This is a genomic window from Bradyrhizobium sp. LeoB3 (assembly GCF_055456055.1).
In genome coordinates this window covers 1-57671 of the sequence record NZ_JBVBEF010000022.1, presented here as the reverse complement: position 1 = coordinate 57671, position 57671 = coordinate 1, and the positions used below count along the sequence as shown (strand labels likewise).

Annotated in this window: 51 protein-coding genes (1 of these 51 running past the window's edge); 17 read left to right on the top strand and 34 right to left on the bottom strand. The window is 63.9% G+C overall.

Features of this window, described 5'->3' with window-relative positions; genetic code table 11:
- From ACZXDY_RS17220 to ACZXDY_RS17200, 5 genes are all read right to left on the bottom strand, one after another.
- Positions 1–491 carry the 5' portion of an ABC transporter ATP-binding protein gene (locus tag ACZXDY_RS17220; protein WP_028164960.1) on the bottom strand. Its footprint begins 241 nt before the window's first position, so only the first 491 of its 732 coding nucleotides appear in the window; the start codon lies at positions 489–491; its stop codon lies off the left edge, out of view.
- The gene (locus ACZXDY_RS17215) at positions 488–1480 is read right to left on the bottom strand and encodes a branched-chain amino acid ABC transporter permease (RefSeq protein ID WP_464346317.1); all 993 of its coding nucleotides are present in this window, start codon (positions 1478–1480) and stop codon (positions 488–490) included. The genes ACZXDY_RS17220 and ACZXDY_RS17215 overlap by 4 nt, the downstream gene beginning before the upstream one ends.
- The gene (locus ACZXDY_RS17210; RefSeq protein WP_028164962.1) at positions 1480–2358 is read right to left on the bottom strand and encodes a branched-chain amino acid ABC transporter permease; all 879 of its coding nucleotides are present in this window, start codon (positions 2356–2358) and stop codon (positions 1480–1482) included. The genes ACZXDY_RS17215 and ACZXDY_RS17210 overlap by 1 nt, the downstream gene beginning before the upstream one ends.
- A 162-nt stretch (positions 2359–2520) precedes the next feature.
- Complete coding sequence (locus tag ACZXDY_RS17205; protein ID WP_028164963.1) at positions 2521–3765, bottom strand: ABC transporter substrate-binding protein; 1245 nt, start codon at positions 3763–3765, stop codon at positions 2521–2523.
- Between the two features lie 90 nt (positions 3766–3855).
- Positions 3856–4674: a putative hydro-lyase gene (locus tag ACZXDY_RS17200; RefSeq protein ID WP_464346316.1), complete on the bottom strand. Its 819-nt coding sequence runs from the start codon at positions 4672–4674 to the stop codon at positions 3856–3858.
- Between the two features lie 119 nt (positions 4675–4793).
- Here ACZXDY_RS17200 and ACZXDY_RS17195 point away from each other — a divergent pair, with 119 nt between their 5' ends.
- The 3 genes from ACZXDY_RS17195 to ACZXDY_RS17185 all read left to right on the top strand — a co-directional run bounded on the left by ACZXDY_RS17195 (position 4794) and on the right by ACZXDY_RS17185 (position 8025).
- Entirely contained in the window at positions 4794–5711 is a 918-nt protein-coding gene (locus tag ACZXDY_RS17195) for a LysR family transcriptional regulator (protein ID WP_464346315.1), read from the top strand.
- Positions 5712–5832: 121 nt separating this feature from the next.
- Positions 5833–7083 (top strand): allantoate amidohydrolase, encoded by a 1251-nt coding sequence (locus tag ACZXDY_RS17190; RefSeq protein ID WP_464346314.1) that lies wholly within the window; start codon positions 5833–5835, stop codon positions 7081–7083.
- 30 nt (positions 7084–7113) lie between these two features.
- The gene (locus tag ACZXDY_RS17185) at positions 7114–8025 is read left to right on the top strand and encodes an NAD(P)-dependent oxidoreductase (RefSeq protein ID WP_464346313.1); all 912 of its coding nucleotides are present in this window, start codon (positions 7114–7116) and stop codon (positions 8023–8025) included.
- A gap of 134 nt (positions 8026–8159) precedes the next feature.
- Here ACZXDY_RS17185 and ACZXDY_RS17180 read toward each other — a convergent pair whose 3' ends face one another.
- Entirely contained in the window at positions 8160–9239 is a 1080-nt protein-coding gene (locus ACZXDY_RS17180) for a tartrate dehydrogenase (protein ID WP_464346312.1), read from the bottom strand.
- Between the two features lie 175 nt (positions 9240–9414).
- Here ACZXDY_RS17180 and ACZXDY_RS17175 point away from each other — a divergent pair, with 175 nt between their 5' ends.
- On the top strand, positions 9415–10188 hold the full coding sequence (locus tag ACZXDY_RS17175; RefSeq protein WP_464346311.1) for an SDR family oxidoreductase: 774 nt from the start codon (positions 9415–9417) through the stop codon (positions 10186–10188).
- A gap of 117 nt (positions 10189–10305) precedes the next feature.
- Here ACZXDY_RS17175 and ACZXDY_RS17170 read toward each other — a convergent pair whose 3' ends face one another.
- Complete coding sequence (locus tag ACZXDY_RS17170) at positions 10306–11151, bottom strand: alpha/beta hydrolase (protein ID WP_464346310.1); 846 nt, start codon at positions 11149–11151, stop codon at positions 10306–10308.
- 104 nt (positions 11152–11255) lie between these two features.
- Between ACZXDY_RS17170 and ACZXDY_RS17165 the strand changes: the two genes are divergently transcribed.
- From ACZXDY_RS17165 to ACZXDY_RS17150, 4 genes are all read left to right on the top strand, one after another.
- Complete coding sequence (locus ACZXDY_RS17165) at positions 11256–12683, top strand: amidase (RefSeq protein ID WP_464346309.1); 1428 nt, start codon at positions 11256–11258, stop codon at positions 12681–12683.
- A 252-nt stretch (positions 12684–12935) separates the two neighbouring features.
- The gene (locus ACZXDY_RS17160; protein WP_028164972.1) at positions 12936–14258 is read left to right on the top strand and encodes an MFS transporter; all 1323 of its coding nucleotides are present in this window, start codon (positions 12936–12938) and stop codon (positions 14256–14258) included.
- Positions 14259–14264: 6 nt separating this feature from the next.
- Complete coding sequence (locus ACZXDY_RS17155) at positions 14265–14930, top strand: sulfite oxidase-like oxidoreductase (RefSeq protein WP_028164973.1); 666 nt, start codon at positions 14265–14267, stop codon at positions 14928–14930.
- A gap of 175 nt (positions 14931–15105) precedes the next feature.
- Complete coding sequence (locus ACZXDY_RS17150) at positions 15106–16332, top strand: bifunctional alpha/beta hydrolase/OsmC family protein (RefSeq protein ID WP_464346308.1); 1227 nt, start codon at positions 15106–15108, stop codon at positions 16330–16332.
- A 130-nt stretch (positions 16333–16462) separates the two neighbouring features.
- Here ACZXDY_RS17150 and ACZXDY_RS17145 read toward each other — a convergent pair whose 3' ends face one another.
- The 15 genes from ACZXDY_RS17145 to ACZXDY_RS17075 form a co-directional block, all read right to left on the bottom strand.
- Positions 16463–17467: a quinone oxidoreductase family protein gene (locus tag ACZXDY_RS17145; RefSeq protein ID WP_464346307.1), complete on the bottom strand. Its 1005-nt coding sequence runs from the start codon at positions 17465–17467 to the stop codon at positions 16463–16465.
- 172 nt (positions 17468–17639) lie between these two features.
- Positions 17640–18971: a phenylacetate--CoA ligase PaaK gene (gene paaK, locus ACZXDY_RS17140; RefSeq protein ID WP_464346306.1), complete on the bottom strand. Its 1332-nt coding sequence runs from the start codon at positions 18969–18971 to the stop codon at positions 17640–17642.
- Positions 18972–18991: 20 nt separating this feature from the next.
- Complete coding sequence (gene paaI / locus ACZXDY_RS17135; RefSeq protein ID WP_028164977.1) at positions 18992–19456, bottom strand: hydroxyphenylacetyl-CoA thioesterase PaaI; 465 nt, start codon at positions 19454–19456, stop codon at positions 18992–18994.
- A gap of 90 nt (positions 19457–19546) precedes the next feature.
- Entirely contained in the window at positions 19547–20626 is a 1080-nt protein-coding gene (gene paaE, locus ACZXDY_RS17130; RefSeq protein WP_464346305.1) for a 1,2-phenylacetyl-CoA epoxidase subunit PaaE, read from the bottom strand.
- A 107-nt stretch (positions 20627–20733) separates the two neighbouring features.
- Positions 20734–21237, bottom strand: coding sequence for a 1,2-phenylacetyl-CoA epoxidase subunit PaaD (gene paaD, locus ACZXDY_RS17125; protein ID WP_464346304.1), 504 nt, complete (start codon positions 21235–21237; stop codon positions 20734–20736).
- Positions 21231–22007 carry a 1,2-phenylacetyl-CoA epoxidase subunit PaaC gene (gene paaC / locus ACZXDY_RS17120; protein ID WP_464346303.1) on the bottom strand — a complete coding sequence of 259 codons (777 nt, stop codon included), beginning with the start codon at positions 22005–22007 and terminating at the stop codon, positions 21231–21233. Before paaC ends, paaD begins: the two co-directional genes overlap by 7 nt.
- 136 nt (positions 22008–22143) lie before the next feature.
- Positions 22144–22431, bottom strand: coding sequence for a 1,2-phenylacetyl-CoA epoxidase subunit PaaB (paaB, locus tag ACZXDY_RS17115; RefSeq protein ID WP_027581720.1), 288 nt, complete (start codon positions 22429–22431; stop codon positions 22144–22146).
- A 10-nt stretch (positions 22432–22441) separates the two neighbouring features.
- Entirely contained in the window at positions 22442–23434 is a 993-nt protein-coding gene (gene paaA, locus ACZXDY_RS17110; RefSeq protein WP_464346302.1) for a 1,2-phenylacetyl-CoA epoxidase subunit PaaA, read from the bottom strand.
- A 74-nt stretch (positions 23435–23508) separates the two neighbouring features.
- A complete protein-coding gene (gene paaX / locus ACZXDY_RS17105) occupies positions 23509–24378 on the bottom strand; it encodes a phenylacetic acid degradation operon negative regulatory protein PaaX (protein WP_028164982.1) in 870 nt (289 codons plus the stop codon).
- A 188-nt stretch (positions 24379–24566) separates the two neighbouring features.
- Entirely contained in the window at positions 24567–25292 is a 726-nt protein-coding gene (locus tag ACZXDY_RS17100) for an esterase/lipase family protein (protein ID WP_210384848.1), read from the bottom strand.
- 186 nt (positions 25293–25478) lie between these two features.
- Positions 25479–26765 (bottom strand): DUF445 domain-containing protein, encoded by a 1287-nt coding sequence (locus ACZXDY_RS17095; RefSeq protein ID WP_464346301.1) that lies wholly within the window; start codon positions 26763–26765, stop codon positions 25479–25481.
- 208 nt (positions 26766–26973) lie between these two features.
- Positions 26974–27450: a phasin gene (locus ACZXDY_RS17090; protein WP_208819848.1), complete on the bottom strand. Its 477-nt coding sequence runs from the start codon at positions 27448–27450 to the stop codon at positions 26974–26976.
- 178 nt (positions 27451–27628) lie between these two features.
- Entirely contained in the window at positions 27629–28228 is a 600-nt protein-coding gene (locus ACZXDY_RS17085) for an N-acetyltransferase family protein (RefSeq protein ID WP_464346300.1), read from the bottom strand.
- Positions 28225–29307 carry an alpha/beta fold hydrolase gene (locus ACZXDY_RS17080; RefSeq protein WP_456641311.1) on the bottom strand — a complete coding sequence of 361 codons (1083 nt, stop codon included), beginning with the start codon at positions 29305–29307 and terminating at the stop codon, positions 28225–28227. The genes ACZXDY_RS17085 and ACZXDY_RS17080 overlap by 4 nt, the downstream gene beginning before the upstream one ends.
- A gap of 11 nt (positions 29308–29318) precedes the next feature.
- Positions 29319–29702, bottom strand: coding sequence for a hypothetical protein (locus tag ACZXDY_RS17075; RefSeq protein ID WP_464346299.1), 384 nt, complete (start codon positions 29700–29702; stop codon positions 29319–29321).
- A gap of 206 nt (positions 29703–29908) precedes the next feature.
- Here ACZXDY_RS17075 and ACZXDY_RS17070 point away from each other — a divergent pair, with 206 nt between their 5' ends.
- On the top strand, positions 29909–30799 hold the full coding sequence (locus tag ACZXDY_RS17070; RefSeq protein ID WP_464346336.1) for an alpha/beta fold hydrolase: 891 nt from the start codon (positions 29909–29911) through the stop codon (positions 30797–30799).
- 101 nt (positions 30800–30900) lie between these two features.
- Here the strand turns inward: ACZXDY_RS17070 and ACZXDY_RS17065 are convergent, their stop codons facing one another.
- The 6 genes from ACZXDY_RS17065 to ACZXDY_RS17040 all read right to left on the bottom strand — a co-directional run bounded on the left by ACZXDY_RS17065 (position 30901) and on the right by ACZXDY_RS17040 (position 39375).
- Complete coding sequence (locus ACZXDY_RS17065; RefSeq protein WP_464346298.1) at positions 30901–34134, bottom strand: bifunctional cytochrome P450/NADPH--P450 reductase; 3234 nt, start codon at positions 34132–34134, stop codon at positions 30901–30903.
- Between the two features lie 167 nt (positions 34135–34301).
- Positions 34302–35294 (bottom strand): alpha/beta fold hydrolase, encoded by a 993-nt coding sequence (locus tag ACZXDY_RS17060; RefSeq protein ID WP_464346297.1) that lies wholly within the window; start codon positions 35292–35294, stop codon positions 34302–34304.
- Positions 35295–35305: 11 nt separating this feature from the next.
- Positions 35306–36853, bottom strand: coding sequence for a WS/DGAT/MGAT family O-acyltransferase (locus ACZXDY_RS17055; RefSeq protein ID WP_464346296.1), 1548 nt, complete (start codon positions 36851–36853; stop codon positions 35306–35308).
- A 74-nt stretch (positions 36854–36927) separates the two neighbouring features.
- Positions 36928–37728, bottom strand: coding sequence for an esterase/lipase family protein (locus ACZXDY_RS17050; protein WP_464346295.1), 801 nt, complete (start codon positions 37726–37728; stop codon positions 36928–36930).
- Positions 37729–37977: a DUF6489 family protein gene (locus tag ACZXDY_RS17045; RefSeq protein WP_028164994.1), complete on the bottom strand. Its 249-nt coding sequence runs from the start codon at positions 37975–37977 to the stop codon at positions 37729–37731. It abuts the gene before it with no gap.
- 144 nt (positions 37978–38121) lie between these two features.
- Complete coding sequence (locus ACZXDY_RS17040; RefSeq protein ID WP_464346294.1) at positions 38122–39375, bottom strand: NAD(P)/FAD-dependent oxidoreductase; 1254 nt, start codon at positions 39373–39375, stop codon at positions 38122–38124.
- A 191-nt stretch (positions 39376–39566) separates the two neighbouring features.
- Between ACZXDY_RS17040 and ACZXDY_RS17035 the strand changes: the two genes are divergently transcribed.
- The 6 genes from ACZXDY_RS17035 to ACZXDY_RS17010 all read left to right on the top strand — a co-directional run bounded on the left by ACZXDY_RS17035 (position 39567) and on the right by ACZXDY_RS17010 (position 47079).
- Positions 39567–41159, top strand: a complete 1593-nt coding sequence (locus ACZXDY_RS17035; RefSeq protein ID WP_464346293.1) for an ABC transporter substrate-binding protein — start codon at positions 39567–39569, stop codon at positions 41157–41159.
- Positions 41160–41252: 93 nt separating this feature from the next.
- Positions 41253–42233 (top strand): ABC transporter permease, encoded by a 981-nt coding sequence (locus ACZXDY_RS17030; protein WP_464346292.1) that lies wholly within the window; start codon positions 41253–41255, stop codon positions 42231–42233.
- A gap of 10 nt (positions 42234–42243) precedes the next feature.
- The gene (locus tag ACZXDY_RS17025) at positions 42244–43203 is read left to right on the top strand and encodes an ABC transporter permease (RefSeq protein WP_464346291.1); all 960 of its coding nucleotides are present in this window, start codon (positions 42244–42246) and stop codon (positions 43201–43203) included.
- Positions 43200–44186 (top strand): ABC transporter ATP-binding protein, encoded by a 987-nt coding sequence (locus tag ACZXDY_RS17020; protein ID WP_464346290.1) that lies wholly within the window; start codon positions 43200–43202, stop codon positions 44184–44186. The genes ACZXDY_RS17025 and ACZXDY_RS17020 overlap by 4 nt, the downstream gene beginning before the upstream one ends.
- A complete protein-coding gene (locus tag ACZXDY_RS17015; RefSeq protein WP_028165000.1) occupies positions 44183–45178 on the top strand; it encodes an ABC transporter ATP-binding protein in 996 nt (331 codons plus the stop codon). Before ACZXDY_RS17020 ends, ACZXDY_RS17015 begins: the two co-directional genes overlap by 4 nt.
- A gap of 95 nt (positions 45179–45273) precedes the next feature.
- Complete coding sequence (locus ACZXDY_RS17010; protein ID WP_464346289.1) at positions 45274–47079, top strand: gamma-glutamyltransferase family protein; 1806 nt, start codon at positions 45274–45276, stop codon at positions 47077–47079.
- A gap of 151 nt (positions 47080–47230) precedes the next feature.
- Here ACZXDY_RS17010 and cnbZ read toward each other — a convergent pair whose 3' ends face one another.
- The 6 genes from cnbZ to ACZXDY_RS16980 form a co-directional block, all read right to left on the bottom strand.
- Entirely contained in the window at positions 47231–47974 is a 744-nt protein-coding gene (gene cnbZ, locus ACZXDY_RS17005) for a 2-amino-5-chloromuconate deaminase CnbZ (protein WP_464346288.1), read from the bottom strand.
- A gap of 304 nt (positions 47975–48278) precedes the next feature.
- The gene (locus ACZXDY_RS17000; RefSeq protein WP_464346287.1) at positions 48279–51377 is read right to left on the bottom strand and encodes a MexW/MexI family multidrug efflux RND transporter permease subunit; all 3099 of its coding nucleotides are present in this window, start codon (positions 51375–51377) and stop codon (positions 48279–48281) included.
- A gap of 17 nt (positions 51378–51394) precedes the next feature.
- Positions 51395–52588 (bottom strand): efflux RND transporter periplasmic adaptor subunit, encoded by a 1194-nt coding sequence (locus ACZXDY_RS16995; RefSeq protein WP_028165004.1) that lies wholly within the window; start codon positions 52586–52588, stop codon positions 51395–51397.
- Between the two features lies 1 nt (position 52589).
- On the bottom strand, positions 52590–53291 hold the full coding sequence (locus ACZXDY_RS16990) for a TetR/AcrR family transcriptional regulator (protein ID WP_080663797.1): 702 nt from the start codon (positions 53289–53291) through the stop codon (positions 52590–52592).
- 323 nt (positions 53292–53614) lie between these two features.
- Positions 53615–54205 carry a thiamine pyrophosphate-dependent enzyme gene (locus ACZXDY_RS16985; protein ID WP_464346286.1) on the bottom strand — a complete coding sequence of 197 codons (591 nt, stop codon included), beginning with the start codon at positions 54203–54205 and terminating at the stop codon, positions 53615–53617.
- A complete protein-coding gene (locus tag ACZXDY_RS16980; protein WP_464346285.1) occupies positions 54202–54747 on the bottom strand; it encodes a phosphonopyruvate decarboxylase in 546 nt (181 codons plus the stop codon). Before ACZXDY_RS16980 ends, ACZXDY_RS16985 begins: the two co-directional genes overlap by 4 nt.
- A 103-nt stretch (positions 54748–54850) precedes the next feature.
- Here ACZXDY_RS16980 and ACZXDY_RS16975 point away from each other — a divergent pair, with 103 nt between their 5' ends.
- Together ACZXDY_RS16975 and rocD are read left to right on the top strand one after the other, a co-directional pair.
- The gene (locus tag ACZXDY_RS16975) at positions 54851–56071 is read left to right on the top strand and encodes a cytochrome P450 (protein WP_464346284.1); all 1221 of its coding nucleotides are present in this window, start codon (positions 54851–54853) and stop codon (positions 56069–56071) included.
- Positions 56072–56106: 35 nt separating this feature from the next.
- Positions 56107–57324, top strand: coding sequence for an ornithine--oxo-acid transaminase (gene rocD, locus ACZXDY_RS16970; protein ID WP_028165009.1), 1218 nt, complete (start codon positions 56107–56109; stop codon positions 57322–57324).
- Positions 57325–57671: the final 347 nt, after the last annotated feature.

Here is a 57671-nt window from a genome sequence, read left to right as displayed (position 1 = left end):
ACTTCATCGAGCAGCAGCAGTTTTGGTTCGGTCGCGAGCGCGCGGGCCACTTCGAGACGCCGCTTCTCTGATGGCACCAGATCGCTTGCCAGCACGTTGGCACGCGTGCCGAGCCCGCAGAATTCCAGCACCTCATGCGCCTTGCGGCGGGCGACGCGCATCACGGTGTTGCGGATCAGCGCGCCGACGATGACGTTGTCGATCACAGTCATGGTCTCGAAGCTTTTCACCACCTGAAAGGTGCGGCCGATGCCGCGCTGGCAGCGTTCCGCCGCCGGCAATCTCGTGACATCCTCGCCATCGAACCAGATCGAGCCTTGAGTGGGCGGCAGCACGCCGGCGATCAGGTTGAACAGGGTCGACTTGCCGGCGCCGTTCGGGCCGATCAGCCCGACGATTTCGCCGCGGCCGACCGAGATCGAGACGTCGCTGTTGGCGACCAGGCCGCCGAACCGCTGCCAGACGCCACGGGTTTCCAGGAGCGCCGTCATCGCACGGCCGCCTTGCGCCAAAAGAACTTGGGCCGTGCGAACAAGCTCACCAGCCCGCGCGGCAGTGCGAGCGAGATCAGCACGATCAGCGTGCCGTAGACGATCAGGTCGACGCCGCGTCCCGAACCGCCGATGAAGGATCGGGTCAGTTCGGTCAGCGGGATCAGGATCACGGCGCCAAGCACCGGTCCCCACAGCGTGCCGATGCCGCCGAGCACCGCGGGCAGCGCCATCAGCAGCGAGAACTGGAAGCCCATCACGCTTTCAGGATCGATGTAGGAGACGAACTGTGCATAGAAGCTGCCGCCGACGGCGACCAGGAACGCGGAGACCGCTGCCGCCCCCATCTTGGAATTGAACACGACGACGCCAAGGCTTTCGGCCGCGTCCGGATTGTCCTTCACCGCGCGCCACCAATAGCCCCATTTGGAGTCCTCCAGCCACCAGGTGACGAACCAGGCGACGCAGGCAAGCGCCAGCGCGAAATAGAAATAAGGCAGCTTGCTGCGCGTGAACTGGAATTTCAGCCAGCTATCGCCACGCACCGGGATATCGATGCCGAGCGCCGCCCCCGCCCACTCCCAGTTCTGGATCAAGAGCAATCCGATCTCGGCGATGACGATGGTGGCGATGACGAAATAGTGCCCGCGCAGGCGGAAGCAGGGATAGCCGAGCGCCATCGCGATCAGCGCAGAGAGCGCGCCACCGGCAAGCATGCCGAACCAGGGCAGCACGCCGAACTTGGTAAACAGCAGCGCAGTCGTGTAGGCGCCGAGCCCGAAATAAAGCGCGTGACCGAGCGAGATCTGCCCGCAATAGCCAGACAGGATGTTCCAGCTCTGCGAGAGCGCCGCATACATCAGCGTCAGCACCATGACGTTCTGGACGTAGACGTCCTTCACGAACAGCGGCACCAGCGCGGCCACGGCCGCGAGGCAAAAGGCGATGATCAATTCGCGCCGGCGTCGCCTGGTAAAATCCTTGTCCATCACATCGACCCGAACAGGCCGCGCGGGCGGACGAAAACGACGAGCAGATAGACCGCGTAGATGCCGACCGATTTCAGCGAGGGCGGCAGGATCAGCGCGGTGGTCGCCTCGACCAGGCCGACGATGATGCCGCCGGCGAAGGCGCCGAACACGCTGCCGAAGCCGCCGAGCGCCACGGTGACGTAGGCGATCAGCGCGAAGGACGCGCCGACATCGGGATAGACATAGAAGAAGATCGCCATGATGGCGCCGGCGAGTCCGACCAGCGCCGCACCGAGCCCCCAGCCGAGCGCAAACACCCGGTTCTTGTCGATGCCGACCAGCGCCACCGCACCGGCATCCTCACGCGTTGCCTCCAGCGCGCGGCCGAAATCGGTGCGGTGGATGAAGAAGTAGAGTCCCGCGAAGGCCGCGATCGACAGCAGCGCGCCGACGAGCTGCGGTTCCGGCAGGAAGATGCCGCCGACCGAGATGGTTTTCCCGCCGAGCCAGGAATTGGTGACGCTGCGATAATCCGGCGTAAAGAAGAACTGCGCCAGTCCGCGCATCACGATGGCAAGGCCGAAGGTCGAGAAGATCTGCACCATGCCGGCATTGGCCTTGGCGCGCACGGCAAAGCGCACGATCAAGAGATAGACGATCGCCCCGAACACGAACAGAGCCGCCGCCACAAGCGGCGCCGACAACAGCGGGTCGATGGCGAAGAACGCGAACAGGAAGAATGTCGCGTACATCGCGATCATCAGGAACTCGCCATGGGCGAAGTTCACGACGTCCATCAGGCCGAAGATCAGCGCCAGCCCGACGGCGATCAGTCCATAGAGCAGCCCCATCAGGAGGCCGCTCGCCAGACTCTGGATAATGGTCTCGGCTGTCACTGCCGTTTCGCTCCTGTCAACAGATCACTCGATGTCGTCCTGACGAAAGTCAGGACCCATAACCACGACTGCATCGAGGGATGCATAACAACCAATCATCGCGAGAACGCAGACCTGTGGTTATGGGTCCCGGGCCAAGCCCGGGAGGACGTAGAGAGGTGCCTACTTCATCGGCCAGACGGCTTCGGCCACTGCCGCCTGCGGCGGGAAGATGGTGACGAACTTGCCGCCGATGTATTGCAGCAGCACCGGATCGGCGTCGTTGTTCTGGCCCATGTCGTCGAATTTCACGCGCTTCCAGGGCATGATGGTCGCCTCGCCCGGCATGTCGGTCGCGACCAGCGCCTCGCGGATCTTCTCGCCATCGGTGGACTTGGCGCGATTGATGGCGTCAGCCATCACGATCAGGCCCATGAACTGGCGCGAGGAATAGTCGTTGAAGTCCTTGCCCGAGCGCTCCTTATACATCGCGTTGATCTTGCCGACCATCGGCCGCTTGGCGGCGAGATCGAGCGAGAAGCTGCCGCGCGAGATCACGCCTTCGAGCTTGTCGCCGACCGCGTCATACAGCGCCTTCTCGGAGAAGCCAGCGTCCTGGGCCACGATCGCGGGCGGCTTGTAGCCGAGCTCGGCCATGGTCTTCACGAGCAGGATGCCGTCGGTGGTGTAGCTCGAGGGCATCAGCACGTCGGCATTACCAGCCTTGAGTTGCTGCACTTCGGCCGACAGCGACGGCGAGTTGGCGCGGTACTTGATATCGGCAACGATCTTGTAGCCGCGCTCACGTGCGAGCTTGGTCTGGGCGTTGCCGGAGTCGGTGCCGAAGATGGTATCCTCGTGGAACAGCGACAGCGTGTCGATCTTGGTGCCCTTCTTCTTCATCGCATCGAAGAAGTCGAACATCGCGGTCGAGAACATCTCGTCATGGGGTGCCGCGCGGAAATAGAATTTCAGGCCGCGGCGATGCAGGCTCGGCGAGGAATTGTCGGCCGAGATGAAGGGGATCTGGTAACGCTCGCAGATCTGGCTGACGGTGACGGCAACCGCGCTCTGATAGGTACCGACGATGGCGCAGACCTTCTCCTGCGTGATCAGGCGCTCGGCTTCGGCCCGGCCCTTCTGCGGATCGGCCTGGTGATCGGCGAAGACGAGGCGGACCTTGGCGCCGCCGAGACCGGACAGGCCCTCGCCCTTGGCGAGCGGCAGCTCGAAATCATAGTTCTTGTTGATGATGTCGGCCGCGGTCTCGAATGCCTTTTGCGCGTCGACGCCGATCTGGGCGCTTGCGCCGGACAGCGGATAGATCACGCCGATCACCACCTCGCTGGTTTGCGCGCGCGCAGCGATCGGCGCGAGCGCGGCAGCAGCGGTGGCTCCAAGCAACACATTGCGGCGAGTGATCGTCATTTGCGGAAATTCCCCTTAATTGAAGTGTAGCTATCGAATGAAACGGAAGGCGGTTGCGGTAAAGCCTCAAGAAACGGCAGGCGCTGCCCTTTAGAGCACAGCCAACTGCTTGTTCCTCAGATCAGTGATCAGCATCAATCCCGGCGCATGCGTGATCGCGAATGGTAGCTTGGCGTTCGCGATCACCGCCTGCGGTGTCACGCCGCACGCCCAGAATACCGGGATCTCATCGGCTTCGAGCGGAACCGGATCACCATAGTCGGGCTTGGCGATGTCGCTGATGCCAATCAGATGCGGATGGCCGAGGTGCACCGGCGCGCCGTGCACCGAGGGAAAACGCGAGGTGACCTGCACCGCGCGGATCGCATCGGCCGGCTTGAAGGGACGCATCGACACCACCATCGGCCCCGCGAACGGGCCCGACGATCGGCAGGCGATATTGGTGCGGTACATCGGCACCCGCACGTTGCGCTCGATGTGACGGATCGGCAGGCCCTCGTCCATCAGCGCTTCTTCGAACGAGAACGAGCAGCCGAGCACGAAGGTGACGAGATCGTCGCGCCAATGCTGCATGATGTCGGTCGGCTCCTCCACGACCTCGCCGTCGCGCCAGACACGATAGCGCGGCACGTCGGTGCGGATGTCGAGATCAAGGCCGAGCGCGGGGATCCGGGGATCGCCGACGTCAGACATGCCGATAATCGGGCATGGCTTCGGGTTGAGCTGACAGAAGCGGTGGAAGGCCCCTGCGAGCTTTTCTGGCAGGATGGCAAGGTTGCCCTGGACAAAGCCGTTCGCCACGCCGGCGGTGCTCGAAGCCATGCCCTTACGGTACGCCAGCCGGGCCTCTCGGCTCGGAAGCACGGGGTCGTTGTCACGGGCTTGCTGCGCTGCCGCAAAAACAGTCATTTGACCGACCTGCCTAATATCTCGACAAGCGCAGCCAACACCAAGCGTGCTATAAAGTCTAATCTTCCTTTCTAATCGAATTCGATAAATTCTGTTTATCGGATGGGAAAAAGCTTCCAATGCTTGATTTCAGGTCGATCGAAACGTTCCTCTGGGTGGTCAAGCTCGGAAGCTTCCGCGGCGCGGCGCAGCGGCTCAACACGACCCAGCCGGCGATCTCCCAACGCATCGCGCAGCTCGAGCGCGAATTGGGCGTGAAGCTGCTCAATCGCGACCATCGGGTGGCCTCGCCGACGCCAAGCGGCCGGCGGATGATGGTCTATGCGGAGAAGCTGATCGGGCTGCGCTCGGAGATGATGGCCGAGATCGGCGACCGCTCCGCGATGCGCGGCGTGCTCCGGCTCGGCGTGGCCGAGACCATCGTGCACACCTGGCTGACGCGCCTCGTCAAGAGCGTCAACGAGGTCTATCCGAACCTGTCGCTGGAGATCGAAGTCGACATCACGCCGAATTTGAGCGCGCGGCTGCTCGCGCAAGAGATCGAGCTGGCCTTCGTGGTGGGGCCGCTATCGGCGTCGGGCGTGCAGAGCCGCGTGCTTTGCGATTATCCGATCGGATTTCTGGCGAGCCCGGCGCTCGGCCTCGGCAATGGCCCGGTGGCGCGGCATGAGCTGGCGCGCTTTCCGATCATCACCTTTCCCCGCAAGACAGTGCCTTACGAAAGCGTGCGCGCGGTGTTCGAACGGCCAGACCTGCCGCCGATCCGGCTGCACGCAAGCGCCTCGCTGGCAACCGTCATCCACATGGCGATCGAAGGGCTCGGCATCGCCGTGATCCCGTCGGCCATCGTCGAGAACGAACTCGCCGACGGACGGCTGCAACTGCTCGATACCGACATCAACATGGCGCCGCTCACCTTCAACGCAAACTGGCTCACCTCCCCCGACATCGCCGCAATCGAGCGCGTCGCCGACCTCGCGCGCCAGATCGCGCAAGCGAGCCCGTCGGTTGACGAGGCGCTGCGGGCGCGTCATTGAACGAACACCATGTAACGACGCGTCATTCCGGGGCGCCCGCAGGGCGAACTTGGAATCTCGAGATTCCGAGTCTGGTCCTTCGGACCATCCCGGAATGACAGAAAACGAATGGAACGAACGCATGAGCCGAGCCGCATCCAACCTGCAGATCGATTCCGCCCGCCTCTGGGGCACGATTCATGAAACTGCGAAATTCGGCGCGACGCCGAAAGGCGGTGTGCGGCGGCTGACATTGAGCGCCGAGGACAAGCAGGTGCGCGACTGGTTCCGCAAGGCCTGCGAGGACGCAGGGCTTGAAGTCCATGTCGACGCGCTCGGCTCGATGTTCGGCCTGCGCAAGGGCCGCGACATGTCGAAACCGCCGATCGGGCTCGGCTCGCATCTCGACACCCAGCCGACCGGCGGCAAATATGACGGCGTGCTCGGCACGCTCGCCGCGCTCGAAGTCGTGTGCACGCTCAATGATGCCGGCATCGAGACCGAGATGCCGATCTGCATCTGCAACTGGACCAATGAAGAAGGCTCGCGCTTTGCGCCGGCGATGATGGCCTCCGCCGCCTACGTCGGCGATTTCACCACCGACGACATCCTGTCGCGCAGGGATGCCGAAGGCGTCACGGTCGGCGAGGCGCTTGACAGCATCGGCTATCGCGGCACGACGGCGGTCGGCACGCAAAAATTCTCCGGCTTCGTCGAATTGCATATCGAGCAGGGCCCGATCCTGGAAGCCGAGAACAAGACCATCGGCGTGGTCGATTCCGGCCAGGGCGTCTTATGGTACGACGGCAAGATCACGGGCTTCGAGAGCCATGCCGGCTCGACACCGATGCCGCTGCGGCGCGATGCGCTGGCGACCTTGTCGGAGATCGTGCTGGCGATGGAGAGCATCGCGAAAAAGCACGGGCCGAACGCGGTCGGCACAATCGGCGAGGCCGTGATCGCGAAGCCCTCGCGCAACGTCATTCCCGGCGAGGTCGCCTTCACCGTCGATTGCCGCAGCGCCGACGCCGCCATCATGGACGCGCTGGACAAGGATTTGCGAGCTGCGATTGCCGAGATCGCCGCCCGGCGCAAGGTTGAGGTCACGCTCGACCTGGTCTGGCGCAAGCCGCCGACTCATTTCGATCCCAAGCTGGTCGATGCCGTCGAGAACGCCGCCAAGCAACTCGGCTATTCGCACCGGCGCATCACCTCGGGCGCCGGCCACGACGCCTGCAACCTCAACACGGTGATCCCCGCGGCAATGGTGTTCGTACCCTGCAAGGACGGCATCAGCCACAACGAGCTCGAGGACGCAACGCAGACCGATTGCGCCGCCGGCGCCAACGTACTGATGCATACGGTGCTGGCACTCGCCGGCGTCGCGTCCTGACCGGTCCACCAAGCAAGATGGAGATGTGCCGTGCGCGGGGTTTTTGTCGACGCCAATGAATCGCTTGCCGTGATCTTCGAGCGCCTGGAGAAACCCGGCGATCCCAAGGTGCGCATCCACCGCAATCCCGACGTCACGTCCGACCAGCTGCCAAAAGTGCTCGACGGCGCCGAGATCGCCATCATCGACCACACGGCGCTGCCGACCGACATCGCAAAGCAGTGCGGCGGGCTGAAGCACGTCGTGTTCCTCGGCACCGGCGCGCGCAGCTACATGAATCCGGAGGAGCTCGCCGAGCTCGGCATCTCCGTGCATCTGATCAAGGGCTATGGCGACACCGCCGTGGCGGAGTCCGCGATCGCGCTGATGTGGGCCTCCGCCCGCGTGCTGGCGCAGATGGACCGCGAGATGCGCGCCGGAAAGTGGCTGCGCGAAGACGGCATGCAGCTCACCGGCAAGACGCTCGGCCTGATCGGATTCGGCGGGATCGCGGCTGAAGTCGCGCGCATCGCGGTGGGCTCGGGAATGCGCGTGATCGCCTGGAACCGCTCGCCGAAGAGTCATCCGGGCGTCGACTTCGTCGATCTCGACACGCTGCTGGCGCAGAGCCATGTCGTCTCGCTGCATCTTCTGCTCAACGACGACACAAGAGGCTTCATCACCCGGGAGCGCATCGCCGCGATGAAGCCGGGCGTCATCTTCGTCAACACCGCCCGGGCCGCCATCGTCGACGAAGCCGCGATGATTGATGCGCTGAGGTCCGGGCACATCCGCCACGCCGGGCTCGACGTCTTCACCGTCGAGCCGCTGCCTGCCGATCATCCGCTGACGAAACTGCCGAACGTCACGCTGTCAGCGCATTCCGCCTTCCGCACGCCGGAAGCCAGCGAGAACCTGCTGCATGCCGCCTGGGAGCATTGCCGGCGTATTGTAAAGGGCTAGACCCCGCCGTCGTCCCGGCGAAAGCCGGGACCCATACCGCGTTGTGCTCTCGGCTTACGCGCGGTGGCAGAGGCGCATCATAACCACGGCCTGTGGTTATGGATCCCCGCTTTCGCGGGGATGACAGCGAGCGCCTAATCCACCATCTCCGCGACCGCCTTGCCGCAAGCCTCGGTGTCGGCGTTGCCGCCGAGGTCGCGGGTGCGGAGCGTGCGTTCGGCGAGCGTGCGTTCGATCGCGCCGACCACCGCATCCGCGGCCTGCTTCTCACCGAGATGCTCCAGCATCATCGCGCCTGACCAGATCATGCCGATCGGATTGGCGATCCCCTGCCCTGCGATGTCGGGCGCCGAGCCGTGCACCGGTTCGAACACCGACGGGAAATCGCCTTCCGGATTGATGTTGCCCGACGGGGCAATGCCGATGGTGCCGGTGCAGGCCGGGCCGAGATCGGAGAGGATATCCCCGAACAGGTTGGAGCCGACCACGACGTCGAACCAGTCCGGATGCAGCACGAAGTTCGCGGTCAGGATGTCGATGTGGTACTTGTCCCACTTCACCGACGGATAGTTCTTGGCCATCGCCTCCACGCGCTCGTCCCAATAGGGCATGGTGATCGAGATGCCGTTCGACTTCGTCGCGGAGGTCAGATGCTTCTTCGGCCGCGACTGCGCGAGGTCGAAGGCGAATTTCAGGATGCGGTCGACGCCGATGCGGGTCATCACCGCCTGCTGCGTCACGAACTCACGCTCGGTGTCCGGGAACATCCGCCCGCCGACGGACGAATATTCGCCTTCGGTGTTCTCGCGCACCACCCAGAAATCGATATCGCCGGGCTTGCGGTTCGCGAGCGGCGACGGCACGCCGGGCATCAGCCGCACCGGGCGCAAATTGACATACTGGTCGAACTCACGGCGGAACTTGATTAGCGAGCCCCACAGCGAGACGTGATCCGGAATCTTGGCCGGCCAGCCGACCGCGCCGAAATAGATCGCGTCGTGCTTGCCTATCTGCTCCTTCCAGTCATCCGGCATCATCTGGCCGTGCTTCTCGTAATAGTCATAGGAGGCGAAATCGAAATGGTCGAACTGCACGGCGACGCCATGTTTCTTCGCGGCGGCCTCGAGCACACGCAGCCCCTCCGGCATCACCTCCTTGCCGATGCCGTCGCCGGGAATGACCGCGATCCGATACTGTTTCTTTGCGTTGGCCATGAAGAACACCCTTGTGATTTGCCCGGCTTGAGGCGCCGTCTATTCTCGCGCCCTGCAATGGACCAAACTTCGCCCCGGCGCAACGCTGCAGTGCAATGTTGACGGTCAAGGCGTGGTCCACCTACCAATTCCGCCGACTTTTCTCCGATCCCCTCCAGCAACAGCGAGTATTGCCATGGACCTGCATCTGCGCGGCAAGCGCGTTCTGATTACCGGCGCCTCCAAGGGCATCGGCGCGGCCGCCGCCGAAGCCTTTGCCGAGGAAGGCTGCCATCTGCTGCTGGCCGCCCGCAGCGGCGACCAGTTGAAGGCGCTGGCCGACCGACTGCGCTCGGCCCACCAGATCGATGCCGCGACGTCGGTGGTCGACCTGCGCAAGCCGGAGGATCTGGCGCGATTGTCCAAAGAGGCAGCCGACATCGACATCCTCGTCAACAATGCCGGCGATATTCCCGGCGGCTCGATCGACAAGATCGATGAGGCGACCTGGCGACACGCCTGGGAACTCAAGGTGTTCGGCTATATCAATCTCACCCGCGCGATCTACGCACAGATGAAGGCGCGTGGCGGCGGCGTGATCATCAATGACATCGGCGCCGCCGGCGAGAAATTCGATGCCAACTACGTCGCCGGCAGCGCCGGCAACGCCGCGCTGATGGCGCTGACCCGCGCGCTCGGCGGCAAGAGCCTTGCCGACAACATCCGCGTCGTCGGCATCAACCCGGGCCCCGTCGGCACCGACCGGCATGTCACGCTGCTCAAGACCCGCGCCAAACATCAGTTCGGCGACGAGAACCGCTACAAGGAATTCCAGAAGAGCCTGCCGCTCGGCCGCCCGGCCCACGCGCGCGAGATCGCCGACCTCATGGCGTTCCTGGCGTCCGACCGCGCGGGTTATACCTCAGGCGTGATCTATACGGTGGATGGCGGCATCAGCGCAGGGTGGTGATGGATTCGATCGTAGCCCGGGTGGAGCGAAGCGCAACCCGGGACACCTGCGTCTACGATTACGAGCCCCCGGGTTACGCTTCGCTCCACCCGGGCTACGGCCAATTCACAATGAAGCCTATGGAGCCTCGCACAACCGCCGGATCAGCGTCGTGATCCGGCCATTCGGCGACATCATCTCGTCCATGATTGAAAAATGGTCAGCGCCGGGAATCTCCTCATACGTCACCGGCAATCCATAATTGGCGCGGTGCCCGACAAAATCGGCGGTCTGCTTGCGCAAGAGCGGCAGTTCGCCGCTGCCGACCACCAGCGACAGCGGCTTCGGCGGCCCGCCCGCCTGCTCCATCGGAGAATTGCGGTGGGAAGCCGCCTCGTCGAGCCCGAGCTTGACGTTGAGATAGCTCATCCGGATCGGCTCGAGATCATAGATGCCAGAGATCGCGACCCCGCCCCGCACATGCGGATGCGACAGCGCCATCGCGGTCAGATGACCGCCGGCCGACCAGCCGGACACCACAAGCTCGGTTTCGGCCGCGCCCAGCGCCGGCAATTGCTTGGCGAGGAAGTCGGTGCCGGCGTGGATCTCGGCGACGATCTCGTCGAGCGTCGCCTCAGGCGCGAGCGTGTAGCCGATCAGCGCGACATTGATGCCGTGCGCCATCGGCCCTTCGGCCATTACCGTGAAGAACTCTTTCGATCGCATCTGCCAATAGCCGCCATGGATGAACAGCAGCGTCGGCGCGCGCTCGCCCGCTTTGAGGAAATCGATGCGGTTGCGCTCGCGCGGGCCGTAGCGGAGATCGATGTGGCTGGGATAGCGCCTACGCAGATCGGCGGAACGCTGGCCCCAGCCTTCAACGATGTCACCGCTGCCTAAAACTGCGGCACCGTTGTTAAGGCCGCGGTCTCGCTCCTCCTGGCTCATGTCGCGCCAATCGAGCGCAGAGAAGGGTGTCGTCATCAGCAGATCTCCGGTTCCAGCTATTCCCCCAGCACGTTTCCACTTTTCCGGAAATTGGTCTAGAGCACTATTCCCTCCGCTATTACGAACTGCAATCAATGGAGATGCGAGTGACGGATCAAGGCCTGGTGCGGGAGAGCGCCTGCACAGTCGTCGACAAATTGCGATCTGGCGAGGTCACCCCGCTCGACCTGCTCGATGTCCTGGAAAAACGGATCACCGAAGTCGACGACAAGGTCAACGCGCTCCCGATCCTGTGCTTCGACCGTGCCCGACAGCACGCCAAGGCGCTGATGCAGAAGCCGGCCGCCGAGCGCGGTCTGCTTGCCGGCCTGCCGGTGCCGATCAAGGATCTCACGAATGTCGCCGATGTGCGCACCACGCAGGGATCGCCGATCTTCAAGGATATCGTCGCCACCCGGTCCGATATCGTCGTGACGAATCTGGAAGCGAACGGCGGTGTGGTCTACGCCAAGTCGAACACGCCGGAATTCGGGGCCGGCGCCAACACCTTCAATGAAGTGTTCGGGGCGACGTTGAACCCCTGGGATACGTCGCGCTCGGCAGCCGGCTCTTCCGGCGGAGCGGCGGTCGCGCTGGCGACCGGAATGGCATGGCTTGCCCACGGCACCGATATGGGTGGATCGCTGCGCAATCCAGCCAGCTTCTGCGGCATCGTCGGAATGCGGCCCAGCATCGGCCGCGTCGCCCACACGCCGAGCGCCATGATCGATCGCAACCTGACCGTTCACGGCCCGATGGCGCGCAACGTCGAGGATCTCGCGCTGCTGCTCGACGCGATGAGCGGCGAGTATGCCGCCGACCCGCTGTCGCTGCCGGCGCCGACGGCGTCGTTCCTGTCAGCGACGCGCTCCGGCAAGAGGCCGAAACGCATCGCCTATTCGCCCGACCTCGGCATCACCCCGGTTGATCCCGAAGTAAAGGCGATCACGCGCAGAGCGGCGGAACGCTTTGCCGAAGCAGGCGCCATCGTCGAGGAAGCGTATCCCGACCTCAGCGAAGCTCATGAATGCTTCCACGTGCTGCGCGCGTTCGACTTCGCTGTAACCAAGGCGGCGCTGCTTCGCACCAAGCGCGACATGCTCAAGCCGGAGGTGATCTGGAACATCGAGGAAGGCCTGAAGTTGACGGTCGAGCAACTCGAGCGCGCAGAGGCCCAGCGCGTCGCCATGACGGCACGCACCCTCGAATTCTTCGGTAGCTACGACCTGTTGCTGACGCCTGCGACCATCGTCGCGCCGTTCCCGATCGAGAACCGCTATGTCGCTGAATGCGACGGCAAGAAGTTCGAGAATTACGTGCAGTGGCTCGGCATCGTCTATGCGATCACACTTGCGTGTTGTCCGGCGCTGTCCCTGCCCTGCGGCTTCACCGCCTCCGGCCTGCCGGTCGGATTGCAGATGGTGGCACCGCCACGCGGCGAAGCTCAGCTATTGGCCGGCGCGAAAGTGCTGGAGGATATTTTGGGCGTGCACTGCACCACTCCGATCGATCCAAGGACGGCGAGATAAGGATCTCTCCCCTCATGGTGAGGAGGCGCGCAGCGCCGTCTCGAACCATGAGGCCCCGATCTCACCCGAGGCCCATCCTTCGAGACGCCTGCTCCGCAGGCTCCTCAGGATGAGGGCTATCGAGAGGAGAAAGACATGCCCATCGGCAATTGCACTGGCGACATTTGACGTGCTACCGGGGCCGCAACCAGTTCCCGACCTCGTGAAGTGTGTCGGGCGGGATGATCAAATTGCCGTGCGTGGAGTTCCAATATGACAGATCAGGCCGCCAGGATCGCCGACGAGCCCCTCGACATTCAGGACGTCGAACGACGGATCAAGGCGATCTTCATTGGCTCGGTCGGCAATCTCGTCGAGTGGTACGACTTCTACGCCTACACGGCGTTTGCGCTGTATTTCGCGCCAGCGTTCTTTCCTGGCAACGATCCGGTGGTGCAGCAGCTCAATGCGGCCGTGATATTCGCCGCGACCTTCCTGATGCGGCCGCTCGGCGGCTGGCTGTTCGGCTTCATCGCCGACCGTTACGGACGGCGGCTGTCGCTCACGATCTCCGTGGTCTGCATGTGTTTCGGCTCGCTGATCATCGCGGTGACGCCGACCTACGCCACGATCGGCTTTGCCGCGCCCGTGATCCTTGCGCTGGCGCGCGTGATCGAGGGTCTCAGCCTCGGTGGCGAATATGGCGCGAGCGCCACCTATCTCAGCGAAGTCGCCGACGCCAAGAATCGCGGTTTCTATTCGAGCTTCCAATACGTCACCTTGATCGGCGGCCAGCTCACCGCGATCATCGTGCTGCTTCTGCTGCAGAAGGTGTTCTTGACGCCGGAACAGCTCAAGGACTGGGGCTGGCGGATTCCCTTCGCGATCGGTGCGGCGCTTGCCGTGATCGCAGCGGTGATGCGGCGCAGCCTGCAGGAGACCGACGCCTTCGAGGAAGCAAAGAAGGTCAGCAAGCCGACCGGCTCGATCACGAAGCTTCTGAACTATCCGCGCGAACTGCTGCTGGTGGTCGGGCTGACCGCGGGCGGCACCGCGGCGTTCTACACCTTCACCACCTACATGCAGACCTTCGTCAAATTGTCGGTCGGCCTCACCGAGGACCAGACCACTTTCGTGATCTTCGGCTCGCTGATCTTTGCGACCATTCTGCAACCGCTCTACGGCGCGCTGTCTGATCGCATCGGCCGCAAGCCGCTCCTGATCTTCTTCGGTGTCGCCGGCACGCTCGCGACCGTTCCGATCCTGACCACGCTGAAAGATACCAAATCGCCCTTCATCGCGTTCCTCTTGATCTGCGGCGCCTGGATCTTCACCGCCGGCTACACGTCGATCAACGCTGTGGTGAAGGCCGAACTGTTTCCGACCAATGTCCGCGCGCTCGGCGTCGGCCTGCCCTATGCGATCACGGTGTCTCTGTTCGGCGGCACAGCGCCCGCGATCGCGCTCTATTTCAAGAGCCTTGGGCACGAACAATGGTTCTACTATTACCTCAGCGGCATGATCTTCCTCTCGCTCCTGATCTATGCAACCATGCGCGACACCAAGCATGAATCAGCGATGCATCGCCACGAGTGACGACAAATGGCTGACGACCAGGAGCCGCCGCCGGAAAGCAAGCTGACGCGCAGCAAGGAGCGCTGGGCGCGCGAAGGCCGCTTCCTCACCGGCAGGATCACGCGTCCCGACGAGCAACGCCTGCCGCCGGGCCAGCATCTCACCCGCGACTGGCCGACGCTCGATCTCGGATTGACGCCCGAGATTCCCCGCGAGCGCTGGCGGCTCGACGTCTATGGCGCGGTGGAACATCCGGTGTTCTGGGATTGGGCGCAGTTCACCGCGCAGCCGCAATCGCAATTCGTCTCCGACATCCATTGCGTCACCACCTGGTCGCGCTACGACAATCAATGGCAGGGTCTTGCGACCCGCGATCTCTTGGCCGCCTGCCAGCCACATGAGGATGCGCGCTTCGTGGTGCTGCATTCCTATGACGGCTACACCACCAATCTGGCGATTGAGGATTTTGCCGCCGAGGACGCGCTGCTTGCGCATGGCTGGTCAGGCAAACCGCTGACCGAGGAGCATGGCGGCCCCGTGCGGCTCGTGGTGCCGCATCTCTATTTCTGGAAGAGCGCCAAATGGCTGCAGGCGATCGAATTCGTGACGCAGGACAAGCCCGGCTATTGGGAAGTCCGCGGCTATCACAATCGCGGCGATCCCTGGAAGGAAGAACGTTATTCGGGTGATTGACTGTTGTCGGTGACGTTCTTCACCTCTCCCGTAGGGAGAGGTCGAATTTAGAGCGTAGCGAGAAATTCGGGTGAGGGGTTACGCTCTATCGAGGGACCTGAACCCCTCACCCGGCGCTGCACGCCGATCTCTCCCTATGGGAGAGGTGAAGGGAAAACCGTGATGGAGGGTAGCCGTGCCGACTGAACGCTTCCAGTTCGCAAGCTCGGAAGGACACCAGCTCGCCGCCGCGTTGGACACGCCTGACGGCGAGATTCACGCCTATGCGCTGTTTGCGCATTGCTTCACCTGCGGCAAGGACGTGCTGGCCGCCAAGCGCATCGCGGTCGCGCTTGCCGCCAAAGGCATCGCGGTGCTGCGCTTCGATTTCACGGGGCTCGGCTCCAGCGAAGGCGATTTCGCCAATTCGACGTTCTCCTCCAACGTCGCCGATCTCGTCCGCGCCGCCGATCACCTGCGCGAAACCCGCAAAGCGCCCGATCTCCTGATCGGCCACAGCCTCGGCGGTGCCGCGATCCTCGCCGCGGCCGCGCAGATACCAGAAGCGAAGGCCATCGTCACCATCGCCGCGCCGTCCGATCCCGCCCACGTCACCCACTTGCTCAAGGACCAGGTCGAGAACATCCGCGAGCAAGGCGAAGTCGAGGTCTCGCTCGCCGGCCGGCCGTTCCGCATCAAGCGCGAATTCCTCGATGATATCGCCGAGCAGAATCTGCTGGCGCAGGTCGCAAAGCTGCACAAGGCGCTGTTGATCATGCATGCGCCGACCGACGACACTGTCGGCATCGAGAACGCCACCAAGCTGTTCATCGCGGCAAAGCACCCCAAGAGCTTCGTCTCGCTCGCCGACGCCGATCATCTCCTCGCAGACAAGCGAGACACCAGCTATGCCGCCGACGTTATCGCGGCCTGGTCGGAGCGCTATGTCGGGCCGGCGGTGCTCGGCCCTCCGGTAGATCTCACCGAGGCGCCGCGCCATGTCGTGGTGCGCGAGACGCGCGACAGCAAGTTCCAGCAGATCGTCACCGTCGGCCCGCACCGATTGCTGGCGGACGAACCGGCCGCCGTCGGCGGCAAGGACTCAGGGCCCGGCCCTTACGATCTCGTGCTCGCGGGACTTGGCGCCTGCACCTCGATGACGATGCGCATGTACGCCGACCGCAAGGCGCTGCCGCTCGATCGCGTCACGGTAACGCTGACGCACAGTAAGATCTACGCCAAGGATTGCGCGGAGTGCGAGACGCGCGAAGGCATGCTCGACCAGATCGACCGTGTCATCAAGATCGATGGCTCCTCGCTCGACGACGACCAGCGCAAGCGGCTGATGGAGATCGCCGACAAGTGCCCGGTGCACCGCACGCTGACGTCAGAGGTGCGGATCGTGACGAAGGCCGCGGATTGAGAAAGTCTTGCACCCGCTAGCCGCCGGACATCGGCGTCATTGCGAGCGAAGCGAAGCAATCCATCTCGCCACTTGCTGAGGCATGGATTGCTTCGTCGCTTCCGCTCCTCGCAATGACGGCGTCAATCCATCACGGCCGCAGGATCACGCGGTCACGCGAGGAGCCGGCCACGGCAAGGAACGCTTGCTTCGCCTGCTCCAGCGGATAGATCGCGCTCGCCTTGATCGGAAACGGCCTCAGGTGCCCGCTCGCAAATCCCGGACCGAGTTCGCGCAGGACTGCGCCGGTCGCAATCGACGACAGGCCCAGCGTATCAATGCCGACATAGGTGTGCTGGCCACGATAGAATTCGAGGATGTTGAACTGCACGATGCGGTCGACAGCCGCGATCAGGATCTGCCGCCCACGCAGCGCCAGAGACTTGTGCGCGGCCTGAAAATAGGGATCGCCAACCGTGTTGAAGACGACGTCGGCGCCCTTGCCGCCGGTGAGTTCGCGCACGCGCGCCGCCACATCGGTGATTGAGGCATCGATCATCTCGACCTTCGCGTTGCTGTACCCTTCGTAGGGCTCGCTCCTGCGGGCCACCCCGATGACACTCGCACCTTGCCAGGTCGCGATCTGCACCGCTGCCTGCCCGACCTTGCCATTGACGCCCATCACCAGCACGGTCTCGCCTGGCTTCGGCAGCCCGGCGCGGCGAAAGCCTTCGATCGCGGTCACAAAGGGCACGCCGATGCCAGCGGCCTCCTCCCATGAAATGCCCTTAGGTTTTTCCACCACTGCGTCTGCCTCGACCACGAGATGCGTCGCATGCGTGCCATCGCGGCGGATGCCGAGATCGCCGGACGAGCCGAACACCTCGCGCCCGATCCACCCCTCGGGCCCGTCGATGACGACGCCGGCATAGTCGCGGCCCGACGTGCGCGGAAACACCGCGTAAGGCATCAGCCCGGTCGCGGCCTTCACATCGGATGGATTGACGGCGGCAGCCTTGATCTCGATCAGCACCTCGTTCGCCCCGCGCGCCAGCGCGTGCGTTTCCACGGTCAGCGCAAGTGAGGCGGGATTGTCGGCCTTCGCCGACAGGCGAACGCAGCTGGCTTTGACGGTTTGGTTGCTTGGTGTCGGCATGGAGGTGTTAATCCGTTACGGGCGGTGCCAGCCCCGTCATTGCGAGCGGAGCGAAGCAATCCATGTCTCCACAAGGGGCAAGATGGATTACTTCGCTCCGCTCGCAATGACAGGAGGAAAGAGCGGCGCACTCCAACCTGCCCCTCGCTCGGAGCGGCCGCTATGCAGAGAGTTACCCCCTCGGTCGCTTGTCGTAAACCCGTTTGGCCTTGCCGAGCGAACGCTCCAGGGTTTCGGGGGCGACGGCTTGAACGCGCGCGGTGATGCCGATCGTATTCTTGATGAAAATCGAGACCTTCTCGGCATGCACGGCAAGGCCGCTGCCGTCCCAGCTTTCGGGGCGGGCTTCGGCGAGCACCGTCATCTCGTCCATGCGGCCTTCGCGCGAGAGTTCGATGATGAAATGGCCGCCGCACCAGTCGGTCGCGAGCAGCGCCTCCTCGATCTGGGTCGGAAACACGTTGACGCCACGCAGGATGATCATGTCGTCGGAGCGGCCGGTCACCTTCTCCATCCGCCGCATGCCCGGCCGCGCGGTGCCCGGCAGCAAGCGCGTGAGGTCGCGGGTGCGGTAGCGGATCACGGGAAAGGCTTCCTTGGTCAGCGAGGTGAAGACCAGTTCGCCCCTCTCGCCGTCGGGCAGCACTTGTCCGGTCTCCGGATCGATCACTTCAGGATAGAAATGATCTTCCCAGATGTGCAGCCCGTCCTTGCTCTCCACGCATTCCTGCGCAACGCCGGGGCCGATCACCTCCGACAGGCCATAGATATCGGTCGCGTCCATGTCGAAGGCGTGCTCGATCTCGGCGCGCATCGCATTGGTCCAGGGTTCGGCGCCGAAGATGCCGAACTTCAGCGATGATTGTCGCGGCTCGAGCCGCTGCCGCCTGAACTCGTCCAGGATCGCCAGCATATAGCTCGGCGTCACCGTGATGATGTCGGGCCGGAAGTCGTTGATGAGCTGTACCTGACGTTCGGTCATGCCGCCGGAGACCGGCACCACGGTGCAGCCGAGCTGCTCGGCGCCGTAGTGCACGCCGAGGCCACCGGTGAACAGGCCATAGCCGTAGGCATTGTGGATGATCATGCCGCGGCGGCCGCCGGCGGCGCGGATCGAGCGCGCCATCACGTCCGACCAGATGTCGATATCGGCCTGCGTGTAGCCGACCACAATCGGCTTGCCTGTCGTGCCGGAGGAGGCATGGACGCGCACCAGCCTTTCGCGCGGCACCGCGAACATGCCGAACGGATAATTGTCGCGCAGGTCGGCCTTGGCCGTGAACGGGAATTTCGCGAGGTCGGAAAGCTCCCTGAAATCGGACGGATGCACGCCGGCCGCATCGAAGACGCGCTTGTAATGCGCAACGTTGTCATAGGCGTGCTGCAGCGACCATGCCAGCCGCTTGGTCTGCAGTGCCATGATCGCATCGCGCGAGGCGCCCTCAGTTTCGTCCATCTCAGCGCTGTAACCACTTCCCGTCGACTTGAGCTTTGGCACGGCCATGGCGCGTTTCCTTCGATCGTCTATTTTTGCTTGGTCTCGTTGTCCGCTGTCGGCAGCCATGAGCCGCCGATCACGCGAGAATGGCCGCGAAACTCGGCGATCACATCATCGCCTGCCGTGACGCGGACGTCATAGATTCCGGACCGTCCGTTGCGCGAGATCTCGCGTGCGGTGGCGATCAGGCGGTCGCCGAGCTTGCCGGGCCGGATGAAGGTGATGCTGCCTTGCGCGGCGACGACGCGTTCATTGTGGCTGTTGCAGGCAAAGGCGAACGCGGAATCGGCCAGCGTGAAGATGAAGCCGCCATGGGCGATGCGTTGGCCGTTGACCATGTGCGGCGCGATCGTCATCGCAAGCGTCGCCTGCCCCGGCTTGATCTCGACGATCTCCATGCCGAGGCCCTTGCTGGCGTCGTCCTCCTTCCACATCGCCTCCGCGCAGGCGCGGGCGAGGTCCTCAGGCGAAAGCGTGGCCTTGACGTTCACGTTCAACTCCCTGTCGCCGGGCCCGTTACATGGGCCTCTTGGCATGATTTGTGAGACGCGCTGCCCTGCCTGTCAACGCGACTTGAAGCTCTATACGTGGTCGTAATCGACCACGACCTTGTCCGAGCACGGCCGCGCCTGGCAGGTCAGGATGAACCCGGCCTGCAATTCCCACGGCTCCAGCGAATAGTTCAGCTCCATCTCCGCCTTGCCTTCGACCAGTTTGGCGCGGCAGGTCGAGCACATGCCGCCCTTGCAGGCGAAGGGCAGATCGATGCCCGCACGCAGCGCCGCGTCGAGGATGGCTTCGCCGTCCGCAACCGGCACCTCGCGCCGTTTGCCGTCGATGATCAGCGAGGCCAGCGCCTTCGGCGGTGCGCCCGGCTCCACGATCTTTTTCGGCCGCGGTTTGCCGCCGAACTCGGAGACGAAGCGCTCGACGTGGATCTTGTCATCGCCGAGGCCAAGGTCGCGGCAGGTCGCCTCGATCTCCTCGCTCATCCCGATCGGGCCGCAGATGAAGACGTGATCGACACTTGCCGCCGGCACCAGCGAGCGCAACAGCACCCTCACCTTCTCGCCGTCGAGCCGGCCGTGCAGGATCGGAATGTCCTGCTCCTCGCCCGAGATGACGTGGAACAGCGAGAACCGCTGCAGGAAGCGATCCTTCAATTCCTCCAGCTCTTCGAGGAACAGCATGCCTGAGGTCGAGCGGTTGCCGTAGAACAGGAAGAAGCGGCTTTGCGGCTCGCGCGCCAGCACGCCCTTGACGATCGACAGGATCGGCGTGATGCCGCTTCCCGCGGCAAAGCCGACGTAAATCCGGGCCTCCTCCGGCGCTGGCGCGACGCCGAAGCGGCCGGTCGGCGTCAACACATCGAGTTCGTCGCCGGCTTTAAGGTCTTCCGCCGCCCAGTTCGAGAACGCGCCGCCATCGACCTTCTTCACGGCAATGCGCAATTCGCCATCATCAGGGCCGGAACAGATCGAATAGGATCGGCGTACTTCCTCGCCGTCCAGCATGGTGCGCAGGGTCAGATATTGACCAGGCGCAAAGCTGTAATCGCTTGCGAGTTCCTTTGGAATCGCAAACGTCATCGATATCGCGTCCGCGGTCTCGCGGCGCAGGTCGTTAACGGCAAGGCGATGGAAACGTGGTGAGAGCGACATAGTCACCTCTTCCCGTCATTGCGAGGAGCGAAGCGACGAAGCAATCCATAGCGCCGCGAGTTGAGGCATGGATTGCTTCGCTGCGCTCGCAATGACGGCATCATGGATCAATGACACTTGAAATAATCGAATGGTTCGCGGCAGCTCCTGCAGCGCCACAGCGCCTTGCAGGAGGTCGAGCCGAATTCGGACAGCAATTCGGTGTCTTCGGACCCGCATTGCGGACACGCCACCCGTTGCCGGCCGAACAGCGCACGGCGTGAGCTGCCGGGCAGCGGCGGTGCGATGCCGTACTCCTTCAGCTTGCGGCGGCCATCCTCGCTCATCCAGTCGGTGGTCCAGGCCGGCGATAGCACAGTGCGGATCTTCGGGCCGCGAATGCCTTCGCGCTCGAGCGCCAGCTCGATCTCCAGCGCAATCACGTTCATGGCGGGGCAGCCGGAATAGGTCGGCGTGATCGCGACCTCGACCTGCCCGTCCTGAACCGCGACATCGCGCAGCACGCCGAGATCGGCGATGGTCAGCACGGGAATCTCGGGATCGACCACCTGTGCAGCCGCCTCCCAGGCGCGCCGGCGCAGATCGGCATTGCTGATGGCAGCGCTCACCATGTCGCCCCCGGAAAGGTTCGCTGCAGCGACTGCAATTCGCTGAGGAGATGGCCGAGATGCTCACTGTGCCGGCCGCTGCGGCCGCCCTGCTGCATCCAGTTGCTCGCCGGCAAGCGAAGCGTCGCCTCGTCCACCACAGCGGTTATCGTCTTCAGCCATTGCGGATGCAGCAGCGCCGGGTCGACTGCGATACCGGCATCGATCAGGCCGCGCTCAGAGTCGTCGACGGCGAACATCTCGCCGGTGAAGGACCACAGATCCTCAATCGCCGTCTGTGCGCGGCGATGGCTTTCCTCGGTGCCGTCGCCGAGCCGGATGATCCATTCCGACGAATGCCTGAGATGATAGGCGCTCTCCTTCTCGGATTTCGCCCCGATCGCCGCGAGCGTCGCATCCTTCGACTGCATCATCGCACGCCAATAGAGATCGGCGAAGGCGGCATGGAAGAACTGCCGCACCATGGTGCGCCCGAAATCGCCGTTCGGCTGCTCGACCAGGAGGAGATTGCGGTACTGCCTGACGTCGCGCAGATAAGCGAACTTGTCCTCGTCGTTGTCCTTGCCCTCGACCTTGGCGGCGTAGCTGTAAAGCTCGCGCGCCTGTCCGAGGAGATCGAGCCCCATATTGGCGAGCGCCATGTCCTCTTCGAGCGTTGGCGCGTGTCCGCACCATTCCGACAGACGGTGGCCCAGGATCAGCGCGTCGTCGGCGCGCCGCAATGTGTAGAGCACGAGCGGCATTTCGGAGATTTCAACATTTGCGACGGCCATGTCGATCTACCTGCATCCACTTGCGCCAACCTCATCCTGGGGAGCGCGTAGCGCGTCTCGAAGGATGGGCCGCGGGCACCATCGGGGCCTCATGGTTCGAGACGCGCTTCGCGCTCCTCACCATGAGGGGAGAGAGTCACATATGTCCGACTTCCTCGGGCACGTCGTAAAACGTCGGGTGCCGGTAAATCTTCGACTCCGCCGGTTCGAACATCATGCCCTTCTCGGCCGGGTCGGAGGCGGTGATCGCGCTCGACGGCACCACCCAGATCGAAAGGCCCTCGCCGCGGCGGGTGTAGATGTCGCGCGCGGCCTGCAGCGCCAGCGTAGCGTCGGCGGCATGCAGCGAGCCGACATGCTTGTGCGCAAGCCCGTTGCGACTGCGGATGAAGACTTCCCAGAGCGGACTATTCGGCGTGGCCATCTCGGCCTCCCTATTCGGCTGCCTGCGCGAACTGCCGGCGCTTGCGCTTCTCGGCGTAAGCGGCCGCCGCCTCGCGTACCCAGGCGCCCTCGTCATGCGCCTTACGACGCGCAGCGAGACGATCGCGGTTGCATGGACCGTTGCCCGCGAGCACCTGCTTGAATTCGTCCCAATCGATCGGGCCAGGCACCCAGTGGCCAGCTTCATCCTGCTTCATCTCGGAATCGGGAATGGTGAGGCCGAGGAACTGCGCCTGCGGCACGGTTGCATCGACGAATTTCTGCCGCAGCTCGTCGTTGGAGAAGCGCTTGATCTTCCATTTGGTCGAGGTGTCGCTGTGCTGGCTCACTTTGTCGGGCGGACCGAACATCATCAGCACCGGCCACCACCAGCGGTTCAGCGCATCCTGCGCCAATGCCTTCTGCTCATCGGTGCCGCGGCACAACGTCAGCATGATCTCGAAACCCTGGCGCTGATGGAACGACTCTTCCTTGCAGACGCGGATCATCGCTCGCGCATAAGGACCGTAGGAGCAGCGGCACAGCGGGATCTGGTTCATGATGGCGGCGCCATCGACCAGCCAGCCGATGGTGCCGATGTCGGCCCATGTCAGTGTGGGATAGTTGAAGATCGAGGAATACTTGGCCTTGCCCGTCAGCATCGCGTCGACGAGCTCTTCGCGCGAGGTGCCGAGCGTCTCGGCCGCGGCATAGAGGTAGAGCCCGTGGCCGCATTCGTCCTGTACCTTGGCGAGCAGCGCGGCCTTGCGGCGCAGCGTCGGCGCGCGCGTGATCCAGTTGCCCTCGGGCAGCATGCCGACGATTTCGGAATGAGCGTGCTGGGAAATCTGCCGCGTCAGCGTCTTGCGATAGGCCGCGGGCATCCAGTCGTTCGGCTCGATGCGCTCGTCGGCATCGATGCGCGCCTGAAACGCGGCGGCGCGCGCGGCGTCCTCGACATTGCGGTCATCTGCGTCAGACGTATTCAGCGCCTGCGTGTACATGCCCGACCTCCCGAATTTTATTGTCTTTGATCTATATCAAAATTCTAATTCTTGCAAGCATTCTTGTAATATATTTACGCATCCTCAAACCGCCGTGAAAGTTCCACGCCGGGCTTCGGCAGCGGCCCGTCCTCAGTGGTCGCATGCCGGTCAAGCCATTGTTCGGATAAGGCCAGCACGCCGCGATAGATTTCGCCGCAGAGCTTTCGCGCTGCACTCCCCGGCCAGTCCTTCGGCAACAGCGCCATCGGCAGCAGCGGATCGCGCAGCACCACGCGGCGGTAGTAATGGATCAGGAGGATGCGGGCCGTGAACGCGTCGGCGTCGGTGAGTTCCTCTCCGCGCGCGAGCCAGCCGCGCAACGGCTCGAACGTCCTGATGAATTTCTGATAGGCATCCGCGGTGCGATCGAGCGGCCAGCTCTCGCTGAGCAGCCGCCGCCCGTTTTCATCTTCGGCCGAAACGTCCAGACGGATGGCGCTAGCGGCCTCTTCAGGGATCGGCACGCCCGACGGCGCGACCCACACGCCCGGCAGCGGACTGCCGAAGCCGGCGTTCTTCAGCGCCTCGCGCGCGGCATCGCGATCCTCGCCATTGCCGATCAGCAGCAGTTCGAAACGCCCGGTCCAGTCCGACTGCGGCGGATCGTAGATGTGCCTGGTCGCGGTGTCGAAGGTTTGCCGGCCCCTCTCATTCAGTCGGTAGAAGCTGTTGCGGCCGACCTTGTTGCGCTCGAGCCAGCCGTCGGCGGCGAGCCGCGACATCGCGGTGCGCACCACGCCGCCGTCGGTGTCGAGGAAGGCGAAGAAATCCAGCAGCGTGCCGAGCCACACGCAGCCGCCGCGCGGGACGATAGCGTCGCCGAACACGGTGATGACGATGGAGCCGGTGCGCGAGGGCTCGCGCTTCAACTGGTCGATGATGCGGTCAAGCGGCTGCGGCATGCGTCCACGCATACCGCGTTTCGCGTTGGGGCGACAATGTTGCTTGTGGTAGGCAGCCGGGCTGCATCCTTCGAGACGCGGCCAAGAGGCCGCTCCTCAGGATGAGGTCTGGCAGGGGGCGCGCGCTGTTAGACCCTCATGGTGGGGCGGCCTCTTGGCCGCGTCTCGAACCATGAGGCCCCGACGCACTACCGGTCCGGATCCGGATAAACCATGGCGCGCCAGCCGCCACGATCGAACGGCGCCCACTCCCCTTCGCGCTGCGCCAGCCGGTCGGCGACCGCGTAGACGGCGGCGGGATGGTGGCCCATGCCGCAATGGCTGCTTTCGACCTCGATGCTTTCCGACATCGCCGAGGCCTGCTCGCGGCAGCCTTGCCAGGCGCAGATGCCATCGGTGCGGCTGAAGATCGCCGTGGTCGGCACCGGAGGCGCGCTGGCCAGCGATCCACCGAAGCGCGGGTCCTCTTCCTCGGCGCGGCGGCCGCTCGCGATCTCATAGACCTGCCAGGCGTTGGTCGATTTTGGTCCGGCCGCAAAGGGGCTACCGAGCGTGATCACCTGGCGCACGCGCTCAGGCATCATCTTGGCGAGTTGGCGAGCATAGAGGCCGCCGAGGCTCCAGCCGACGAGCGAGACCTTGCGGCCATGGCTGTCGTTCATCTCCTGCACGAGATCGACCATCGCCTGCTGCACCCCCGCGCGCAGGCCGAGATTGCGGCCCTGGCGCCAACCGCTGACCGCGTAGCCCTTGCTGCTCAGGAACTCGCGCAGCGGCCGCGTCGAGAGATCCGATGCGACGAGGCCGGGCAGCACCAGCACCGGATGACCATCGCCGCGCGGCGCGAGGCTCAACAGCGGCAAAGCGCCGAGGAAGGCGCCGAGTTCGTGGATGGCGCGCCCCTCCAACAGCATCAACGTCCTGGACGGCGGGCGAAGCGTCTCTGCGGCAAGGGGCACGGCATCTCCTTCCCGCCGGCCTTCGCATTGCGGCAGCCGGCCAACGGATCAATAGGCAATTAAAGCTAGGGAAACGGCTTTCTACTTTCAAGCTAACCAGATCACACAGATCACAACAAAAACGCTCGCGTACCCGATCGGTCACACCAGCCGCAGCAAATATTCGATGGTGTACAAGATCAATCCGGCAAGGCCGCCGATCAGCGAGCCATTGAAGCGAATATATTGCAGGTCCCTGCCGACGTTGATCTCGAGCAGCGAGATCAATTGCTGCATGTCCCAGGCCTTCATCTGATCGGCGATGAAGGTCGAAACGCCGCTCTTCTGGTCGGCGACCACTGTCCGCAGGATCGCGACCAACCCCTCGTTGATCTCGGCGCGCAGCTCAGTGTCGCCGGCCAGCGCTTCACCCGCCTCCACGAACATCCTGGCCAGATACTGCTGCAGGACCTGCGTCTCTCCAGAGGCGCTGCGTTCGATGAAGTCCTTCAGGTTCGACCAGATGTTGCGCGCGAGGCCTTCAAGTTCCGGCCGCGCCAGCAGATCGCGCTTCAATCGGTTGATGCGATCGGCAAAGGCACGATCGCTGCCGAGCCGCTCGACGAACGACAGCAGCATGCGGTCGAACTCGCCGCGGAACGGATGCTTCGGATCGTCACGGACTTCCTCGAAGAATTTCGTCGCGGAGGCGATGATCCGGTTCACGACGAATTTGTCGGCGCGATAGAGCCTCAGGAGCGTCGGCATTTCCGCGCGGACCTTGTCGCGGATGACAGCCATGGTCTCCTTCGTCGTCAGCGTCTGGTGCATGACGCGCAGGATGTCGTCGAGCAGGCCCTCGTGCTTTCCCTCCTGCACGAAGCCGCGCAGCGTGCCGGCGGCAAGCGGCGCCAGATCGATCGCCAGCAGTTGCGCGGTGACGCGGCGGCTGACGAACTTCATCAATCCCGAATTCTCCGTCGCCGAGAACGCCTCCGGCAACAGACGCAGCAGAAAGCGAGCGAGATCGGTCGAGCGCTTGCGGTCGCGCAGCCAGTCGGCGATGAAAGCGCCGAAATCGATCTCGCGCAGCTTGGCCTCCACCGGCCCTGCTTCGAGGAAATTCTTCTCGATGAATTCGCCGAGCTTCTCGGCGATGCGGCCCTGATTGCTCTGGATGATCGCGGTGTGCGGGATCGGCAATCCCAAGGGACGCTTGAACAAGGCGACCACCGCATACCAGTCGGCGAGCCCGCCGATCGTCGCCGCTTCCGCAAAGGCTGCGATGAAGCCGAACACGGGATGCACCGGCAACAGCGCTTTCGCGACGAGGAACAGCACGAACGTCGCAACTAATACCCCGGTCGCCAGCCACTTCACGCGCCGCAACTCCGCCGCGCGGATCGCGTCGGCGGGAGTGGCGATGGTGAAGGTGGCGGGAAGGGTCATGGAGGTTCAACCACGGTTGGTTGGCTGCGATCATATCGCGCCACACCCACTGCCGTCATGGCCGGGCTTGTCCCGGCCATCCACGTCTTGGTGCATGCGGCAAGAAGGCGCGTGGATGCCCGGGACAAGCCCGGGCATGACGAAGCAAAAAAAGAAGGCCCGCAATCGGCGGGCCTCGGAAAACCGTTACTTGGCAGGCCTGACGCGATCAGGCCGTCTTGTTGTAGACCTTGGCGAAATTGTCCTGCGCGGACTTCGCACCTTCGGTGACGAGCTTGCCGACATATTCGGTCGCAGACTTGGCCCGCGAGACGAACACTTCGCCGCGCGCACGCACCAGGTCCGACTGGATCTGCACCGCTTCGTTCAGCGACTTGGCGGAAGCCAGCTTGTCGATACCGTTGAAGAACGCTTCCGCGTCCTGATAGATCGCCTCCTGGATATTGCGGCTGATCTTGGCGGCCTCGGAAACCGAACCGGCAACGGCGGATTCGATCACGGCGGTCACCTTTTCCGAGCCGGCGTGCAAGTCTGCGGCACGAACCTTGGCGGTCTCGGCCTGCTTCTTCACGAACTCACGGGCGGCTTCCGGCACTTCCAGGTTCTGCAGCTTGGTAAAAGCTTCGGTCACAGGCGCAAAGGCCTGCTTGACGCTATCAAAAACGGAATTGGTCTCGGTGGTCATAGGGTCTCTCCATCCTCGGTTAGAGCTATGGGCTCACCCCGTCCAAATCTGGCCCAGGGCGTCATCCTTATGCCATGGTTAATGGTGCATCGCAATATATATGTTGCGATGCAGTATCACAAATCTGTGAATAGCCGCAATATCGGGCGAATTGCCCGTCAGGCAGGCTGCAGCCTGGTCAAACCTGAGGCTGGACCGCCCCCGGCAGGCCGTAGGCCTCCATCTGAGCCCGGACCTGCGCCACATTGTGCCCGAGCACCACGATGTCGTGGGTCGCGCCGGCGACATCCCGGACATGGTCGCGCAGCAGCGCCTCGGCCCGGAAGCCGAGGCCCTCGAACAGGGCAATCGCGCTGCGCTGGTCGACCGTCATCTGCACCGACAGCTTCTCGAGGCCAGCGCTGAGCGCAATGGCAAACGTCTCCTGCGCCAGCGCCCGCCCCACCCCCTGCCCGCGGACGTCCAAGGACACCACCATCCGGATCTCGCCGACATGGGGCGACCAGGAGTGACGGTCGCGCACCAGCGTGCCGCAACCGATCACGACGCCATCCCTCAGCGCCAGCAGGCTCATGATGTCGCCGCGGTCGATCTCGTTGAGCCACGCCGCTAGCACCTTCGGCTCGCTGATGTTGCGCGGCAGGAACAGCAGATCATGCGTCGGCAGCTTTTGCGCGAAAGCTAGCACCGCGGCTTCGTCGGCGCGCGACATCAGACGGAATTCGATCTCGCCGGCCTCGGTCTTGACGCGCCGTGGATAGGGACGTGTCTCACTCATGTCGATCGCTGCCCCAGCCAGGAATCCAGTTTCGGCCACAGCCGCTTGATCGCATTGGCGCCGGCTACCAGGCTGACATGGCCACCTTTGAGGACCACCTCCTCCTTGTCGGTCGAGCCGACTTTCGCGATCAAGTGTCGCGCCGCCTCATAGGGCACGATGTGATCGTGCTCGGCGACAGCGTGCAGAATCGGCACCTTGACGTTCGCAAGCTTCGCCGGACGCCCGCCGACCGACATGGCGTCGTTATAGAGCTTGTTGTCCCACATCAGGTCCTTGGTGATGGTCCGGAAATAGTCGCCGGCGAGCGGCAGCGTGTCGGTCGCCCAGCGGTCGAACATCCGGTACGACTTCACGAACTCATCGTTCCAGATGTTGTCCCAGAGCTGCACCTGGCTTGCCGCGCGCGAAGCCGGCCGCAGCATCTCGAACGATGACAGGATCAGTTCGGGCGGCATGTTGCCGACGCTATCGATCAGGCGGTCGACGTCGAAATAGCGCCGGTCGGCGAAATTCGAGAACAGCGTCATCTCGCGGAAGTCGATCGGCGTGGTGAAGCAGATCAAATTCTTCATCGGCCCGTCGTGGAAAATCGAGCCATAGAGCAGCGACAGCACGCCGCCGAAGCAATAGCCGATGACGGAGACATCGGTCTCGCCGCAATCCTGCTGCACCCGGCGAACACAGTCCGGAATGAAGTCGAGGACGTAATCCTCCATCCTGAGATTCTTCTCTTCCGGTTTCGGCGCGGTCCAGTCGAGCATGTAGACGTCGTAGCCGCGCCTGAGCAGGAATTCGATGAAACTCTGGCCGGGCACCATGTCGAGGATATAGCCGCGATTGGTGGTGGCCATCACGATCAGGACCGGCACGCGATAGATTTCATCCGCCAGCGGTCGATAGTGGTAGAGCTGCATGGTTCCACGGCTGGCCAGCACATCCTTTGGCGTGGAGCCGAGCGCGGGGCCAGAGGTCGAGAAATATTCGACACCCTTGATGCTGCGCTGGATCGCCCGCTGCACCTCGGATTGAATGCGCTCCGCGATCGACGCGGCATCGATCCCCAAGGACGCGTTCATCGAGGGCGCGTTCATTTTTGCGCTTTCTCCGCAGGCGGGCGTTTGGTGCGCGGCGGCCGCAGCTTGCCGGCTGTCGCACTTTCCACATTGCCCGCGCTGCGGTTCATCTCGCTCAGCAGTGCCTTGATCTCCTCGAGCTGGCTTTCGATCGATTGCAGGCGCTCGGCCATGCCGACGAGCTGCGCCCGGCTCGGCAGGTTCATGCCCACCAGATACTTCTCCATGAGCTCCGCGAACTGCTTCTGCGCGCCGGCCGCGACGCCGCCGGCCTGGTTCATCATCCGGCTGAATTCCGGCGTTCCCATTGCCTTGTTGGCGAAGGAATTGAATCCCTTTTCCAGCTCGCCGATCATCGTCTGCCAGACGACAGCAGGATCGTTGCCCTTGTCGGCCATTGGCGCTCTCCCACGTGCTTGCGAGCGCTTGCCACGCTTCTCTTTGCGCTCCATACGACACCGTTGCAGGCAGTCGGTCAACCCAAGCTGACATTGAACGCCGCGTCAGAAAGCTTCTGCGTTGCGGCAAAGCGTGGCATACAGTCGTCCATCAAGAACCCAGCCGAGGAGGCCCCGTGACCACCCTCGTCCACCGGCCGCCGCAGATGATCCGCGCCAACGGCATCGACATCTGCTACGAGATCTTCGGCGACGAGAGCGCCGAACCGATGCTGCTGATCATGGGACTCGGCGCCCAGATGATCCATTGGGACGACGAGTTCTGCGAACAGCTTGCCGCGCGCGGCTTTCGCGTGATCCGCTTCGACAACCGGGACATCGGCCAGTCCGGCAAGCTCACAGGCGGCAAGCGGCTGACGGCGTTCGAAATGCTGAGACTGCGTCTGTTCGGGATCCCCGTCGCCGCACCCTACAGACTGATCGATATGGCCAAGGACACGGTCGGCCTGATGGACGGGCTCGGGCTGAAGTCTGCGCATCTGGTCGGCGCCTCCATGGGCGGCATGATCGCGCAGGAAGTCGCGATCTCGTTTCCGCAAGTCGTGCGCTCGCTCACCTCGATCATGTCGACGACAGGCAATCCGAAGATCCCGCCGCCGACCCGCGAGGCCGGGGCCATACTTATGGCGCCGCCGCCAAGGACGAAGGACGAATATATCGAGCGCTTCGCCAAGACCTGGAAGGTCCTGCGCGTCGGCTCCTTCCCGGAGGATGAGGCGCTCGATCGTTCGCGGGCGCTGCGCACCTATGAACGCGGCCTCAATCCCGCCGGCGTCGGCCGCCAGCTCCGCGCCATCCTCGCCTCCGGCAGCCGCAAGCAACGCCTCGGCGCGGTGAAGGCGCCGACACTCGTCATCCACGGCACCGTCGATCCGCTGGTGCACCCGGCCGGCGGCAAGGACACCGCGGCCTCGATCCCGGGCGCGAAACTCCTGATGATCGAGGGCATGGGCCACGCATTGCCGATCCCGATGTGGCCAGAGATCATCGACGCCATCGCTGAGCACGCGCATGGAGCTGCGGCGAAGGCGGCGTGACGGAATCGTAGGATGGGTAGAGCGCAGCGAAACCCATCATTGCCACCAAGCGCATAGACGCGATGGGTTTCGCTTCGCTCTACCCATCCTACAATTTGTGGCTATCCGCCCGCCCAGACGTCGAGCACGTAACGGTTCTTCGCGCCGAGGTCCTCTATCCAGCGAGCGGCGGCATTCGCATCGCCGCTGTTGTGCTCTCGATGGATCGACATCAGGGTCGCCTTGACATCCGGCTCCATCTTGCTGCCGTCGCCGCAGACATAGACGATCGCGCCCTTCCCGATCAGGTCCCAGACGCGGTTCTTCTGGGCGGCAATCAGGTCCTGCACGTAGGTCTTCGAGCCATTGAGCCGCGAGAACGCGATGTGCAGCTCGGTGACGCCATCGGCGGCGAACGCCTTCAACTCGTCGGCATAGATGAAATCCTGATCCGGATGGCGGCAGCCGAAGAACAGCATTGCCGGCCCCAGATTGGCGCCCTGCGACTTGCGATGCGCGCGCTCCTGGAGGAAGCCGCGGAACGGCGCCAGGCCCGTGCCGGGGCCGATCATGATCAGCGGCACCGACGCATCGTCGGGCAGGCGGAAGCCGGCCTTGGTCTCGCGCACGGTGGCATGGATGGTGTCGCCGACGCGGCGGCCGGAAAGATAGTTTGAGCAGATGCCCTTATAAATGCCGCGGCCCGAATTCGCCGGCGCCTCCACGACGCCGACGGTGACGCTGCAGCGCGCGGGATCGCCCGAGGGCGAGGACGAGATCGAATAGTAGCGCGGCGCCAGCAGCGACAGCATTTCCAGATAGATGTGGAACGGCAATTCGCAGGCCGGATGCTCCTCCAGGAGATCAAACACCGATTTGCGCTTGTCCATCACCTCGCTGCGATAACGTTCACCGGACGCATCGTCGTCGCCGACGTAGGCGAGCAGCTTCGGCTTCGTCATCGGGCAGCGCGTATGCTCGGCCATCACCTGGATCTGCTTGCGGGTTGCGACCTGCTGCAGCTCCACGAACTCGGTGAGCAACCGCCCGATAGAGATCGCATCGCCGACCGGCAGCTGCGCGCGACGGCCTTCCGTCACCTGCAGCCTGATCTGGTCCGCCGGCAGGAAGCCGAAGCGGCGCGCGACCTGGTCCACCAGCGTCGGATCGTTGCGCGGCACCACGCTCAAATGATCGCCGACGCGGTAGGTGATGCCGGGCGGTAGTTGCACCTCGATGTGCCGTGTCGAACGCTCGGACGGATTGGCGCCGGACTTGTTCTGCAGTTCCGCATTCTCCAGCACCTTCATCGCCACCGCGCCGCCCTGCGCGACGATGGCGTTGACCGAGGTGGGCGCTACCGGCTCGACCGCATAGAGCGGCTCGTCCTCTGGCGTGCGGGTGAAGTTCCAGTCGATGCCGAATTCCTTGGTCGCGACCTGCGCGGCGGCCGGAAACCATTTCTGGAACTGGCCGTCGAGATCGGCCCTAGCATCGCCCTCGCCGCGCGGATAGACGGCGCGGGCGCCGCGGGCGGTGAGCTGCTCGTCGATGAAGCGCGGCACCGACTGGTACGTCGCCGCCCAATCGCTGTTGCCGCAGCCGAACACTGCGTAGCGCACGCCGGCAAACGCGTCCTTCGGCAGATCGCTGCCGAGCCATTTGACGAACTCCGTCGCGTTGTCGGGCGGCGCGCCATTGTAGGAGGCGCAGATGATCAGAACGCCACCTTCCTTCGGCAATTTCCCGACATAGTCGTCGAGCGGACCGAGCTTTGTGTTGAAGCCATTGACCTCGGCGAGATCGGCCATCCGCGTCGCCAGTTCTTCGGCCGAGCCGAGATTGGAGCCGTAGAGCACCAGCATCGGCGTGTTGTGTCCCAGGCGCGGTTTTGGCCGCGGCGCCCTCGGCGCGGCCGATGCCGCCGCAGCCGCACCAGCGAAGGCGCCACGCTCCCTGTCCTCGCGCGGGCGCACCTTGATCTTGAAGCCCTCGGGCTTGATCGTCAGCGTTTCCTTCAGATGCATCTGGTAGCGATGCACGTCGATCAGTTTGAAGCGCTGCAGGATCATGCCGAGCGCGAGCGCCGCTTCATGCATCGCAAAGCCGCGGCCGATGCAGGCGCGCTGGCCGTTGCCGAACGGCTTCCAGGCATTGATCGGCCGCTTGGCCTCAGCCTCGCGGCTGAAATTCTCGGGATCGAAGACATCAGGATTCGGACCCCAGACGCTGGGGTCGCGATGCAGCGCCATCACCAGGACAGTGATGAACGTGTTCTTCTTGAGCTTGTACTTGCCGCCGATGGTCTCGTCCTGCAGCGGTGCGATGCCATAGGCCGGCGCCGGCGGCCACAGCCGCAGCGCCTCCTTCAGGACTTGCGTGATGTAGGTGAGCTGGGTGACCTGCTGATAGGTCGGCTTGGCGTCGATATCGGGGCCGAGCACGCGGTCGACCTCCTCATACGCCTTCTTCAGCACCTCGGGATGTTTCAACAGCGCATAGATCGTGCTCGACAACAGGCCGCTCGTGGTCTCATGCCCCGCGATCAGGAATGTGTTGATCTGGTAGCGGATGTTGACGTCGTCGAGCTGCTCGCCGGTGACGCGGTCGATGCCGGTCATCATCGCGGCCAGCATGTCCTTCTGGCCCTCGCCGACATCGGACTGGCTTCGCCTGCGCTCGGCGATGATCTCGTCGACCATCTTGTTCATGAACGAGACGTCCTCAGTGAGCGTCTTGCGTCGCTGGCGCATCCACAGGCGCTCCAGCGGCAGGCCGCGGGTCATCATGATGGTCTCGAGGGAGCGCACCAGCGACTCCACGAAGGGGTGATAATCGCGGCGATAGAACGAATTGAAGCGATAGTCGAAGCCGCAGAGCCCGATCGTGTCGAGCGTCAGCGCCGTCATGTCGTGGACGACATCGATCTCCTCGTCGGCGTTGAGCCGCTCCCATTTCTTCACGAGCTGCTCGGCGATATCGACCATGCTCGGATGGTAGGACTGCATGGCGCGGTTGCCGAACGGCTGCAGCAGGATGTTGTGCGCCTTGCCCCAGTTCGGCTCCTTGGTGTCGGCGGTGAACAGGCCGTCGCCGCCGACCGCGCGCACACGCCGCAGCGAGCCGCGCACCGCTTTGTCAAAGCGCTTTTCATCCGAGAGCTCGTCGACAAGGTCATGGCCGGAGACGATCACGAGCGGGGCGCCCATCATGTCGAGCCAGTAGATCGGCCCGAGCTCTTTGGCGAGCCGCACCAGATGCTGCACCGGAGCGGTCGAATCCAGCGACAGCATGTTGCCGACCACGGGCATGGTCGGCGGATGCGGGATCGGAGCCAGTCGGTTGCCGGATGGCATATGGGAATGTCTCCTGATCTCGCCTTTAGCTCACCCCGTCATTCCGGGGCGCGCGGAGCGCGAGCCCGGAATCCATCGCGCCGCATGCGCAGGCGGAGAAATGGATTCCGGGCTCGATGCTGGCGCATCGCCCCGGAATGACGATCGGAGTTGCTTGATGCGCGCGTTCACCCAAACCGCCTTCTACGCCATTCGATCAGCTTGGCGCTGACTTCTTCCGGCTTCTCCTGCTGTGTCCAATGGCCGCTGTCTTTGACCAGGTATTTCTCGAGATCCGGGATGAGCTTGTCCATGCCATCGGCCGACGACGGCGGCAGCACCGCGTCGTTCTCGGCCATGATCATCAGCGACGGCACGCGCACAATGTGATCGAGCCCTTCGGAGCGCTGCCAATTGCGCGACATGTTGCGGTACCAGTTGATGCCGCCGGTGAAGCCGGTCTTGGTGAAGGCATCGACGAACACCTGCTTTTCTTCCGGCGACAGGATCGGCGTGCGCGGATCGTGCTGGGCATCGTAATTCGCGATCATCTGCGGGAAAGCCAGGTTGAGCCGCGGCGAGGCGCCGACGCCGGCCACCACCTCCTCCGCCGGAGCGTCGGGCCGCCGTGCCGGCTTGCGCATGAAGGCATCAAAGGTCTGCTCGACCCGGCTGCCAAAAATCTTGTCCGGCTCATGCGCGGGGTCCTGGAACTGGACGATATACATGTGCTCGCCGAAGCGCTTGCGTAAAAGCTCGATCGGATCGGCCCAGGCGCGGTTGGTGTGCGGGGTATTGATGCCGACCACACCGGCGACGCGGCCCGGATGCCGAAGCGGCATCTGCCAGACCACGAAGCCGCCCCAGTCATGGCCGACGAAGATGGCCTTGTCTATGCCGAGATGATCGAGCAGGCCGACGAGATCGGCGGTCAGTTGCTCGATATCATAGGCCTCGACCGGCTCCGGCCGGTCGGTTACGCCATAGCCGCGCTGGTCCGGCGCGATCACGCGGATACCGGCTTCGCTCAGCGCCTTGATCTGGTGACGCCAGGAAAAGGCGAGCTCCGGCCAGCCGTGGCAGAGCACCATCGGAGGCTGGTCGGACTTGGGTCCGGCTTCATAGAAGCCCATGCGGATGCCGTTGGTCTGGGCGAATTGCAGCGGGGGCATTTCCATCATCGAGACAATCCTTATTCAGCGGCGCTCTTGGTCTCGGCTGATGGCGGCACGAACGCCGCCTCCAGCGCCTCGAATTCGGCCGGCAGCATGTCGCACAAAATCTGCACATGCGGAATGATGTTCGCGCCGGCGACGAAACCGAAATCGAGCTGGTCGCGATAGCTCTGCACGGTGATGTTGAGCGCAAGGCCGTGGGTTGCGATCGACACCGGGAAGATGTGCAGCAGCTCCGCGCCCGCCGCGTAGAGCGTCTGTCTTGGTCCCGGCACATTGGAGACGGTGATGTTGGCCGCCGGCGGCAGCACGTTCGACAGGTCCGAGCGGCTGTAGAGCAGCGCCAGGATCTGCACCAGGATCGGCGCGCCCAGCATCGAGACATTGGAGACCTGCGGCATGAACGCCCGCAGCGGATGCGACATCTCCTTCGCCTTGGTGGATTGCGCGATGATCGCCTCCAGCCGCGCCCTGGGATCCTCGACGTTGGTCGCGATCGAGCAGATCATACCGAACACTTGGTTGTTCGATTCGGTATTGCCCTCCTCGCGCAGCGAGATCGGTACCGCCGCGGTCAGCGATTTGTTCGGCAGCGCGCCCTGGCTGATCAAATGGCGGCGCACCACGCCGGAGGCGAGCGCCAGCACGACGTCATTGAGCTTGCCGCCGGCCGCCTTTGCCACCGCCTTGGCGCGCGACAGCGAAACCGAAGTGCCGGCAAAGCTGCGCTCCGAGGAGATCGCCTTGTTCAGGATGGTCGGCGGCGACACCATGCTGGCGAGGCTTTCGCGCGATTTTGGATCGGAGACCTTGGTCACGACTTCCGACACGCTTTTCAGCATCGCCGGCACGGCGCTCGCGAACTTGATTGCGTTCTCGATCTGGAACATAGCATTGTCGAACAGGATCGAGCCGAGATCGCTCTTGCCCGAGCGCGGCAGCTCGATCGTCCTTGGCGCCGCCGCGGCATCAAACGGCTGGGTCCAGAGCAGCTGATAGGAATCGATCAGGTTGGCCGCAATGTCGCGCGGTTCCTGCGCGACCTTCCGCGCGGTCGGCGGCTCGACCTTCCGCGGGATCGGCGAGATGTCGTAGATCATGCTGGTGAGCGCAGCGCCCGCGCCGCCGTCGATGCAGGCATGGTGCATCTTGGAATAGAGACCGATCTCGTTGTTCTGCATGCCCTCGAAGACGTAGAACTCCCACAGCGGCCGGGCGCGATTGAGCAGCTTGGCATGGATCCAGCCGACGAGGCGCTCCAGCGTGGCGCGGTCATGCGGCGCCGGCAGGCTGCCGCGGAAGATGTGGCGGTCGATGTCGAACTGGTCGTCCTCCACCCAGGAAGGATGGTCGATGTCGAGCGGTGCCTTCTCCAGGCGCGATTTCAGGATCGGCGCGATGTGCAGTCGCGAGGCGATCATCGCCTTGAAGTCTTCGAAGAAGTCGCCCTTGTAGTCGTCGGGCAGGCGGAAGATCGCCATGCTCCCGACATGCATCGGCATTTCCGGCGTTTCCAGATAGAGAAACGACGCGTCCAACGACGACAGTTTCTTGGCGTCGGCCATGGCTCCCTCCCGGTGATGGTCGCGCGGCGCCTTGCTGGCGCTCTCATTCGGACGGCCGCTTGCTGCGGCGTCGATCAGGATTGTGCCTGTTCCGGGGGCGGATAGGCAATGGCAAAGGGGCCGGACCGATCAAAATGCCTGAAATCGCCCTCCGCCTGCGCCAGCCGGTTGGCCAACGCCCAGAGCGCCGCGGGATTGACGCCGAGCCCGATATGGCTTGCGAGCAGCACCTCGATATTTTCGGCTGTTGCCGACGGACGCAGCACGCTGGTGCGCCAGTTCACGATGCCGTCGGCGCGCGAGTAGATCGAGGTGGTCGGCACCGGCATGTCGCCGGCGATCGCCTGCCGGACCTCGGGAACGTCATCGACGCTCTCGCCTGTCAGCGCCTCGTAGAGCCGCGTCGCGTTGGTGGCGCGGATATCGCCGGCAAAGGGGGAGCCGAGCGTGATGACGGAGCGCACCATCTCCGGCGCGTTCAGCGCCAGATCGCGCGCATAGACGCCGCCAAGGCTCCAGCCGACGATGCTCACCTTGCGTCCGGTCGAGTCGCTGATCCGCCGCAACAGATCGCGCAGCGACGCGCGCATCCGGCTGAGGCCGCGGACATTGCGGCCAAAGCTCCAGGCATAGGTGTCATAGCCGAGCGCCTTCAGGTACCGCCGCATCGGCGCCATTGACAGGTCGCTTGCCAGGAATCCCGGCAGCGTCAGCACCGGATGGCCGTCCCCTCTCGGCGCACGCATCAAAAGCGGCAGCAGCAGGAGGCTCGAATTGAACTCGAACAGGCCCCTGCCCTCGGCCAGCATCAGACAGATGTTCGGTGGACGCAGCCGGCGTTCGCTCTCCTCACGACTGCCATCCACGGCCGTCATCTATTTCCTGTCCTTCTTCGAGGTGCTGCCGAGGCCCGCCATCGCCACGAACATGTCCTGGAAACGCTCGGCCAGCTTGGGATCGAGCCAGCTCTGCATCAAAGCTTCCGGCGATACCTTCTCGATGTTCGAGGTCATCTGCTGCTGCAGCTTTTCCATGACCGCCGTCTGCATCGGCGCGACATCCGGCAGGCCGAAGAACTGCCGGGCTTCGAGCGGCGTGCAATCTATTTCGACATTGACCTTCATGACCGCTCCTCAATGCAGTTGACGCAAGAACATGACCCGGAATCGATTCTTCGAAAGGATCATGCCGTGGTGCAGTATCGCCGCGAGAGGGCTGGTCACGCAAGCGGGACGATGACGGCAGGCGGCAGGCGTCGCCTGCCAGGGTCAACCAAAGCGCTCGACCGCAAACGGCTTCGCATCCGCAAACGGCGTCTCGCCGGTCATCATCTCCGCAAGCAGCCGGCCGCTCACGGGCCCTAGCGTCAATCCGTGGTGCTGATGGCCGAAATCGAACCAGAGCCCGGGGTGGCGCGGCGCCTTGCCGATCACCGGCAGCATGTCCGGCAGGCAAGGCCGCGCGCCCTTCCAGGGCTTTGCCTCGACGGGATCGCCGAGCGGAAACAGGTTGCGCGCCCGCGGCACCGCCCGCTCGACCTGCACCGGGGACGCCGGCGCATCGCGATGGGCGAACTCGACGCCGGTGGTGAGCCGGATGCCGCGGTTCATCGGCGCCAGACAATAGCCGAGATCGGAATCGAGCACGGGATGATTGAGCACGGCGTTACCGCCCGGCTTCAGGTGCAAATGATAGCCGCGCTTGACCTGAAGCGGGATCGGATAGCCGAGCGGGCCGAATACCTGGTCGGACCACGGGCCCATCGCGACCACCACCTCGCGGGCGGTCACACTGCCCTCGCTGATGGCCACCCGCCATCGTCCGCCAGACTGTTCGAGCGTGCGGGCGTCGCCGACAAAGAAGCGGCCGCCCCTGCGGCCGAACAACGCGGCATAGGCCTTTGCCAGCCCGCCGGGATCGACGATCGAGCCCGGCGCCGGCGAATATACCGCGCCGGCGAAGTCACCCGACAGGTTCGGCTCACGCGCGGCGATGCCCTTGGCATCGAGGACTTCGTTGGTGACGCCATATTGCTTCGCACGCTCAGTATCGCGCACGGCCTTGGCGAAGGTCGCTTTGCTGCGATAGAGTTTGATCCAGCCGGTTTTGCGCAGCAATTCCGGGACGCCGGCTTCTGCGATCAACGCCTCGTGTTCGATCAGGCTCTGTCGGATCAGCGGCATCTCGGCGAGCGCGCTGTGCAATGCACCCTCAGCCGAGGAGGCGAAATAATAGCGTGCGAGCCATGGCAGGAAGATCGGCAGGTCGGCAAAACGGTAGCGCACCTGCGGCGCGCGGTTCAGCGCATAGCGGAGCAGTTCGCCGAAATCCCGCGGGAACATGTAGGGAAAAACCGAGGCGCATTCGATGATGCCGGCATTGCCGTAACTCGTCTCCTCGCCGGCAACATCATGCCGGTCGACGAGGACGACATCGCGGCCTCGTTTTTGCAGATGCAAGGCGGCACCAACACCGACCATGCCAGCCCCCAGGACAACGACGTCGGCCCTCAGTTCCGCCATCCTTACTCCGAAAGTTCAATGTTACGCGCACGCCCGACCAGCGAGCGTCAAGCTAATGATTGCGGCACTGCTGCGCAAACTGATCTCACGTCTTACGGGAAATCGCGCTTGCGCACCCGGTAAACTTTGGCAACATTGGCATGCAATATCCAAACAGCGCATCGCGGGGCCAAGACGGGGAACAGGTTCAAATGTCGGTAGGCCAGTATCTGCTTGCGGCAATAAGTCTTGCCATCGTCGCGACGACCCCATCTGTTTCGGCCCAGACGCTGCGCTACGCCAATCAGGGCGATCTGAAATCGCTGGATCCGCATACGCTGAACGAGACGACCACGCATGCCCATCTCGGACAGGTCTATGAAGGACTCACCGCGCGCGACAAGGATCTGAAGATCATTCCGGCGCTCGCGGAAAGCTGGGAGACGCCGGAGCCGACCCGCTGGCGCTTCCATCTGCGCAAGAACGTCAAATTCCAGAACGGCGATCCCTTCACCGCCGACGACGTGGTGTTCTCGGCCGACCGCGTCCGCGCCAAGGGCTCAAACCTGCAGACCCGCATTCCTGCCGATGCCAAGGTCGTCAAGGTCGACGACTACACTGTCGATTTCATCCTGACCTCGCCCAATCCCATCCTGAATTCGCAATGGGATACCTGGTACATCATGGACAAGAAGTGGGCTGAGGCGAACAACGCCACGCAGCCCACGCCGGCATCCGCGACCACGCCGAGCTTTGCCTCTCTCAACGCCAACGGCACCGGGCCTTTCATGATCGAAAGCCATCAGCCCGGCGTGAAGACGGTGTTCAAGGTCAATCCGAACTGGTGGCAGAAGCCCGAACACAATTTGAAGGAAATTGTCTTCACCCCGATCGCCTCCGATGCGACGCGCGTCGCCGCGCTGCTCTCGGGCGAGGTCGACATCATCGAGCCGGTTCCGATCCAGGACATCTCACGCGTCGATTCCAGTGCGAACGCGCAGGTCCTGAAGGGGCCTGAGCTCCGCACCATCTTCCTCGGCATGGACCAGAGCCGCGACGAGTTGCTCTACTCCAACATCAAGGGCAAGAACCCGTTCAAGGATGTCCGTGTCCGCGAAGCCTTCTACAAGGCGATCGACATCGAACTGATCAAGAACCGCGTGATGCGCGGGCTGTCGACGCCGTCGGCGCTGATGGTCGCGCCGCAACTGTTCGCGCTGTCGAAGGATTTCACCCGTCCGAAATTCGATCCCGACGGCGCCAAGAAGCTCTTGACCGAAGCCGGCTATCCCGACGGCTTCGAAGTCACCATGGATTGCCCGAACGACCGTTATGTCAACGACGCCGCGATCTGCCAGGCCGTGGTCGGCATGCTCGCCCGCATCGGCGTGAAGGTGAATCTGCTGGCGCAGCCGAAAGCGCAGTATTTCGCAAAAATCCTGAAGCCCGGCGGCTACCAGACCTCGTTCTATATGCTGGGATGGACACCCGGCACGCTCGACTCGCATAACGTGATGTATGACATCATGGGCTGCCGCGACGATCCGAAATCGGCCCGCGGCGAGACCAATCTCGGCGGCTACTGCAACAAGGAATTCGACGCCATCGCCGACAAGGTGCTGCAGGAGACCGACACCGCCAAGCGCGACCAGTTGATCAAGGCCGGCTTCGAGATCGCGATGAAGGACTGGGCCTATATCCCGCTGCATCAGCAGGCGCTGGCCTGGGGTGTCTCGAAAAAATTGAAAGTGGTGCAGCGCCCGGACAACCAGGTGCTGCCCTACTGGATGGTCAAATCGGAATAAAGCTTCGTCACTCCAAGGTCCCGGCAGCCCCGCGCTTCCGGGACCTTTTGCTTAGTGACGGGAAATCGCCAACGCTTCGGGTGAAAGGAACAGATGCTCGCTTTCACGCTTCGCCGCGCCGTTCAAGCCATCGGGGTGATGATCGCCGTCGGGATCATCGCCTTCGCGATGTTCCGTTTCGCCGGCGACCCCGTCAGCCAGATCGTCTCGATCGACACGCCCGCGGCCGAGCGCGAGGCGGTGCGCAAGTCGCTTGGGCTCGACGATCCCGTGCTGGTCCAGTTCGCGCGCTATTTTATCAACGCGGCGCAGTTCAAGTTCGGCGTCTCCTATCAGTTCCGGCAGCCGGTCTCGACACTGCTCGCCGAACGGATGCCGGCGACGCTGGAGCTCGCGGTCTGCGCCACCATCTTCGCGATGGTGTTCGGCATCCTCATGGGCGTCTATGCCGCGCTGAGGCGCGACACGCTGCTTGCCAAACTATGCCAGGCGGTGTCGCTGATCGGCATCTCGCTGCCGACCTTCCTGATCGGCATCCTCCTGATCTATTTGTTCGCAGTGACGCTGGGCTGGCTGCCTTCATTCGGCCGCGGCGAAGTAGTGCGGATCGGCTGGTGGACCACTGGCCTGCTCACGGTGTCCGGCCTCAAGGCGCTGATCCTGCCCTCGATCACGCTCGGCCTGTTCCAGATGACGCTGATCATGCGGCTGGTGCGCGCGGAGATGCTGGAAGTGCTGCGCACCGACTATATCCGCTTCGCCCGCGCCCGTGGACTGACCACGCGCGCCATTCATTTCGGTCACGCGCTGAAGAACACGCTGGTTCCCGTCATCACCGTGGCCGGCCTGCAATTTGGCTCGGTTATTGCATTCTCGATCATCACCGAATCCGTGTTCCAGTGGCCGGGCATGGGATTGATGTTCGTGCAGGCGGTGCAAAACGTCGATATCCCGATCATGGCGGCGTATCTTCTGATGGTCTCGCTGATCTTCGTCACGATCAACCTCGTGGTCGACATCCTCTACACCATCGTCGACCCGCGCCTGCGCGCCACCGTCAGCCGTCCGGCTTGAGGGCCACAGCATGTCCGACGCAGTCGTCCAACACCAGACCGAAGCCGCGCACGCTGGTGCAAGCTGGTTCCGTCGCGCCGTCGACAGCGATCTGTTCTATTCCTTCCGCCGCTCGAAGCTGACGATGCTCGCGGCCGCCGTCACCCTGCTGTTCTTCCTGCTCGCGATCCTTGCTTCCGTACTCGCCGTGCAGAACCCGTTCGATCCGGCGCAGCTCCAATTGATGAACTCGCGCATCTCGCCGCTCTGGACCGCGGACGGCCAGAGCCCGTTCCTGCTCGGAACCGACGAACAGGGCCGCGATGTGTTCTCCGCCATTCTCTATGGCTTGAGGATTTCGCTTATCGTCGGCGTGCTCGGCGTCGTCTTCGCCGGCGCGATCGGGATCACGCTCGGGCTGATCGCGGGCTATCTCGGCGGCGCCGTCGACGCCGTGATCATGCGGATCGCCGACGTGCAGCTCACCTTCCCGGCGATCCTGATCGCGCTGATCGTCAATGGCGTCGCCAAATCCGTGTTCGGCAACCGGCTCGATCCGATAAGCATGCTCGCCGTGCTTGTGGTCGCGATCGGCCTGAGTTTCTGGGTGCAATATGCCCGCACCGTGCGCGGCTCGGTCATGGTGGAGAAGAACAAGGATTATGTCGCCGCCGCGCAACTGATCGGTCTGCCCGCGCCCAAGATCATGCTGCGCCACGTGCTGCCCAACACGATGGGCCCGATCCTCGTCATCGCCACCATCAACCTGGCGCTCGCTGTTATCACCGAGGCGACGCTGTCGTTCCTGGGCTCAGGCATGCCTGACACCATGCCCTCGCTCGGAACGTTGATCCGGATCGGCAACAATTATCTCTTCGCCGGCGAATGGTGGATCGTCGCCTTTCCCGGCATTGCGCTGGCCGGCTTGATCCTCTCGATCAACCTGCTCGGCGATTGGCTGCGCGACGCGCTCAATCCGAAGCTCCGATGACCATGCCTGTCCTCTCCGTGCGTGACCTGAAGGTGGAGTTCGTCACCCGCCGCGCGACGTTGCGCGCGATCGACGGCGTCTCCTTCGATATCGCCAAGGGCGAGGTGCTGGGCGTGGTCGGCGAATCCGGCGCCGGCAAGTCGGTCACGGGCCTTGCTGTCATTGGCCTGATCGATCCGCCCGGCCGCATCTCCGGCGGCGAGATCCTGCTCTCGGGCATGCGCATCGATCATTTGCCCCCGGAGGAAATCCGGCGCGTGCGCGGCAAACGCATCGGCATGATCTTCCAGGATCCGCTGACGAGCCTCAACCCGCTGTACCGGATCGGCGACCAGATCGTCGAAACTATCCGCACCCATACCAACCTGTCGGAAAGTGCCGCGCGAAAACGCGCCGTCGACCTGCTCGCCGAGGTCGGCATCCCCGCGCCGGACAAGCGCGTCGACGGCTATCCGCATGAATTCTCCGGCGGCATGCGCCAGCGCGTCGTAATCGCGCTCGCGATCTGCGCCGAGCCGGAACTGATCATTGCCGACGAGCCGACCACCGCGCTCGACGTTTCCGTACAGGCGCAGATCATCGCATTGATCAAGCGGCTCGGCCGCGATCATGGCACCGCCGTGATGCTTGTGACCCACGACATGGGCGTGATCGCCGAGACCTGCGACCGCGTCGCGGTGATGTATTCCGGCCGCATCGCCGAGATCGGCCCGGTGCAGGACGTCGTCCGCAATCCGCTGCATCCCTACGCCAAGGGCCTGATGGGCGCGATCCCGACGCTTGCCGGCGAGGACAAGCGATTGGTGCAGATTCCTGGCTCGATGCCGCGATTGTCGGCGATTCCGCCGGGCTGCCCGTTCAACCCGCGCTGCGCTTTTGCCTTCGACCGCTGCCGGGTCGAGCGTCCCGAACCGATCCGCCAGGGCGCGCAGGCCGTCGCCTGCCATCTCTACGACCACGCCGCCAAGGAGAGTGCGGCATGACATCGTTCATCGAGGTCAAGAAGCTCCGGCGCGTGTTCGATGTCTCAAAGCCGTGGCTCAATCGCGTGCTCGAAGGCGGCCATCTCGAATTCCTCAGGGCGGTCGACGGCGTCACCTTCGATATCCGCAAAGGCGAAACCTTTGCGCTTGTCGGCGAATCCGGCTCCGGCAAGACCACGGTGGCGCGCATGGTGGTCGGGCTGTTGCCGCCGAGCTCGGGCGAGGTCGTGATCGATGGCGTCTCGATGACCGATCCGAGGCAAGCCCAGGCGCGCCAACGCTTGCGCCGCCGGATCCAGATGATCTTCCAAGATCCCTATGCGAGCCTCAATCCGCGCTTCCGGGTCGATGCCATCGTCTCCGAGCCGATCCGCGCCTTCGAGCTGATCCAAAGCGAGCGCGACATCCGTGCCCGCGTCGGCGAGTTGCTCTCCCTGGTCGGACTGCACGCCGATGACGGGCTGAAATATCCGCATGAATTCTCCGGCGGCCAGCGCCAGCGCATCGCCATCGCCCGCGCGCTCGCCTCTGAGGCCGAGTTCATCGTCTGCGACGAGCCGACCTCGGCGCTGGATGTTTCCGTGCAGGCGCAGATCCTCAATTTGATGCGCGACCTGCAGGACAAGTTCGGCCTCACCTACCTCTTCATCAGTCACAACCTTGCCGTCGTGCGCCACATGGCGAGCCGGATCGGCGTGATGTATCTCGGCCGCATCGTGGAGGTCGCGGAGGGCCGCACGCTGTTCAACAATCCGCGCATGCCCTACACCAAGATGCTGCTCGGCGCGGTTCCTGATCTCGCAATGAGCGGCCGCCAGCGCATTCCCGTCAAAGGCGAAATCCCGAACCCGATCGATCCGCCACCGGGATGCGCCTTCAACCCGCGCTGCCCGCTGGCATTTGACCTGTGCCGCCAAAAGGCGCCGGAATTGATCGACGGCGTGGCCTGCCATGCGGTGAACGCCCCCGTCGAAGCTGCCGCGCCCGTGTGAACACAACGATGCGAGGTAGCCATGCCGGCCGCGCCGTTGGCAGCGGCCCGCGCCTGTGATCAAGTGCGCCCGCAAAGAACAACTGGTGGCCAACGATGAGCAATATCAATCCCGATCCGTTCACGACGCGTCCCGAGATCGAAGGCACGTTCGGCGTCGTCACCTCGACGCACTGGATCGCGACCGCGGTCGGCATGGCCACGCTGGAAAAAGGTGGCAACGCCTTCGACGCCGGCGTCGCCACAGCCTTCACGCTGCAGGTGGTCGAGCCGCATCTGAACGGCCCCGGCGGCGACGTGCCTGTCATTGTGCACGATGTCAGGCGCGGCAAGACCGAGGTGATCTGCGGCCAGGGCCCCGCGCCGGCGAAGGCGACGATCGCGCATTATCGCAGCGAGGGGCTGGAGATGGTCCCCGGCACCGGCCTCCTCGCCGCCTGCGTGCCCGGCACATTCGAGTCCTGGATGCTGCTGCTGCGCGATTACGGCACGCTGAAGCTGCGCGATGTGCTCGAGCCCGCGATCGCCTATGCCGGCGAAGGCTTTCCGCTGGTCGAGCGCGCCTGCGCCACTATCCAGACGGTAGAGCAACTGTTCCGCAAGCACTGGCCGACCTCGGCCGAAGTTTATCTTCCGAATAACGAGGTGCCCAGGCCCGGCACGATCTTCATCAACAAGCGCCTGTCGGAAACCTACGCCCGCATCCTGCAAGAGGCGGAAAGCGCAGGCGGCGACCGCGTCGCGCAGATCGAGCGCGCGCGCCAAGTGTGGTCGAAGGGCTTCGTCGCCGAGGCGATCGACAAATTCTGCCGGACCCAGGAGGTGATGGACGTCTCCGGCTCGCCGCATCGCGGCGTGCTCTCGGCCGACGACATGGCGCGCTGGCAGCCGACGATCGAAGCGCCGCTGACCTACGATTACGGCCGCTACACCGTGTGCAAGGCCGGTGTCTGGAGCCAGGGCCCGGTGATGCTGCAGCAGCTCGCCTTGCTGAAAGGCTTTGACCTCGACGGCCTCGATCCCACCAGTGCCGATTTCATCCATCTGCAGATCGAATGCGCCAAGCTCGCTTACGCCGATCGCGAGACGTTTTACGGCGATCCGAACTTCACGGATATCCCCATCGAGACGCTGCTGTCGGATGCCTATAACGACGAGCGCCGCAAGCTGATCTCGAAGGACAAGGCTTCGCTCGACTTCATCCCCGGCTCGGTCGAAGGCTTTGGCGCGATGGTCAAGCTGCGCCGCGCCGAGGGCCATCGCGAGGCGGTCGGCGCGATGGGCGCGGGCGAGCCCACCGTCGGCCGCTTCGGGGAGGTGCGCGGCGACACTGTGCATTTCGACATCATCGACAAGGCCGGCAACATGATCTCGGCGACGCCCTCCGGCGGCTGGCTGCAATCCTCACCTGTCGTCCCCGAGCTCGGCTTCTGCCTCGGCAGCCGCGCGCAGATGTTCTGGCTGGAGGAGAACCATCCGGCCGCGCTGGCGCCAGGCAAGCGCCCGCGCACCACGCTCTCGCCCACCATGGCGCTGCGCGACGGCGAGCCGTATCTGGCCTGGGGCTCGCCGGGCGGCGACCAGCAGGATCAGTGGATCACGCAGTTCTTCCTGCGGCACGTCCATGCCAAGCTCAATCTGCAGGAGGCGATCGACGCGCCAGCCTGGCACTCCGAGCATTTCCCGATCTCGTTCTGGCCACGCACCGCGCGCCCCGGCGTGCTTGTGGTCGAGGGCCGCGTGCCCAAGGCGAGCATTGACGAGTTGCAGCGTCGCGGCCACATCGTCGAAGTCGGTCCCGACTGGTCGGAAGGACGGCTGACCGCGGCTTCACGGTTGGGCCGCAAGCGCCGCGCTGCAGCCAACCCGCGCGGCATGCAGGGCTACGCCGCTGGAAGGTAGCGGGCGAAAAGCGATCGGGCCGCGGGGCGGCAAGCTAACCCCTCATGGTGAGGAGGCGCGTTAGCGCCGTCTCGAACCATGAGGCCCCGCTGGTGGCCTCATCCTTCGAGACGCGCTGCGCGCTCCTCAGGATGAGGGGATATAGCGCGCTTTAGATCACCAGCTCTCGCAGCACGCGGCGGCAATCCATCTCGTATTCGAGATCGACCACCGGCGGCCGGGCGAAGTGCCAGGTCAGGCCGGCGCGGGTGGCGCCGCGGCGCACCAGTTCATCGGCGAGATGCGGATGGAAATCGTGCACGGTGTAGACCTGCACGCCGGTGGTGTCCTGCCAGGTGGAACCGAATTCGGCGAGCCGCCGCTCCATTTCGCCGACGGTGAAGCGCACCTTCTCCTTCCAGGCTTCCGCGCTCATGTCGCGATAGCGCACGATGCGCTCGGGATAGCTGCCGGTACCGCCGCGCGCCTCGGCGCCGCCGGCGATGACGAAGGACGGCGAGGTTCCCGTGCTCGGGCGTGTGAACGAGAATGCGTAGAATGACGGCTCGGCGGGAGGATCGATCTCGGGACAGACATTGCTGCGCGCAACCGGATTGGTGTTGCCATCGAACAGCCCCCATTCCGCGAGCGTCTTCACATAATGCTCGTTGAAGGCGCGAAAGCCCTGCTCCGAGACCGCCGCCGGCGAACGCAATTCGCAGGCGCAGAACGAGGTCAGCGGCCGACCCGCCGCCTGGATATGACTTGCGATCCGCGCAAAACCCTCGGCAAGCGGCACCAGCCTGTCAAAGCGCACGCGCTCGACCTCGAAGCCGGGATTGGCGGCCGCGCCGCTCGAATACTGGAACACGGCCGGAATGAAGCGATAATTGCCGGGCGCGAAGTCGCTCACCATGTCTGTTTCCCCCTAAAGCTCAGTTGTTTATGCGCGCATGCTGAAGAGCTTGCGACTTTCTAGCAAGGAAACTCGCCGTCGTCCCGGACAAGTGAGCGAAGCGAACGCCGATCCGGGATCCATAACCACAGGCCCATGCGATGGGCCAAGCTATAACCGCTTGCTCGCGTACAACACCTCCCTGTGGTTGTGGGTCCCGGGTCAAGCCCGGGACGACAGCAGACATGCTGTCCACAAAAACCAAAAGGGCAGCAACGGTAGAACCGTCGCCGCCCTTTCGCTGAGACTTTGGGGCCAAGAAGTCTCAGGTAGGCTTGAGCGCTCCGCTATCGCCGAGCTCGTAGTCGGCGATCTGCTTGTTGCGCTCTGAAGTCGCTTTCGCCCGGTGATCGGTGGCGATCGTGACATAGACCGCCGGCAGCACGAACAGCGTGAACAGCGTGCCGATCAGCATGCCCGCGACCACGACGAGGCCGATCGAGAACCGGCTGGCCGCACCGGCACCCGACGCGGTCAACAGCGGAAGCAGGCCGGTGATCATCGCCGCCGTCGTCATCAGGATCGGACGCAGCCGGATGCGGGCCGCCATCTCGATGGCCGAGCGGCGGTCGAGCCCCTCGTTGAGCTGCAGCTCGTTGGCGAACTCCACCATCAGGATGCCGTGCTTGGTGATGAGGCCGACCAGCGTCAGCAACCCGACCTGGGTATAGATGTTCATCGTCGCGACGCCGAAGAACAGCGGGATCAGGGCGCCGACGATCGCCATGGGCACCGAGACCATGATGACCAGTGGGTCGCGCAAGCTCTCGAACTGCGCCGCCAGCACCAGGAAGATGATGATCACGGCGAACGCGAAGGTGATGACGAGCTGGTTGCCCTCCTGCACATATTGCCGCGAGTCCGCCAGATAGTCATGGCCGAAGCCGGCCGGCAGTTTCTTGGCCTCACCTTCGAGGAAGTCGACCGCCTGGCCCACCGTCACGCCCGGCATCGGCACCGCCGAGAAGGTCGCCGAGTTGAGCTGGTTGTAGTGCGTCAGCGCGTTCGGATCGGTGCCCGTCTCGATCGAGACGACGGTCGAGATCGGCACCAACTGTCCGGTGTTGGTCGGCACGTAGTAGCCGCCAAGCGCCTCCGGCGACAGGCGGACGGCACGCGGCACCTGCGGGATCACCTGGTAGGAGCGTCCCTCCAGGTTGAAGCGGTTGACGTAGTTGCCGCCGAGCAGCGTGGCCAGTGTCGCGCCGACCTGCTGCATGTTGATGCCGAGGTCGCTTGCCTTGGAGCGGTCGACGCGGACGCGCACCACCGGCTGGTTGAAATCGAGATCGCTGTCGGAGACGATGAACATACCGCTCTTGCGGGCGGCTGCCTTCAACTTCTCCATCTGCTCATAGATGGCCTGGAAGCTGACGGTCGAATTGATCACCATCTGCACCGGCAGGCCGCCCGGACCACCCGGCAGCGGCGGCAGGTTGAAGGCAAACGCATTGACGCCTTCGATCTTGGACAGCTCCGCCTGCACCAGCGACTTCAGTGCGATCGACGAACGCTTGCGCTCGTCCCACGGGGTGAGCAGCATCCCGGCGATGCCGCTTTGCGCACTCGGCGTGCCATTCAGGATAAAGCGCAGATCCGTCTCCGGAAACTTCTGGAACGCCTTGTCCATCTTCTCACCGTAGAAGTCGATGTAGTCGATGTTGGCGTATTTCGGCGCCTTCGTCAGCGCGAACACGATGCCCTGGTCCTCCTCGGGCGCGAGCTCTTTCATCGTGTGCATGTAGAGGAAGCCGACGAGGCCGAGCATGGTCAGCGCAAACAGGCCGGTGATCGGTCGGTAATCGAGCGAGCGGTCGAGCTTGCGACCGTACCAGCGCGTCAACGAACCGAACACGCGGTTGACCGCTCGCGCGAAACGCCCTTCCTCGGTGTTCTTCAGCAGCACCGAGCACATCATGGGCGACAGCGTCAGCGCGATCACGCCCGACACGATCACCGAGCCCGCGAGCGTGAAGGCGAATTCGCGGAACAGCGCACCGGTGAGGCCGCCGAGGAAGCCGATCGGCGCGTACACAGCGGCGAGCGTGATGGTCATGGAGATGACCGGACCGACGATCTCGCGCGCGCCGATGAGTGATGCCTGTACCGGCGTCTTGCCCTCCTCGAGATGGCGGTGGATGTTCTCCACCACCACGATGGCGTCGTCGACCACAAGACCGATCGCGAGCACCATCGCGAGCAGGGTCAGGAGGTTGATGCTGAAACCCATGACCAGCATCAGGCTGCAGACGCCGACCAGCGATAGCGGGATCGTCACCACGGGGATGATGACCGAGCGGATCGAGGCCAGGAACAGGAAGATCACCACGATGACGATCACGACGGCTTCGCCGAGCGTCTTCTCCACCTCATCGATCGACGATTGAATGAACTTGGTGGAATCGTAGGCCACCTTCATCTTCAGCGACGGCGGCAGGTTGCGCTCGAGTTCCGGGAATAGGGCGCGGACGCCCTTCACAAGGGTCAGCGGGTTACCTTGCGGGGTCGCGTTGATACCGATGAAGATCGCATGCTCGCCATTGAACGCGACGCTCGCGTCCGTGCTTTGGGCGGCAAGTTCGACTTGCGCGATATCCTCCATCCGGACGAAGCCGCCCTCCCTCGACTTCACGATCATGCGCTTGAACTCGTCGATGTTGCGCAGATCGGTGTTGGTCGAAACGTTGGAGACGATGTAGTAGCCCTTGGACTGGCCGGCGGCGGCCTGGAAGTTGTTGGACGCAATCGCCTGCGCAACATCCGTGGGCGACACGCCGCGCCCCGCCATCTTGATCGGGTCGAGCCACAATCGCATCGCAAAAGTCTGGCCGCCGAGGATGTCGGCGGAAGCCACGCCGTCAACCGTCGACAGCAACGGCTGGACCACGCGCGTGAGGTAATCCGAGATCGCCGATCCCGACAGCTCCTCGCTGGAGAAGCCGAGATACATCACGGCCGTGGTCTGGCCGGTGGTCTTGGTGACGACCGGGTCGTTCGATTCCTTCGGGATCAGGTATTTGACCGAGTTGACCTTGGCCAGCACCTCGGTGAGCGCCTGGTTCGGGTCGAAGTTCAGCTTGATGTAGACCTGGATCGTGGAGGTGCCGAGCACCGAGGACGAGGTGATGTAGTCGACGCCTTCGGCCGAGGCGACCGCCTGCTCGATCGGCGTCGTGATGAAGCCCTGGATCAGGTCGGCCGACGCACCGGGATAGCTGGTGGTGACGTTGACCACCGTGTTCGACAGTTTCGGATATTGCCGGATCGGCAGCACGGTCGCCGCCCGCAAGCCGATCAGGAGGATCAGCAGGCTGACGACGACCGACAGGACCGGCCGCTTGATGAAGATGTCGGTGAAGGACATTTACGGGGTCCTGCTTCTCAGTAGCGCGGCGGTTCGGCTGGGATCGGCGGCGTCGGCTCGGTGGAGATCGCAACCGCGGCGCCCGATTGCAGCTTGATCTGACCGAGCGCCACGATACGGTCGCCGGCCTTCAGGCCGCGGACGATCTCGGTGCGGCCGCCAAATCGCTTGCCGGTCTGCACGAAGGTACGCACCGCCGTCAGGCTGGTCTTGCCGTCGTTCTCCTTCTTCTCGGTGATCAGGTAGACCGAGTCGCCATAGAGCGAGTAGTCGACCGCGGTTTCCGGAACCGTGATCACCGGCGGCTTGTCGGGCAGCACCACCGTGGTGGTCGCGAACATGCCGGGCTTGAGGATCTTTTCGGGGTTGGCGACGGTGGCCTGCACGCGGATGTTGCGGGTGTCGGTCGCGACCTGCGGCTCGATCGTCGTCAGCTTGCCCTCGAAGACGCGATCCGGATAGGCGTCCACCTTGATGCGGACGGTCTGGCCGACTTTGAGCTGGCCGCTGTCCTTTTCGGTCACCGTGAAATTGTCGTAGAGCATCGACAGATCGGTCAGCGACACGATCTGGTTGCCAGCGGTCAGATATTGACCGACCTCGACCCTGCGCACGCCAAGCTCGCCATTGAAGGGGGCGCGGACCAGCTTCTGCGAGATCAGCGCCTCGGTCTTGGCAATACCGGCCAGGGCCTGGTCATACGCAGCCTGGGTCTGGTCGACCGTAGCCTGCGGCCCGAAATTGCGCGCGGCAAGCTGCTTGGCGCGATCGAGCGAAAGCTGCGCCACCGTCGCCTGCGCCTTGAAGCTGGCGAGATCGCCCTGCTCCGGCCCGTCGAACAACTGGAGCAGCGGCGCACCCGCCTTTACCTCGGCGCCTGCGGTGAACAGGATATCCGTGATGCGTCCCGAGACGTCGGAGGTGACGTTGACCTGGTGCACGGCCGCCAGTTCGCCGACCGCGGTCAAAAGGTTGGGCACGACTTCCGATTTCGCCTCGGCCGCATTCACCGTCACCGGCGGCGGCTTCATGTTAGCGAAGAACTCGCCGATCATCTTGGCGCGGAAATAGTTGAACCAGACCAGGCCGCCGACGACGACCCCCAGCAGCAATCCAACGATGATGAACCAGCGCCCCATCCTGACCGGCCGCTTATGCGGCTTTTTTTCGATCGGTTCGCCCTTGATGTTGGTTTCGGTCACGATGTTCATGTCATGCACTTTCTGCTGTTACCGATTGTCCCTGGCTCGGTGACGGCTGACGGTTCAAATAAAAGGAAATCGCGGCTTCGGTCAGCCCGATGCCGCGCAGGATGAATTCGGAAAGCTGGCGCTCGAGGTCGGGCGCGCCGCCGTAGGTGAGGCACGGCGTCGTCGGCAGCCGCGTTAGCGCCGACATCAGCACGACGTGGTGCGCGAACCAGAACAGGTTGAGCGGCACGCTGCCGATGCGGGTGGCGTCGCCGGCGGCAACGGCACGTTCGATCGATGCGGTGAAGACCGGCGCGATCAGTTCGCCGACCTTGCCGTATAGCAGGCGCGCGAACTCACCGTCGTCGAGGTGGCTGGAGGTCATCAGCCGCAGCCGCTGCGCCTCTTCCTCGTCCGGCCCCTGTGATACCTCCAGGAAATGCCCGACCATGCCCTTCACAAGTTCGACCAGGGTTGCGGTCGAGGGGTCCTGCCCGAGCAGGTGCGCGAGATCCGGATCGGCCTCGCACTCTTCGGCGAGGATCTCGGCGTAAAGCGCCGCCTTGGACGGGAAGTGCTTGAACAACAGCCCTTCCGAAATGGAAGCGGCGGCCGCCACGCTCTTGGTCGTGGTGCCGGCAAAGCCATGGCGGGCGAAGCACCGCTTGGCGGCGCTCAGGATCAGCTGACGCCGCAAGTCACTTGTCATGCGCAGGGTAGACATGCGCGTGAGTAATCACTCACCTTAAAGAATGTCAAGAATTTACGGCAGTGCAAAAACAGAACTTAAGGTTGGGTCACGCGCCAAGCTCCCGATAAGGTCTTGTACCGCCACGAGGATAACGCGATGTCACACTTGACAAAAATCGGCAAACACGCGGCCGACGGGTACGGGATCTGCACCCCTTCTCACGGAGAGGGGTTGAGTCGCAAGCAATTTGGATGAGGGCCGTAGCCCGGGTGGAGCGTCAGCGTAACCTGGGCGGCTCTCAACATTGACTCGCAGATCCCGGGTTGCGCTGCGCTCCACCCGGGCTACGAAACTTCCTAAATCGGCTGGTAGCCTAGCGAGCCGCGCAGCCGGTTGACGATGAAGGTTCCGTCGCGGTTGGACAGCACCCGTTCCAGATTGGCGCCGTCGATCTTCACATTGGCAAAGCGCGGGCCGCGGTTCGCTTCCTTCAGCGACAGCGCGAACGTTTCGACCTCCGCCATGGTCGTGATCGCGCGGCTGTCGGCGATGCCGCAGGCCTTTGCGACACTGACCAGGTCGACCGAAGCGGCAGTATGGCTGACCTGTCCTCCGGTCTCGCCATAGGCCTCGTTGTCGAGCACGACGATGGAGAGGTTGGCGGGCTTCTGCGCGCCGACGGTGGCGAGGCTCCCGAGCCCCATCAGCATCTCACCGTCGCCGGTGATGACGATCACCGGCAGCTTGGGTTGCGCCAGCGCGAGCCCGAGCCCGATCATGACCGCGCCACCCATGGCGCCCCAGAGATAGAAATTGCGGGCATCATCGCCGGCGGCGGCGATGTCGTAGGTCGAAGCGCCGAGGCCGCCGACCGCGATCGCGCCGTTACGGTTCTTCAGCAGCTCAGAGACGACCGCGCGGCGGTCCAGAAGATTGGCCTTACTCATTTCACGAACACCTTTGCCCCGATCAGCCGCTGCGACAGCAGCACGGCGGTCGGCGTCGACGCGTTATAGGCCTGCGCCGCGCCGGCCTCGACGACCTCGCGCACTTCCTCGGGATGCGTCGCCCGCAGCACCTTGACGCCGCAGAGCTCGAAGGCGGCCTGCGTGTTCGATCCCATCGGCACCTGCCACGGATTGAACTCGCCCCATTCGCCGCGCATCGTCACCAGCGTCAGGAACGGGAAGCGGAAGATCTGCGTCAACGACAGCATGTTGATGCAGTTGCCGACGCCGCTCGACTGCATCAGCAGCACGCCGCGCTGGCCGCCGGCCCAGGCGCCGAGCAGCAGCGCCACGCCCTCCTCCTCCGTCGTCAGCGGAATGCCGCGCATGGTGGCGGAGCCGAGCACGCGCTCGATCAGCTGCGAGTGCCCGGCGTCGGGCACGTAAGGCACCTGGCGGACATCGAAGCGCTGCAATGTCGAGAAAATCTCTTCCGGCCAGGCCGGCTGGCTGTCGGAGGCAGTTTCAGTACGGGCATGCATGGGCGTTTCCGAAGGAAGAAGCGAGGCAAGCGAACTGTAAAGCGGGCGGCACTTTCCGGAAGAACAAAAACGGCATATCAGTTCTCAAAAAGAGAATGGCAGCATGACAGGAAACGCACGAGAACTGGCGGAGAGTTTCGACCTCGAACGGCTGACGCCGGAATTCTATGCCGATCCCTACCCGACCTATCGTGCACTGCGGGATAACGCGCCGGTCAAGCGCCTGCCGAATGGCTCCTATTTCCTGACCCGCTACGACGACCTCGTCACCGCCTATAAAAGCACGAAAGCGTTCTCCTCCGACAAGAAGAAGGAGTTTTCGCCGAAATACGGCGACTCCCTCCTCTACGAGCATCACACCACGAGCCTCGTCTTCAACGACCCGCCGGCGCACACCCGCGTGCGGCGCCTGATCATGGGTGCGCTGTCGCCGCGTGCGATCGCCGCAATGGAGCCCGACCTGATCCGCCTGATCGACGGCCTGCTCGATGCGATCGCCGCCAAAGGCAGGGTCGAGCTGATCGAGGATTTCGCCTCTGCGATCCCAGTCGAGGTGATCGGCAATCTGCTCGACGTGCCCCACGACGAGCGCGGCCCCTTGCGCGACTGGTCGCTCGCGATCCTGGGCGCGCTTGAGCCGGTGATCTCACCGGAGCAATTTGCGCGCGGCAACAAGGCCGTGAAGGACTTCCTCGCCTATCTCGAGACACTGATCGAGCGGCGCCGCGCCAAGCCGGGCAATCCCGAGCGCGACGTGCTGACGCGGCTGATCCAAGGCGAAGATAATGGCGAGCGGTTGACCGAGAAGGAACTGCTGCACAACTGCATCTTCCTGCTCAACGCCGGCCACGAGACCACCACCAATCTGATCGGCAACGGCCTCGTGACGCTGCTGGATTGTCCTGCGGAAAAGCAGCGGCTGATCTCCCAGCCCGACCTGATCAAGACCGCGGTCGAGGAGATGCTGCGCTACGAGAGCTCGAACCAGCTCGGCAACCGCATGATCGTGGAAGAGGTCGAGCTCGGCGGCATCGAGATGTCCGCGGGCACGCCGGTGACGCTCTGCATCGGCGCCGCCAACCGCGATCCCGCGCAATTTCCTGACCCCGAACGTTTCGACATCGCCCGCACCCCGAACCGCCATCTCGCCTTCGGCACCGGCGCGCACCAATGCGCCGGCATGGCGCTCGCGCGGCTCGAAGGCGCCATCGCGATCTCTCGCTTCCTCGCCCGCTTCCCGAATTACGCGCTCGCCGGCGAGCCGACCCGCGGCGGCCGCGTGCGGTTTCGGGGATTTTTGAGCGTGCCGTGCATTATCGGTTAGAATGTGGAAAGGTGCGCAAACTGAAGTGACGAAAGATGAGCAGTCCGCCAGTCACTGATTTCCTCGCAACCGAAGCGCGCCTTGGCACCTATAACTACGAGCCGATGGGCGTCGTCCTGTCGCGTGGCGAAGGCGTTTGGGTGTGGGATATCGAAGGCAACCGCTATCTCGATTGCCTTGCGGCCTATTCGGCGGTCAGCCAGGGCCACTGCCATCCAAAAATCCTGGCCGCGATGGTGGAACAGGCGCGCAGACTGACGCTGACCTCACGCGCCTTCCACAACGACCAGCTCGCCCCCTTCTACCAGGAACTCGCGGAACTGACCGGCTCCCACAAGGTGCTGCCGATGAACAGCGGCGCCGAGGCGGTAGAGAGCGCGATCAAGTCCGTGCGCAAATGGGGCTACGAGGTGAAGGGCGTACCGGACGGACAGGCCGAGATCATCGTCTGTTCCAACAATTTCCACGGACGCACCCTCGGCGTTGTCGGCTTCTCTACCGACCCCGAGACACGCAAGCATTTCGGGCCGTTCGCGCCGGGTTTTCGGATCATCGCCTTCGGCGACGAAAGGGCGCTCGAGGAGGCGATCACGGCGAACACCGTCGCTTTCCTGGTCGAACCGATCCAGGGCGAAGCCGGCGTCATCATCCCGCCAGCAGGCTATTTCACCCGGGTGCGCGAGCTCTGCACCGCGCATAACGTCATGCTGGTCCTCGATGAGATCCAGACGGGACTTGGCCGCACCGGCAAGCTGCTCGCCGAACAGCACGAAGGGATCGAAGCCGATGTGACGCTGCTCGGGAAGGCGCTGTCCGGCGGTTTCTATCCGGTGTCAGCCGTGCTTTCGAACAACGAAGTCCTCGGCACGTTCAAACCCGGCCAGCACGGCTCGACTTTCGGCGGCAACCCGCTCGCCTGCGCGGTGGCCCGCGCCGCGCTGCGTGTACTGGTCGAGGAAGGGATGATCGAGAACGCGGCCCGGCAGGGCGCGCGCTTCCTCGAGGGATTGCAGAGCATCCGCGCCAACATCATCCGCGAGGTGCGCGGACGCGGTTTGATGCTGGCGGTTGAGTTGCATCCGGAGGCCGGCCGCGCGCGTCGCTATTGCGAGGCACTGCGGGCCAGAGGCATCCTCGCCAAGGACACCCACGAACACACGATCCGCATTTCGCCGCCGCTGGTGATCAACAGCGATGACGTCGACTGGGCGCTGGAGAGGATCGATGCTGCCTTGAAGCTGGATCTCTCCTGACCGCTCACGCTCGGCAACTCGGCTTGATCGCGATTACCTGCGTCGCAAGATCGCAGTGCTGATCGCTGCCAGTTGCGAACGATTCGGGCGCTCGCACGTTTAGGAGTCCCGGGTGACCAGGACTGGCGGGGAGCTGCAGATCATGCTTCCACGTGGTACTTACCTTACGGCTTTTTTTGTTGGCGTCTCCGTGATTGCGGCGGGCGTTGGCCCGTCCGCCCAGGCACAGATAAGGGCTGGGCATCCAGGAGTGGCTGCGGCGGCGCCGCGACACGCAGCACCACCCGCCATGGCTCGTCCCGCCGCACCGCCCGCCATGGCTCGCCCCGGCGCGCCGCCGGCAATGG

Coding starts and splice junctions, on each gene's coding strand:
- ACZXDY_RS17090 (WP_208819848.1), bottom strand. CDS start 27,450: ATGACCACCGAGACCAATTCCGTTTTTGATAGCGTCAAGCAGGCCTTT.
- paaK (WP_464346306.1), bottom strand. CDS start 18,971: ATGGCCGTGCCAAAGCTCAAGTCGACGGGAAGTGGTTACAGCGCTGAG.
- ACZXDY_RS17025 (WP_464346291.1), top strand. CDS start 42,244: ATGTCCGACGCAGTCGTCCAACACCAGACCGAAGCCGCGCACGCTGGT.
- ACZXDY_RS17170 (WP_464346310.1), bottom strand. CDS start 11,151: ATGACGACACCCTTCTCTGCGCTCGATTGGCGCGACATGAGCCAGGAG.
- ACZXDY_RS17190 (WP_464346314.1), top strand. CDS start 5,833: ATGAGCCGAGCCGCATCCAACCTGCAGATCGATTCCGCCCGCCTCTGG.
- ACZXDY_RS17175 (WP_464346311.1), top strand. CDS start 9,415: ATGGACCTGCATCTGCGCGGCAAGCGCGTTCTGATTACCGGCGCCTCC.
- rocD (WP_028165009.1), top strand. CDS start 56,107: ATGAGCAGTCCGCCAGTCACTGATTTCCTCGCAACCGAAGCGCGCCTT.
- ACZXDY_RS17155 (WP_028164973.1), top strand. CDS start 14,265: ATGGCTGACGACCAGGAGCCGCCGCCGGAAAGCAAGCTGACGCGCAGC.
- ACZXDY_RS17145 (WP_464346307.1), bottom strand. CDS start 17,467: ATGCCGACACCAAGCAACCAAACCGTCAAAGCCAGCTGCGTTCGCCTG.
- paaC (WP_464346303.1), bottom strand. CDS start 22,007: ATGGCCGTCGCAAATGTTGAAATCTCCGAAATGCCGCTCGTGCTCTAC.
- ACZXDY_RS16980 (WP_464346285.1), bottom strand. CDS start 54,747: ATGCATGCCCGTACTGAAACTGCCTCCGACAGCCAGCCGGCCTGGCCG.
- ACZXDY_RS16975 (WP_464346284.1), top strand. CDS start 54,851: ATGACAGGAAACGCACGAGAACTGGCGGAGAGTTTCGACCTCGAACGG.
- cnbZ (WP_464346288.1), bottom strand. CDS start 47,974: ATGGTGAGCGACTTCGCGCCCGGCAATTATCGCTTCATTCCGGCCGTG.
- ACZXDY_RS17075 (WP_464346299.1), bottom strand. CDS start 29,702: ATGGCCGACAAGGGCAACGATCCTGCTGTCGTCTGGCAGACGATGATC.
- ACZXDY_RS17165 (WP_464346309.1), top strand. CDS start 11,256: ATGCGAGTGACGGATCAAGGCCTGGTGCGGGAGAGCGCCTGCACAGTC.
- ACZXDY_RS17195 (WP_464346315.1), top strand. CDS start 4,794: ATGCTTGATTTCAGGTCGATCGAAACGTTCCTCTGGGTGGTCAAGCTC.
- paaB (WP_027581720.1), bottom strand. CDS start 22,431: ATGGCCACGCCGAATAGTCCGCTCTGGGAAGTCTTCATCCGCAGTCGC.
- ACZXDY_RS17010 (WP_464346289.1), top strand. CDS start 45,274: ATGAGCAATATCAATCCCGATCCGTTCACGACGCGTCCCGAGATCGAA.
- ACZXDY_RS17035 (WP_464346293.1), top strand. CDS start 39,567: ATGTCGGTAGGCCAGTATCTGCTTGCGGCAATAAGTCTTGCCATCGTC.
- ACZXDY_RS17000 (WP_464346287.1), bottom strand. CDS start 51,377: ATGTCCTTCACCGACATCTTCATCAAGCGGCCGGTCCTGTCGGTCGTC.
- ACZXDY_RS16985 (WP_464346286.1), bottom strand. CDS start 54,205: ATGAGTAAGGCCAATCTTCTGGACCGCCGCGCGGTCGTCTCTGAGCTG.
- paaA (WP_464346302.1), bottom strand. CDS start 23,434: ATGTACACGCAGGCGCTGAATACGTCTGACGCAGATGACCGCAATGTC.
- ACZXDY_RS17215 (WP_464346317.1), bottom strand. CDS start 1,480: ATGGACAAGGATTTTACCAGGCGACGCCGGCGCGAATTGATCATCGCC.
- ACZXDY_RS17080 (WP_456641311.1), bottom strand. CDS start 29,307: ATGAACGCGTCCTTGGGGATCGATGCCGCGTCGATCGCGGAGCGCATT.
- ACZXDY_RS17050 (WP_464346295.1), bottom strand. CDS start 37,728: ATGACGGCCGTGGATGGCAGTCGTGAGGAGAGCGAACGCCGGCTGCGT.
- ACZXDY_RS17205 (WP_028164963.1), bottom strand. CDS start 3,765: ATGACGATCACTCGCCGCAATGTGTTGCTTGGAGCCACCGCTGCTGCC.
- ACZXDY_RS17085 (WP_464346300.1), bottom strand. CDS start 28,228: ATGAGTGAGACACGTCCCTATCCACGGCGCGTCAAGACCGAGGCCGGC.
- ACZXDY_RS17040 (WP_464346294.1), bottom strand. CDS start 39,375: ATGGCGGAACTGAGGGCCGACGTCGTTGTCCTGGGGGCTGGCATGGTC.
- ACZXDY_RS17015 (WP_028165000.1), top strand. CDS start 44,183: ATGACATCGTTCATCGAGGTCAAGAAGCTCCGGCGCGTGTTCGATGTC.
- ACZXDY_RS17160 (WP_028164972.1), top strand. CDS start 12,936: ATGACAGATCAGGCCGCCAGGATCGCCGACGAGCCCCTCGACATTCAG.
- paaD (WP_464346304.1), bottom strand. CDS start 21,237: ATGGTGAGCGCTGCCATCAGCAATGCCGATCTGCGCCGGCGCGCCTGG.
- ACZXDY_RS17060 (WP_464346297.1), bottom strand. CDS start 35,294: ATGATGGAAATGCCCCCGCTGCAATTCGCCCAGACCAACGGCATCCGC.
- ACZXDY_RS17100 (WP_210384848.1), bottom strand. CDS start 25,292: ATGCTGTTGGAGGGGCGCGCCATCCACGAACTCGGCGCCTTCCTCGGC.
- ACZXDY_RS17055 (WP_464346296.1), bottom strand. CDS start 36,853: ATGGCCGACGCCAAGAAACTGTCGTCGTTGGACGCGTCGTTTCTCTAT.
- ACZXDY_RS17065 (WP_464346298.1), bottom strand. CDS start 34,134: ATGCCATCCGGCAACCGACTGGCTCCGATCCCGCATCCGCCGACCATG.
- ACZXDY_RS17095 (WP_464346301.1), bottom strand. CDS start 26,765: ATGACCCTTCCCGCCACCTTCACCATCGCCACTCCCGCCGACGCGATC.
- ACZXDY_RS17200 (WP_464346316.1), bottom strand. CDS start 4,674: ATGACTGTTTTTGCGGCAGCGCAGCAAGCCCGTGACAACGACCCCGTG.
- paaE (WP_464346305.1), bottom strand. CDS start 20,626: ATGTCGCTCTCACCACGTTTCCATCGCCTTGCCGTTAACGACCTGCGC.
- ACZXDY_RS16990 (WP_080663797.1), bottom strand. CDS start 53,291: ATGTCTACCCTGCGCATGACAAGTGACTTGCGGCGTCAGCTGATCCTG.
- ACZXDY_RS17020 (WP_464346290.1), top strand. CDS start 43,200: ATGACCATGCCTGTCCTCTCCGTGCGTGACCTGAAGGTGGAGTTCGTC.
- ACZXDY_RS16995 (WP_028165004.1), bottom strand. CDS start 52,588: ATGAACATCGTGACCGAAACCAACATCAAGGGCGAACCGATCGAAAAA.
- ACZXDY_RS17030 (WP_464346292.1), top strand. CDS start 41,253: ATGCTCGCTTTCACGCTTCGCCGCGCCGTTCAAGCCATCGGGGTGATG.
- ACZXDY_RS17070 (WP_464346336.1), top strand. CDS start 29,909: ATGATCCGCGCCAACGGCATCGACATCTGCTACGAGATCTTCGGCGAC.
- paaX (WP_028164982.1), bottom strand. CDS start 24,378: ATGCCGCAGCCGCTTGACCGCATCATCGACCAGTTGAAGCGCGAGCCC.
- ACZXDY_RS17180 (WP_464346312.1), bottom strand. CDS start 9,239: ATGGCCAACGCAAAGAAACAGTATCGGATCGCGGTCATTCCCGGCGAC.
- ACZXDY_RS17045 (WP_028164994.1), bottom strand. CDS start 37,977: ATGAAGGTCAATGTCGAAATAGATTGCACGCCGCTCGAAGCCCGGCAG.